The sequence below is a fragment of the Chryseobacterium sp. SC28 genome, assembly GCF_003932955.1.
In the GTDB taxonomy this organism is placed as follows: Bacteria; Bacteroidota; Bacteroidia; order Flavobacteriales; family Weeksellaceae; genus Epilithonimonas.
In genome coordinates, this window is the sequence record NZ_QOVY01000001.1 from 288,358 (window position 1) to 331,359 (window position 43,002).

The following is a 43,002-nucleotide window of genomic DNA, read 5'->3' on the forward strand; positions in this document are numbered from 1 at the left end:
ATTAAATCAACAATAGCTAATCTGCTGATTTTCAATGCATCCAGACGCCCATCGAGCGCTATGATTTTCTTATTGGCAGAATCTTTTGATTTAATTAGAATATCCGTTGCAGAAATGCTTCCACTCAGAATCTCGACGTCGAGAGATTTGTAAGTGATTTCGTAAGGCGTTTTGTTTTTGATATAATCCGGCAGCTGATATTTCAGCCAAAGACTGAATCCGACATTCAGGACTAAGATCAGCAGCAAAAGACTTCCAAGGGCGATTGCGGTAATTTTTAAAGTTTTTTTCATCTGATTTTTTCTAAACTTATAAGTTACTAAAAACCGTTCCAACTTCAAACCGTCAGCTCCACCACGTAACCCTCATGCGCTCTCACATTGATAAAATCGCCGCCCTCAAAAGAAAGATATTGACCTTTTATGCCATTCAACACACCCTTGAAGTCGGGCTTTTTGTCCAGAGTAAAAATATTGATATTTTCGGGCTTCTCATAAGGAAAATCCAGTTTGATAATCTGATCGTCCCTTACCGCAAATTTCTTAAAATCGTTGGGAAAATAGTCGGCAATTTTGTTTCGGAAATCGATCAGATCCAAAGTGTCTTCGTAATCGTCTGCGAGCATTTTCTTCGGATTGGTTTTGTCGGCCACGTGTTTTTTCAGTTCCAGTTCTATCATTCCCGCTTCGTATCGGTTATCGGTCACGGCGATGGGCAGGGCAAAAGTCGCGCCCTGATCTATCCATCTCGTCGGGATCTGGGTGGCTCTGGTAACGCCCACTTTCACGTCACCCGTATAGGCCAGGTAAACAATATGCGGAACCAATTGGATTTCTTTTTCAACCTCCAGATCTCTTTCTGCAACGCCAAGATGGGCGGTTGATAACTCCGGGCGGATGATCGTATCGCTGGCATAAGGGCTTTCGAAAAAGCACTTTTTGCAGAACCCCATCCGGTATATTTTTTCGTCGCTGCCGCAGTTCACGCATTCGTAACCAATATGTTTGAGGTGTATTTCTTTCCCAAAAAGCTGGTTCATATTGATGAGATCGTCATTCAGGTTCAGATAATATTGGATGGGTTTGCCATTTTGAGAAATCATTTTTAGGATTTTTCCGGAGAATTGCATTTTTTGTTTTAAATTTATATTCGGATTAAAAATAGGAATTATAAATCAATTCACAACCTGATGCTATTCTTAAAAAAATCATTTTTATTTTAATTCTTATCTTCGCAACACATTTCGATGGTTTATGAATTATCTTATCACCGGCGGAAGCGGATTTATAGGTTCTCACCTGGTAGAACACCTCTTGAAAAATAGACATTCTGTCATTAACATTGACAACTTCGACCAATTTTACGATTATAAAACTAAAATCAAAAATACCTTAGAATCGTTGGGTTCGAACGCTGAATTTAATTTTACAAAGAAAGACGAAGACATTCGAAAATTAGCAACTGAAACAAAATCAGACCATTACCAACTCTATTATCTGGACATCCGTGACAAAAACGGCCTGAAAGAGATTTTCCGGAATCATAAAATCGATGTTGTGATTCATCTGGCGGCGCTTGCCGGCGTGCGCCCGTCTATTGATCGGCCTTTGGACTACGAAGAAGTCAACATCCGCGGCACGCAAAACCTTTGGGAGCTGTGTAAAGAATTCGGAATCAAAAAATTCATTAGCGCTTCATCTTCAAGTGTTTACGGTAATAATGAAAAAATTCCGTTTTCCGAAACCGATAATGTAGATCGCCCGATTTCGCCTTATGCAGCCACCAAAAAATGCGTGGAAGTGTTGGGTCACGTCTATCATCATCTTTATGAAATCGATATGATCCAGCTGCGCTTTTTCACCGTTTACGGACCGCGACAAAGACCCGATCTGGCGATCCACAAATTCGCAAAACTCATTTCCGAAAACCAAGAAATCCCTTTCTACGGCGATGGTTCTACGGCTAGAGATTACATTTTTATCGATGATATTATTGACGGCGTGTCGAAATCCATAAAATATCTTGAAACCAATGAAAAGGTTTACGAAATCATCAATCTTGGCGAAAGTGAAGTGGTTACATTAAACGAAATGCTTTCTGTTTTAGAAAAAGCAATGGGCAAAAAGGCTCTTAAGAAAATGCTGCCGATGCAACCGGGAGACGTCGCGAAAACCAATGCAGACATTACAAAAGCGAAGGCGCTGATCGGGTATTCGCCTGCCACCAACTTCAAAAATGGCATAAAAAAATTTGTGGAATGGTTTTTGGGAAATGCTCATCCATAAGCTACCTTCAAAATTGTTTAAATGTTAAATGAAATAATATTTAAATATTATTGAAAATCAGTAGAAAAGTATATCAAATTATCGCCTATTTTTTTACTTTTGCAAAAAATTTGAATTATGTATTGGACATTAGAATTAGCATCATATCTTAGCGATGCCCCTTGGCCAATGACCAAGGCAGAATTGATCGATTACGCCATCCGAACAGGAGCTCCAATGGAAGTCGTAGAAAATCTGCAAGCCATCGAAGATGAAGGAGAAGTCTACGACGCCATCGATGAAATCTGGAGCGACTATCCTACAGACGAAGATTACCTCTGGAATGAGGACGAATACTAAGAAATTGCAGGAGGCAAACCGCCTGTTGCCAATTTTTCTTTTTTGAAATCAATAACGTGGTCGGCACAGAGCTGACCGCAAACCGCAAATAGCAAATTATGAGTTTTTTAAATACAGTTCTTAAAAGTTTTTTGGGAGACAAAAATCAGAAAGATCTTAAAGAAGTAAAAAAAGTTGTTACAAAAATAAAAGCTGCAGAACCCGCCATCCAAGAATTAACCGATGACGAGCTAAGGAACAAAACCACAGAGTTCAAAGAGAAAATCAAAGCTGCTACTGCCGATTTTACCTCCCAAATAGACCAAATCAACGAGCAGATAAAAAACTCAACCAACGTTGACGAGAAAGAAGCTCTTTTCAGCAGAATCGAGTCTCTTAAAAAAGAATCGTACGAAGTAGAAGAAAAAGTACTGGCAGAGATTCTGCCGGAAGCTTTCGCGCTAATAAAAGAAACCGCTCGGCGCTTGGCTCAGAACGGCGAAATCCGCGTAAAAGCAACCGCCAGAGATCGTGAATTGGCCGCCACAAAAGACTTTGTAGCCATAGAAGGCGACACCGCCATCTGGAAAAATCATTGGGATGCTGCAGGAACGGCAATCGTCTGGGACATGGTTCATTACGACACACAGTTCATCGGGGGCGTGGTGCTGCACGAAGGTAAAATTGCCGAGATGGCTACCGGCGAGGGTAAAACACTGGTCGGCACCCTCCCGATCTACCTCAATGCGCTTCCCGGCCGCGGTGTTCACGTGGTAACCGTAAACGATTACTTGGCAAAACGCGACTCGGCGTGGATGGGGCCATTGTACGAATTCCACGGTTTGACGATCGACTGTATCGATCTTCACCAGCCCAACTCCGATGCCCGGAGAAAAGCCTACCGCGCCGACATTACTTATGGTACCAATAATGAGTTCGGTTTCGATTACCTGCGAGACAATATGGTGACTTCCCCGGCCGAATTGGTCCAGAGAGAGTTGAACTTTGCCATCGTGGATGAGGTAGATTCTGTTTTGATTGACGACGCCAGAACACCATTGATCATTTCGGGACCGGTCCCTCAGGGCGACAGGCAGGAGTTTGACGTTCTAAAACCGTCTGTAGACCGAATCGTGGAAGTGCAGAAAAAAACCGTTTCTGCGATTTTCAACGAAGCCAAAAAACTAATCGCAGCCGGCAAAACCAAAGAAGGCGGCTTCAAATTGCTGCAAGCCTACAGAGGTCTGCCGAAAAGTAGACAACTGATCAAATTCTTGTCCGAAAGCGGCAACCGCGCCCTGCTTCAAAAAACCGAAGGCCAATATATGGCAGACAACAACCGCGATATGCCGATTGTGGATAAGGATCTCTATTTCGTCATCGATGAGAAAAATAACCAGATCGACCTGACGGATAAGGGTGTCGAATATATGTCTGCGGGTAACGAGGATCCTCAATTCTTCGTTTTGACAGACATCGCTACAGAAATAGCAGAGCTGGAAAAGAAAAACCTTCCGAAGGAAGAAGAATTCGCCGCCAAAGAAGAACTGTACCGCGATTTCGCAATAAAATCTGAACGCATCCACACCTTAAACCAGTTGCTCAAAGCCTATACATTGTTCGAAAAAGATGATGAATATGTGGTCATCGACGGCGAAGTGAAAATAGTAGATGAGCAGACCGGTCGTATTATGGAGGGGCGCCGCTATTCCGATGGACTGCACCAAGCCATCGAAGCTAAAGAAAATGTAAAAATAGAAGCCGCGACGCAGACTTTTGCAACCATTACCTTGCAGAACTACTTCCGGATGTACAACAAACTGGCAGGAATGACCGGTACTGCGGAAACAGAAGCGGGCGAATTCTGGCAAATCTACAAGCTGGATGTAGTAGTAATCCCCACCAACAGACCCGTTCAAAGAGATGACAAACAAGATTTGGTTTTCAAAACCAATCGCGAAAAATACAATGCCGTAATCGAGGAAATCCAAAACTTAGTCGAAGCAGGAAGGCCTGTTTTGGTTGGTACTACCTCAGTGGAGATTTCCCAGCTATTATCGAGAGCGCTACAACTAAGGAAAATTCCGCATAATGTTCTCAATGCGAAGCTTCACAAGAAGGAGGCGGAGATCATAGCAGAAGCAGGCGGAGCCGGCGTGGTAACCATCGCAACCAATATGGCCGGAAGAGGAACGGATATCAAACTGAGAGGCAACGTCAAAGAAAACGGCGGCCTGGCCATCATCGGCACAGAAAGACACGATTCCCGCCGCGTTGATAGGCAGCTCCGAGGTAGAGCGGGGCGGCAGGGCGATCCCGGAAGTTCTCAGTTCTATGTTTCCTTGGAGGATAATTTGATGCGCCTCTTCGGCTCGGAAAGAATTGCGAAAATGATGGACAGAATGGGTCATAAAGAAGGCGAAGTGATTCAGCATTCTATGATTTCAAGATCTATCGAAAGAGCCCAGAAAAAAGTCGAGGAAAATAACTTCGGGATCCGAAAAAGATTATTGGAATATGACGATGTGATGAACAAACAGCGCGACGTCATCTACAAACGCCGCAGGAATGCCCTGTTCGGAGATCATTTAAAATACGATATTGTCAATATGATCTACGATACGGCAGCAGCCATCGTTTCTCAGTCCAAAGCCACCGGGAATTATAAAGATTTCGAATTCGATCTCATCAAATTTTTCACGATGGAATCGCCGGTGTCCGAAGCGGAATTTTCAAACACTCCGATTCCGGCTCTTACTGATATTGTGTTCAAAGCAGCGAAAGAAGATTATGATCTTAAACAGAATCTACTGAAGGAAAAAGCCTATCCGATCATCGAGAATGTATATCGTAATCAAGGATCGATGTTCAAAATGATCCAAGTACCTTTCACCGACGGCAGTAAAACAATGACCATCGTGACCGATTTGAAAGAAGCTTACGAAACCAAATGTGAATCCTTAATCACCGATTTCGAAAAAAATATTTCCCTAGCCATCATCGATGAAAACTGGAAAACGCACTTGAGAGAGATGGACGATCTTCGCCGATCTTCGCAAGGCGCAGTGTACGAGCAAAAGGATCCTTTGGTAATTTACAAACAAGAGTCTTTCTATTTATTTAGCGAAATGGTGGAGAAAATAAACAAAGAAATCATATCGTTCTTGTATAAGGGCGAAATCCCGGCGTAGAATCTTTTAATCCATACTTTTATTGTATTAGAAAAACATTTCAAAATTAACGACATATTAACCCAATATTAAATTCCTTTTTTCTAAATTTAAAGTCTTAAAAATTTTGATCGATGTCATTAATTGATTTATCACGACAAATCGCCATTGGGATAGATATTGGCGGCACTAACACCAAATTCGGTTTGGTAAACCACCGCGGAGAGATTCTCGCAAAAGGACAAATAAAAACCGAAGAATATAAACAAGTAGAAGATTTTATCAAGGCTTTGTATGTCAATATCAAGCCGCTCATCGATAAAGTTGGCAAAAACAAAACCTTAGACGGCATCGGCGTGGGCGCTCCCAACGCCAATTATTACAAAGGAACCATAGAATTGGCGCCCAATCTGCCTTGGAAGGGCGTCATCCCATTTGCTGAATTGATGGTCAAAAAATTCGGCGTCCCCTGCAAAATGACCAACGACGCCAATGCAGCCGCAATGGGAGAAATGCTCTTTGGCGCAGCCAGAGGCATGAAAGATTTCATTATGATGACCCTCGGCACCGGCGTGGGAAGTGGTATCGTAGCCAATGGTAGTCTGATCTATGGTCACGACGGATTCGCAGGCGAACTTGGACATACCGTAGTAAAACCCGGAGGAAGGAAACACTGGAGCACAGGCTCAGAAGGCAGTTTGGAAGCTTATGCCTCGGCCACAGGAATCGCTATTACGGCGAAAAAATTCAGAGCCGAGTTTCCGGATTCTATGCTGAATCAATATCCCGAGGAAAACATCAATTCAAAAACCGTCCACGAATGCGCACTGAAAGGCGATCCCACGGCTATAGAGGTCTTCCGATATACCGGCCAGAAACTGGGTGAGGCATTGGCTAATTTCGTGATGTTCTCATCTCCGGAAGCCATTTTGTTATTCGGAGGGGTAATAAAAGCCGGGGACTTTCTCCTAAAACCTACCAAATTGCACATGGAAAGAAACCTGTTGCCGATTTTCCGGTCAAAAGTAAAATTGGTTTTCAGTGAACTGGACGAAGCCGATGCTGCCATTCTTGGGGCAAGTGCTCTTGTTTGGGAAAACAAATAAGCGGCATAGAAATTTTCTTAGATCGCATTTTTCTAATAGGACTGATAATTGCTATTAATAATTCATAAAACTCAAAACTGTTTTTTTTGCGATCAAAAAATGAAACATTCTTTGCTTATCATCTTAAGCTTTTTCCTTATCAACTGCAATGGACAGGAAAATAAATCAAAACCTATTACAAATCAAAAAATGGATAAAAACAATTTGGAATATGCCACCTTGGCAGGCGGATGTTTTTGGTGTGTGGAGAGTTGTTTCCACATGCTGAAAGGCGTGGAATCTGTAATTTCGGGATATTCGGGCGGTCATACGCAAAATCCTACTTATCAAGAAGTTTGCACCGGAGATACCGGTCATGCTGAAGTGATCCAAATTGCCTTCGACCCCAAAATTATTTCCTACAAGCAATTGCTGGAAGTTTTCTGGTTTCTGCACAACCCGACCACGCTCAACAGACAAGGAAACGACATCGGAACGCAGTACAGATCAGCGATTTTCTACCATTCCGAGCAGCAAAAACAGGAAGCAGAGGAATCTATGAAAGCTTCTGAAGCCAGACAAGAATGGAAGGGGAAATATGTTACCGAGATCGTCCCCTTCAAAGAATTTTGGCCGGCAGAGGCTTACCATCAAGGATATTACGATGCCAATCCCAACCAGCCCTATTGCAGTGCGGTGGTGGGTCCTAAGATTCAGAAATTCAAAAAACATTTCGGGGCAATGGGCTGGCTAAAAGAAAAAATGGTACAATAATAATAACACAACTTGTATATTATTTGAACTAAAAAATTAGCTTTCTTTTAATTTACAAAAGGTTTGATAATGCCCGTTGTAGAATCTCTATCTATTTTATAACCAAAATTGTACGTGATTCCAAATCCCAAAGTCTGTTTGCGCTGAAGTTTTTGAATCTGGTCATGATCGTAGGTCATATCGATTGTCACCACACCGGAGATATATTTGTTGAATTTGAGATTTAAGGTTCCGCTGTAATTGATATCGACTCTTTCTGTATGGTAAAGATAGTTGCTGAAGAAATTGATTTGATTCACATAATTAATGTCCTTATAAATCTTAATTTTATAGAGGATATTGACCATCGCTCCCAACTCGGCACGCATACTTTCTCCATCTCTTTCCAGACCGTAGTTGCCTTTTGTCTGCAATTTTTTATCGAGGACGAAAGTAAACTTTCCATTGACGGGGCGCACAATCACCTGAAAATTTTCGTTGGGATTGTACGAAAATCCTAAACCGACATTCAGATAGCCGGGCGCCATGAATTTGGAAATCCGGTCGTCGTAAACCGGATCCGGGGTATTGGCATAATTATAACCGGGCGTAAACTGCGAAAGAAACTGAAATCCCGTAGAGAGATAGTAATGCTGCGCCAGTTCGTAGCCATAATTGGTCATTATATTGATGTAATCATCGGTCTTTCGGGTCGATTGACCGGTGGAAGTCACAAATCCGTAGCCCAGCTGTATATTATTGTCGAGATAATGACGGTTCTTTTTGTAAACAATATTATAGTTAACTTTTCCGATAATACCAATGTTATTGTTGCCGCCCGCATACCAGTTTGCAAATGAAGATTGGTTGAAAACCAAAGTATTTTGTCCAAAGAAAAACCACCGTCTTAGCGTGGGAAGATTGAGAATCGAAGACGGCGTGAGAGGACCGCTGTCAGCCGAATTAGAAACAAATACATTGCTTTCCACCAACTTTACGGAATCATTTTTCAAGGAGGGGATGTTTACAATTTTGGGGTTGGCCAGGCTATCGAGATCAATAGCAACAGAGTCCCATCTTCTTTGAGCGATAGAGTCAATTATTTTTTGATAATCCGTAACTTGCGCCTTAGAAAAAAAAACCATTGCGATGGCAAAAACAACCCATACCTTTTTCATCAATAAAAAAAATTTTTCACAAAAATAGGAAATCTAAAAGTTTAACAAAACTGACTTTATAACCAAATTCTCAATTATTGTCCGGCTTTTTACAGACAAAATTACCCTTTCGTTGCAAATGGCGGTATAATTGTGATTCTCCAATCGATGTTTATGAGAACCTTTCATTTGAAAGCCTTTTTGGTTCCGATGGCAATGCTGGCACTGATGTGGACTTTCTTCCTGCTTCAGAATCTCGGTTTTTTCGGAGGTTGCTACGGCGCCATCATTCCTTTGGTTCCCGAGGGTCTTCGCGGCGTCTTCTTTGCGCCTTTACTGCACGGCAATCTCAATCATATTCTCGGAAATTCTATGCCGATTGCTATCCTGCTTTTTTTGCTTTTTGAATTTTATCCCAAAATTGCCTTCAAAGTTTTCGCAATCGGATGGTTTGCCTCCGGATTGCTGGTCTGGATGCTGCCACCCATCGATATTCTCACGGGAAACTGGAATTACAACTGCATCATCGGCGCCAGTGGCCTGGTGTATATGTTGGCATTTTTTATTTTTTTCAGTGGTGTTTTCCGCTGGAATATGAGACTTCTCACGGTCTCGTTGCTCGTGGCGTTATACTACGGAAGTTTGATCTGGGGAATCTTTCCAGAGGAGTTCTTTTCCGATCTGCCGGAGCCCAGTCGCATCAGTTGGCAATCCCATTTAGCCGGCAGCATTACAGGCATTGTTCTGGCACTGGCATTCAGAAAACAGGGTGAAAAAAAAATTAAATATCTCTGGGAATATCCTGAGTATTACAATGAACGAGACGACAAGCTCTGGCAGGAGTACATCCACAATCACCCGGAAGACTTCGAAGAATTGCCCCAGCTGAAACCACACAATATTGGGGAATATCTGGATGAGATTCGGAAAAATGAAAAATAATTTATAAATTGCTGTTCCACAAATGACTTATGGTTTCTGAAAAATATCTTTACATCCTTGCATTGAAACAATGTAAAAACATTGGCAACGTCAATCTTAGAAAACTAATTTCACAAGTTGGATCTGCAAAAGAAGTTTGGGAATCTTCCCCAAAATCACTAATTTCTGTTTCCGGCATCGGCAAAAGCAGCGTCCAAGACATCGGGAATAAAGAATTTCTCGACAGGGCAGAAAAGGAAATCAATTTCTGCGAGAAAAACGGAATCAATATCGTTTCTCAAGAAGACGCACTCTACCCGCGTCATCTTCTGAATTGCGATGATGCACCCATTCTGTTGTTTTATAAAGGCAATTTGAATCCCGAGCTACATCCCGTGAGCATCGTCGGTACAAGGAAACTGACGCCGTATGGCAGACATTTCATTCAGGATCTAACGGCAGAATTATCTTCTTCCAAAGTCTGCACCATCAGCGGCTTGGCTTTGGGAGCAGACTCCTGCGTTCATGAGGAATCGCTAAAAAATCAAATCCCGACGATGGCCATTTTAGCTCAAAGTCTGGATAAAATCTATCCCTCCACCAATAAAAATCTCGCCAAAAAAATTGTTGAAAACAAAGGCGCCCTAATTTCGGAGTATGCTTCCTTCGAAAAAATGGTAAAAGAAAGCTTCTTGCAACGCAATAGGATCATCGCCGGCTTCTCGCCGCAACTCATTGTGGTAGAAACTGCCTACGGAGGAGGATCCGTAACGACGGTGACTGCGGCCAACCTGTACAACAGAGATGTTTTTGCCTTGCCAGGAAAGATTACCGACGTGTACAGCCAGGGCTGCAACAGCCTGATAGCCAATAATAAGGCCGAATGTATTGTCGATGTCAAAACATTGATCAAAAACCTCAACTTCATGCCGCAACCAGAATTGTTCGCAGAACCAGAAGTCAAAATTAAAATAGACCCCTCAAGAAAAGATCATCTGAAGGTTTTGGAGATCATTACGGGCAGCAAAAGCATTTCTCTCGATGAACTGGCAGAAAAATCCGGCATCCTGCACCATAAGTTGCTACCGATTTTACTCGATCTGGAGATTTATGGTTATGTCAAATGTCTTTCCGGACGACAATATCAATTGAATTAGGAACGGCCTATTTCGGAAATATTGAACTAATCTATTATTAACTTCAAAATTCGGTATCAGAAAAGATATAATTATACATTATGCAAATAATATCCGCAATATCATTAAATTTTTAATAAAAATCAAATTATTACTTGCGAAATTCGAAAAAGAAATTAAATTTGTTGTCATAATCATATAATAATGGAACACTATAACGTTGAGCAAAAGATTCAGGAATTTATGGCAAAAATCGAAGCCAAAAATCCAAATGAACCGGAATTTATCCAAGCTGTAAAAGAAGTTGCAGTCACCGTGATTCCCTTCATTGCTACAAGAAAAGAGTACACCGGAATGAAACTGCTGGAAAGAATGGCAGAGCCGGAACGGGTGATTATTTTCCGGGTGCCTTGGATCGATGACAATGGCGAGATCCAAGTGAACAGAGGCTTCAGAATCCAAATGAATTCTGCAATTGGACCCTACAAGGGAGGCATCCGTTTTCACCCCACAGTGAATCTCAGCGTGCTGAAATTTCTTGCCTTTGAGCAAGTATTCAAAAACAGCTTAACGACATTGCCAATGGGCGGCGGAAAAGGCGGTTCCGATTTCGACCCGCAAGGCAAATCCGATATGGAGGTTATGAGATTCTGCCAAGCATTTATGATGGAACTTTGCAAACACATCGGTCCGGAAACTGATGTACCGGCGGGCGACATCGGCGTGGGCGCAAGAGAAATCGGATATCTGTTCGGAATGTATAAAAAAATTCGGAATGAATTTACCGGCGTGTTAACCGGTAAAGGATTGGCTTACGGCGGCTCGTTGATCCGCCCGGAAGCCACAGGATATGGTGTGGTTTACTTTGCCGAGCAAATGCTGAAAACTATCGACGACAGCATCGAGGGCAAAACAGTAGCGGTTTCCGGTTTTGGAAATGTTGCTTGGGGCGTGATCAAAAAAACCAATGATCTTGGCGGAAAAGTCGTAACCATTTCCGGACCTGATGGCTATGTGTACGACAAGGACGGAATCTCCGGAGAAAAAATCGAATATCTTCTGGAAATGAGAGCCTCGGGTAACAACAGGGCAGAAGATTATCTTGCAAAATACCCCGAAGCTCAATTCTTTGCGGGACGAAGACCGTGGGAGGTAAAGTGCGATATTGCGTTCCCTTCTGCCACGCAAAACGAATTGGATCTGGAAGATGCAAAAACATTGGTAGCCAATGGTTGCATCTGCGTCACCGAGGCTGCGAATATGCCTTCGACCTTGGATGCCATCAATTATTTCTTGGATAATAAAGTCCTGTTTTCTCCGGGAAAAGCGTCTAACGCGGGCGGTGTGGCCACTTCCGGATTGGAAATGACACAAAATTCCATACGGCTCAACTGGTCTTCGGAAGAAGTGGATGCCCGATTAAAAGAAATTATGATCGGCATTCACAAAGCGTGCAGAGATTACGGAAAAGAAGAAGACGGCTACGTCAACTACGTGAAAGGTGCTAATATCGCCGGCTTCGTGAAAGTTGCGGAAGCCATGCTGGCGCAAGGTTTGGTTTAACGATCGTTTTGATTTGACATTCGAAATTTAATTGATGATAAAATGCAGCTCCACAATCGGGCTGCATTTTTGATTCTAATGCCAGCAGATGCAGAGAAATTCGAGGTGGAGGGTATTTATTTTTTAGGCAAACCTCTTTTCAAAGCATAGTTGGCTCTCTGAATGGCTTTTTTCTCCTTCCAATTCATATACTTGCCTTTGAATCTGGTCTTCATAAAATTATCAAAATTCCTTTGGACCGTCAGATTCCACAGAGAATTGGCTTTGACGACCCAACTTTTGTCCCAAGCCCGCAGGGACAGAGAAAAACTGCCATCGAGATATTTCATCCAGTGCCACCAGCCGGTGGGCATAAAAAGCGTATCGCCGTGCTCCAAGAAACATTCGATGCCTTCTACGCCATTTAATGCGGGAAACTTTTCGAAATCGGGATTTTCTATGTCATAATCTTCCAATGCGTATGTGGCGTACGGAATCCTATACAATCTTTCTTTCCATTTGTAATCAAAAAGCAAAATGTGCTTTCTGCCATTGAAATGGGTATGAAAGATATGGGCCAAGTCGATGTCATAATGCAGAAACGTCACCGAGTTTTTACCCCCGAAAAACATGCTTGGATATTTGTCCAGAAAACCGCCCATCAACTCTTTTGGAGCCACATAATCGTCCAAAATCTGCGGCGCGTGCTTTATCGGGTCAAAAAAGAAAATACGCAAATCTGTTGGTTCCCGTTGAATAAGATCGATATACTCCGAAAATTTCATCTCCGTTGTAGGCGTGTTGATCGGCGCTGCGGGATCGGCTTTGGCACTGTCGTACAAAGGAACAGTCACATCGCCTACCACGCTTTTTATATAATCGAGCGTCCATTTTTGATAGGCCGGCCAACTCTTGGCCATGTTTTTGATGACCAACGGTTTGCGCGGTTTAAGATATTTTTCCAAAAAATCTTCTTTAGTAATATCGTCTACGATGTCAATCGGTCTTAAGATTATCCCCATGTGAATAGAATATTAAGCGACAAATTTATAAATTTTAGGCGTTCCCGTCCATAATAATTTCCAATTAAAAAATGTGGGTTTATAAATGATGCACAAGCACCGAAAATCGTTCGCTCTTCAAGACAAAGTAAGATTCGGAATATTAGATTTTTTATCATGCCGTGCGGCAACTATGTAACATTCTGCCAAGTTCTTTTACTAATACTTTAGTGAAATCAAGAAGCTCTTAACGGATTTGGAAGTAAATCAAAGAGTTGTAGAGACTTCTAAATATCACAGATCAAATCCTAAATATGAAAAAACTGCTATCTTTCTTTTTTGTGCTGACGCTTGCTATAACGGTTTTTGCGCAGAAAACCATCTCCGGCATCATATCCGATGCCGATGGGAAACCACTTGCCAGCGCCAGCATCACTATAGAAGAACCGGGTAAAAATGCCATTCTTGCTTATGGAATTTCTAATGCCAAAGGCGAATACAAAGTGACTTTTAATTCGGCGGAAAGCAGTCTGGATCTGAAAATCAAAGCCTTCAATCAAAAACCGATTACGAAATCTATCAAAAATGAAGATCAGAAACTGAATTTCTCATTAGAACCCCAAGCCACAGAAATCCAAGAAGTGCGGCTGAAAACGAAACTGATTACCAAAAAAGGCGACACCATTTCTTACGATCTCAAATCTTTCGAAAATAAAAATGACCGTACGCTGGGAGATGTTTTGAAAAAAATCCCGGGAATTGAGGTTAACAAAGACGGAACCGTTCTCTACCAAGGCGAAGCGATCAACAAATTCTACGTCAACGGCAAAGATCTGATGGAAGGCGGCTACGGCACGATTAATAATTCCTTACCGAAAGATGCGGTTTCCAAAGTGGAGGTTCTGGAAAATCACCAGCCGGTGAGTATTTTGCGAGACAAAGTGCCATCGGAGCAGGCGGCGCTCAACATTAAACTGAAAAAATCTGTGACGATGACGGGCCGTGGAGAGATCGGTGCCGGCTTCAGCCCTTTTCTTTGGAATGTGAAACTCACGCCGATGTTCTTCGGACAGAAAAATCAGTGGGTGATCAATTACAAATCGAATAATAATGGAGAAAGCGTCGAGAACGAAGGTAATCTCTTAGGTTTTGGAAACCGATGGGAAGGCCGAAGATCGCAGACCACACAGAAATCTTGGCTGAATGTAGAATCTGCAGACACGCCGAATCTGCCCGAGAAAAGATACTTGATGAACAGCGTGCACTTTGTCTCAGCCAATCTTTTGACAAGCCCTTTCAAAAACAAAGAATGGGAACTGAAGGCGAACGCAAGCTATACCAATAACGACGTGGAAAGAGCATCTACTTCTATCAACGTTTACGAAGCGGGCTCGCCAAGCTTCACGCCGGGTGGCACCATCACATCGTCGGCCTCAAACCATTTCTATACGAATGCGGCTAAAGGAGAATTGATCTTTACCAAAAATGCCAAGAAAGGATTTTTCAAAAATACAACCACTTGGAACGGCTACTGGAATACGGATCGGGCAGACGTCGTTCAAAATACACCGAACCGTACGACAGGCCTTATCGATAACCGATTTAGCGGGCAATCTCTCGATTCGCCTACGGGAGCTTTTCAAAATTCCCTCAGTACCATCATCCCTTGGAAAGATAAGCTGTTCAACGTGATGAGCTATTTCAAATATCAAAAAGACAGACAGACTCTGGAGGTAAACCCCGCGAGCTACACCAATTTTCAGAATATCAATCCGGAATTTGAAAACTACGACAAGTTGAAGCAATATACCTCCTCGAGCACTGTGGAAGCCAATCATTCCGTTTCCGTTGGCTTTACGTTTAAAAAATGGACCATCATCCCGGAGATGGGACTGAATATGAACTTCAATAGGCTTAATTCCACTTTGTTTGGCGGTCAAAATAATGCGTTTACAGCGCTGGATAATTCATACGTCAATGACGTCGATTGGGACGAGATGCAGCCGTACACGCAAGTGAATGTGAATTATAAGTCCGACCGATTGAACCTGAATGTCACACTTCCGTATAATTTCTATACTATTTCCTACAAAGATCATCTTAATAATAAGAGCAATGACTTGAACAGGTCTGTTTTCGAACCTACTTTTTTCGCCAGTTATGATTTTGCTTCGTTTTTCAAATACTGGATTTTCGCGAATCAGAATTACGACTTCGGGAATTTCGGCTATTTATATGGCGGAAAAATGCTGACCAATCCTTTGAGCATCTCCGTAAGAAACCCCGATTCGGACATTATGCCGCAGTTCAGAAGTCGGAATGTCGGCACCAGATTAGAATATAGAAATCCGCTTAACAATCTGTTCTTCAATGTGAGGTACAATTACGGCACCAATCGCAAGAACATTTTGGAAAGCTATACGAGAAGTGGTCTTTCGTCTGCGCTTACACTCATCGATCGGACTACTAACAGCAAAAATCAATCGGAAAGTGCAGAAATTGGGAAATATTTTCCTAAGTTCAAATCGAATCTATCTTTTAGTTTCGCCAATACAGATGCCAACAACTTTTTCCAAAACATCCCCGTCGGCGTGACAGATCCCGGCGCTGTTCCCTTGACAGAAACTACCAACAACATTCAAACCTTGTCTGCGAAATTTAATAATGCCTATTTCAGCTGGTTTAGTATTGATTACAACATTAGTATGAATTGGAATGAGAGCCACAACAAGACCAGCGACTTCAAGCAAAAATCGCGTGGCTGGAATCACAATCTTGCAGCGTATATCTATCCTTCCGAGAACCACACTTTTGGTTTCAACTGGGATGACATCTCCACTTCCACCACCGGATTGTCATTTCGGAACTCTTTTTATGATCTTTCTTACCAATATACTTGGGTCAAGAAAAAAATCGATTTCGAATTCAAATGGCTGAATATTGCAAACAGAAAGCTCTACGAAACCGTCAGTGTGGATACGGCCAACAAACTGGTAATGTCCAACCAAATCTACATCCGCCCAAGCCAGTTTATGTTCACCGTTAAATTTAATTTCAAATAAAAAAAGAACAGCAACAAAATAGAACCCACCCTTTATCCGAAGAATTGAGCAAGCACGGCAGGAGCTACATCTGCTCATAGTTTTCTAATTTAATATTACCTTTGACAAATGAAAGATCGGGTGCGATCAAAATCAATATTTCTAAAAACAAAATGAGCTATCTATCCAAACTGAAAAATATCAAAGCCTTCGTATTCGATGTGGATGGCGTTTTCACAGACGGAAGCGTCTACCTGTTGCCAGACAAAAATATGTCGCGCGTGATGAGCGTTCTGGATGGCTACGCCGTGGTGCAAGCCGTGAAAAAAGGTTATAAAATCGGCATCATCACAGGCGGCAACGACCCGATGGTCCAAAACAGAATGGAATATCTGGGCGTCCAAGACTATTATCCCAAATCTACTCACAAGATTTCGGATTACGAAGATTTCAAGTCAAAATATCATCTGCAGGATGCGGAAATCCTGATGATGGGCGACGATATTCCCGATATAAGCATTATGAAAATGGCCGAAATCTCGGCTTGTCCTGCCAACGCCGTTCCGGAAGTGAAGGCCATTTCAGATTATATTTCTCCCGTTTTCGGTGGGAAAGGCGCGGTGCGCGATGTCATCGAGAAAGTGATGAAAATACAAGGAAAATGGAATCTGGACGAGGAAACAAAATCCATTTAGTTTATTGATAATGAAAGTGTTATTGGCTTCACAATCGCCCAGACGCAAAGCATTATTGACTCAGCTGGGTTATAGGTTTGAAACCGTGAATATCGATGTTGATGAATCTTATCCTGCAGACTTAGCGCCGGAAAACATCGCCGAATATATTTCAAAACAAAAAGCAAAAGCCTTTGATGTAGCCGCCGATGAAATTCTGATAACCGCCGACACCATCGTAGCATTAAAACAAAAAATCCTGCTCAAGCCCAAAAATGAATCGGAAGCATTTGAAATGCTGAAAAGCCTTTCGGCCAAAAGTCATCAGGTTTATACGGCGTTCACCATTAAAACTCAGTCATCAGAAATTAGCAAAACCAGCAAAACAGAGGTCGAATTTTCTGAAATGACGGATGACGAGATTGTGTTTTACATCAAGAATTATCAACCTTTCGACAAGGCCGGATCTTATGGCATACAAGACTGGTTGGGGATGGCAAAAATTAAAAATATATCCGGATCTTTCTATTCTGTGATGGGTTTCCCGGTAGATTTGGTCTATGAAGAACTCAAAAAACTGAATTGCTTGCCCAACAATTTTCAAAACACTATTTCTTAGATAATTTTCCTTGCAAAAATTCGTTATTTTTACAGATTGAATCCTCAATTTCCAGCTGAAATTTATTAAATGAGAAAATATTTATTAATCATACTTGCCGTCCTAAGCGTCGTGGCCTGCAATCCGCGGCACAAAAAAAAGAAAACCAAAAGCGGTCCGATCAACCGTTTTATGACTTATCACAACACCTTGTTCAACAGCACCGAATCCATGGCTGCCGAAATGACAAACAGAGATAAGGCTCACGTGGACAATTTTTATGATCCCTATATCTCTGTTTACACCACGGAAGATGTGGTTGCGCAACCCAATGTATTTTCCGGCGGAGCACCAGCCGGTGCGGTAGATTCCGGCGCGCCGGTGGGTGTGCGGGGCAATGCCAGAAACGTTGGAAACGAAGCCAATTTCAGCTCAGGCGATGATCCAAGAGTTTCGGCTTCCAATACTAACCCATCCACGGGCAAAAAGGGCGCTACTATTCTGCAAATTACGGAGGCAAAAGCCATTAAAGCGATTACAAAATATTCCGTCTTGGTAAATGGAGTCGAGAAAAACAAAAAAATATTCGACGCCTACATTTTACTTGCCAAAGCCCGAATGTATCAAGGCAAATATCTGGAATCTTTGGATGCGCTTACCTACCTTTTCAACACAATGGAGAAGGATAAAAGGCTGCCGCTGGCTTATATTTACAAAGCTGCCAACTACACAAAGTTGGGGGAATATTACCGGGCAGATGAGATCTTCCGAGATTTGGAAGACAATCCGAAAATCAAGTTGACCAAAGAATACAAAAAAATAATGAAGGTTTATCAAGCAGAGAACTTTCTCAAGTGGGGTAAAAAAGAAATGGCTGCAGAAGTTTTGGAAGAAGCCTTCGCGTACAACACCGATCGGAAGATCAAAAGCCGAATCGCCTTTTTGCGAGGACAAATTCTTGCAAGCCTCAACAGAAAAGAAGAAGCGCGAGAATCGTTTGCCGCCGCTTATAAATATGCCAACAACTACGAATTCGAGGTGAAATCTCAAATCGAAATTGCCAAAACATTCGACGGCAAATCCGACAGCTACGAAGAAGCAGTAGCGTACCTCTCCTCAATAGCCAAAAAAGGAACGTATGCATCCCGAAAAAACGAAATATATTACGCAATGGGATTGGTCGCAACGGCGGCCGGCAAAGATGAAGAGGCGGATCTGTACTTCAGAAAAGCGTTGAAAGAAAAACAATCGGATCCGCAGATCCGCGGGCTTACGTATGCCGAAATTGCCAAGAAATATTTTGCAAAAGAAGATTATCTCACCGCCGGTATCTATTACGACAGTGCGCTGGCTGTGATGACCTATCAGCCTGAAAAAGAACGACTAACGAACCTCACTTCCAACATCAAAAAGCTTTCTAAGAATTATTATTTGATCAAGAAAAACGACAGCATTCTCAATCTCGCCAAAATGTCGCCCGATCAGCAGCGCAACTACTTCAGCGCTTATATCGACAAATTAAAAGCCAAAGAAGAAGCCGCAGAACTTGAAAAAAGAAAAGCAGAACGAAGCAAAGGATTCGACAATTCGGATTACAACGCCAATTCCATCTTCGCGGCAAATTCTACGGATGCCAACAGCTTCCAGAACTTCGGAATCACCGGCGGATCCACCTTCTATTTTGCCAATTCCAATAATATTCCGCGAGGAGAAAACGCCTTTAGACAGGTCTGGGGCAATAGAACTTTGCAGGACAACTGGCGCTACTCCGCAAAAACGACAACGATTGAAGAACTGAAAAACGAAGCTTTAGGCCTGGCAAACGCGCCAGATCCCAGACGACTGGATCCCGAATATTATATAGAAAAAATCCCAACTTCGGCAGAAGAACTCGCCAGACTGAAAAAGGACCGAGATACAGCAAGCCTTGGAATGGGCAGAATGTACGAATCCTTCTTCGGCAACACAAAACTGGCAACCAAAACCCTATTTGATTTGCTGGATAACAGGCCGGACGAAGAAACAGAACTCCAAGCCTTGTATAATATTTTTGTTTTCAATTACGAAAAAAATCCTGCCGACGCCGAAAAAGCAAAGCAGATAATCTTACAAAAATACCCTTACACGTCCTATGCAGAATACGTCAAAAATCCTAAGAATAAGGACTTCAATAAGTCCACTGCAGATGTGGAAAAATTATACACCGATGCCTACACGCTTTACGAAAGCGGGAAATATCAAGAATCTGCAGCGCTAATAGAAAAAGCCATCGCAGACCATCCTAAGGACGCCTTGATACCCAAATTCTATTTGCTAAATGCCTATAATGCAGGGAAAAATGCCGGTAAGGAAATCATGATTTTGCAATTGGAGCAGATTGTCCTCAATTATGCCAATACACCGGAAGGCATCAAGGCAAAAGAGCTTTTGAAATATCTGAAAAGTGATGCGAAGCTGGAACTGACAGACGAAACCGGAAATGCCATTTCTCAAAAACCCCAGCAGAATCCCGGCGCAGGGGAACCACCGGCATCTGTAAACAAAAGCCCGGAGAATAACGGCAACGTCAGCCCTGCTCCGGCAAACACGGGTCCGGGAATTCCCGGAAGAGATGTGAAAATCAAAACCAGCGCTGTTCCAAGTATGCCGAAAGAATCTGCTGCAGCTCCGGAAAAGAAATAAAAAAGAGAGCAGGGAGCTCTCTTCGTCGTCAATCATACTCTATCCAACTGCACCGTGAAGTGCCGCAAAATGGCGGGTTCTTTTGTAATCTTGTAGCCTTTGTCTATTTCATTTCTTCTTTTGAAAACATTGATCAGTGCGGCGGCAACGTAATCCATGTGACTGTTGGTATAGGTTCGTCTCGGGATTGCCAGCCTCAGCAATTCCAGCTTTGGATAGCGGTTTTCTCTCGTTTGCGGATCGCGGTCTGCGAGTAAAGCCCCAATTTCCACGCCACGGATTCCGGCTTCTTTGTAAAGCTCAATGGCCAAGGTTTGAGCCGGAAATTCTTCCCGTTTGATCTTAGGCAAAAATCGGATGGCATCTATGAAAACAGCGTGTCCGCCAATGGGTTTTTGAATGGGGATTCCGGCTTGCATTAGTTTGTTTCCCAAATATTCTACCTGAGAAATCCGGCTCTCCAGATAGGGGAATTCTGTCGCCTCGTCCAAGCCTGCCGCCAGGGCAGACATATCGCGTCCCGCCATTCCGCCGTAGGTGATGAAGCCCTCGTAGATAATCGTAAAATTAGAAGCTTTTTCAAAAATATCTCTGTTTTTCAAAGCGATAAATCCGCCGATATTCACCAAACCATCTTTCTTGGCGCTCATCAGCATCCCGTCGCCATAGGAAAAGACTTCTATGCAGATTTCCTTGATCGTCTTGTTTTCCTGTCCTTTCTCTCTTTTTTTGATGAAATAAGCATTCTCGGCAAAGCGCGCGGCATCAAAAAGAACCGGAATTCCATATTGGTCTGACAATTCTTTTACCGCTTTGATATTTTCCAAAGAAACGGGCTGCCCGCCGGAGGAATTGCATGTGATGGTGAGGAGGCAAAACGGAATTTGCTCTTTTGGATGCGAATTGTAAACGGCTCTCAACTTTTCCAGATCGATATTTCCTTTGAATGGATGGAGATCTTCGATATCAAAAGCTTCATCGATGGTACAATCTATCGCGTATGCTTTTCTAAATTCAATGTGGCCTTTTGTAGTATCGAACTGCGAATTTCCGGGGCAAATATCGCCTTCTTTCACCATCACCGAGAACAGCACATTTTCTGCCGCTCGACCTTGATGGGTTGGTAATAAATAAGGAAATCCCGTGATGCGCTGCACCGTATTTTGCAAGGCTTCGAAAGATCGGGAGCCGGCATAGCTCTCGTCGCCAATCATCAGGGCGCCCCACTGTTTGTCGCTCATCGCACCCGTTCCACTGTCGGTCAGCAGATCGATGAAAACGTGTGAACTTCTGAGGTTGAACAGATTATAATCGGCTTTTTTCAGCCATTCTTCGCGTTGTTCCTGTGTTGATGGATATATTTCTTCTACCATTTTGATTCTAAATGGTTCGGCGTAAGGTAATTTCATAATAAATATAAATGATGATTGATAATAGATGAATGATCTTTTATATTGATAATTGATGGAAATAAATCACAATGGAAATTCCAATGTAAATGATCGATATTTAGGAATGATAAATTAATGACTCGCAAGGAATCAATTATCATCTATCAATTATCATTTATGACTATTACTCCGGTGCTTTGAAGACATTTTCGTCGGAATGGAAGCCGGCAACGCCTCCGCTGACCGCAAATTTCATGGCTTCGGCAGCGCTCATCCCCGTGACTTCTTTTACATTATTGAATTTGGTAATGATCACCCAGCCGGAAACGGCGTAGGAATGGGGAAGATAGACGGCAATCATCTGTTCCAGATCGACCACGGACATATCCGCCTGCGTCAAAAATCCGATTCGCCAGATCTCGGGCGTTTCATTGGTTTTGACCCAAACCGGCACATTGAATTTCTTCTTATCGCCCACGAAGGATCCGAGGACGTCTTTCAGAGAGGTGTACAGAAATTTGATTCCCGGGATATGTTCCAAAACGTAATCTAAACCATCTACGATGACCCGCCCGATGATGAATTTGTTCCCAAAAAAACCAATAAAAGCCGTTCCGAAGATGACAATGAAGAACATCAGACCGGGAAATTTCTCCGAAACAGACGGTATCAAATTATCGATGCTGAAAACGACACTCCAAATCACCCAAACCGTGATGGCGAACGGACCAATGATGATCAGCCCTTGGATGAAGGATCGTAGGAATAAGCGAAGATAATCGTTGAGGTTTCTGTTCATTTTGGAGTTAGCCGTGGATGGTCTCTTTGGTTCCGTAAGATTTCATAATATTGGCTTCATACTCCAGCCATTCTTCCCAGCGTTGGTTTACTTTTTCCGCATCGCCCAATTGCCTTGCAAAGCCGATGAATGTGGTATAATGATTGGCTTCGGAAACCATCAGATCGTGATAGAATTTCTTGAGTTCTTCATCTTTAATATTTTCCGTCAGGACTTTGAAGCGCTCGCAGCTTCTGGCTTCGATCATCGCTGCGAACAGCATTTTGTCGATGATTTGTTCGTCGCGATGGCCTCCTTTTTTGAGAAATTTGAGAAGGTCATTCACGTAATCGTCTTTGCGCGTTCGGCCCAGCACGCCGCCTCTTTTTTTGATAATCTCGTGAACCTGATTGAAATGATCCAATTCTTCCTGAGCGATTGCGAGAAGTTCGGTTACCATTTCTGTATATTCCGGTACCATTGTGATGAGTCCGATGGCGTTGGTCGCGGCTTTCTGCTCGCACCAAGCGTGATCGGTGAGGATTTCTTCCAAATTATCTTCCGCGATATTGGCCCACCGCGGATCTGTGAGAAGTTTGAGACGGAACATTTTATAATTTTTGTAAAAATAAGGAATAAATTAATTTTTTGATGCGGTTTTGTCTCTCAAAAATTGCAAAATTTTCCAGCCGAGATTGTCCACTTTTTGCAAACCGGTGGCAATCAAAAATGCCAATAGAATATTGATGGGATAAATGATTAAAACCAAAAGCCACCAACTCATCGCATCCTTCAGAGGAACGACTATGAAATAGATTAAGGACGAGCTCATGCCTTGCGCAAAATAGTAAAAAATTGCACTCTGCCCAACATTCGTAAGGAAATTGGGTCTCGATATTTTCAACCGGTTATAGAAAACGAATAGCGTGACCAATGAAAAAAGAGACCAAATAATGTAAGGAATTTTTGGCGGGAATTTCTGCTTGTTGAGTTTGTAGAAAATATCGCTTCCGTAATACCAAAACATCCAGACTAAGGCAATCGCGACCAAGGCGTACAAAACAGGAATCATCTGGTTGGGGATTTTTTTGCCTCTCATGCGATTTCCCACCAAGAAAACAGCCAGATAAAATGCGACATAACCCACCTGTCCACCAGGATAATATTGCGGAAATATATTGAAAATCAAAGTTAAAGCAACACAAACGCCGATAAACCAGTTGACATGTTTCGGGAAAAATCTCAGAATCAAAACGCCAAAAACCGTCAAAATATAATACACTTTCAAGTACCAGAAACTTCCCATCACGACGGGAAATGTATCACAATTGGAATATTCGTGCAAATACCAATTTCCCAAAATCTGCCATTGCGGCTGGCTCGAAATGCTGCTTGGAACATATTTGCTCCCAAAAGTAGAATAGAAATCCCTCAGCCATTCGAAAGAGAAAAATGTGAGCCCAAAAACCTTGAAAAAATAATCCAGAAAAAACAGAAATGTCACAAAAATCATATACGTGATCTGCAATTTCAGCAATCGGTAAAGCGTTTTCTCAACATTGTTCCCGGAAGTGATGCCACTCAATGCATAAAACAAAGCGACATCGAAAACCAAGGAGAAAACCCGGACTTCCGCCGGAATGTAAAATTGCCCGCTCCAAAACGCCGTGTGGATAAATATAATAGAAATCGTTGCCAGCCCTTTGGCAAAATCTATGTACAGATCTCTTTTCATTGGTTGTGATTTAATTGTCTGAAAGTCAAAAATATCATAATTTCCTCAACTTCTTTATAATTATTTAACTTTTATCCCTCGATTCTTATCCTTATTTTTGACAGTTTAATTGTAGAAATGTCAGACATCATCCAGCTTTTACCGGATCACGTTGCCAATCAGATTGCGGCTGGCGAAGTGGTGCAGCGCCCGGCCTCCATTGTGAAAGAGCTTTTGGAGAATTCTGTAGATGCCGGTGCCACCAAAATCCAGCTCATCATTCGGGATGCCGGGAAAAATCTCATCCAAGTGGTGGACGACGGAACCGGAATGTCGGAAACCGATGCACGCCTGGCTTTTGAACGCCACGCCACTTCAAAAATCCGCTCGACTGAGGATATTTTTAAGATCGCGACCAAAGGCTTCCGAGGCGAGGCTTTGGCATCCATCGCAGCTGTGGCACAAGTGGAACTGAAAACCAAACAAAAAGATTCGCCCGTCGGGACGAATATCTATATTGAAGGGGGACTTTTCCAATTTCAAGAGCCCATTCAAACCGTTGAAGGCTCCAACTTCTCGGTCAAGAATTTATTTTACAATGTTCCGGCGAGACGGAAATTCCTCAAAAATGATAATATAGAGTTTCGCCACATTATTGATGAATTTCAGCGTGTTGCCCTGGCTCACGAAAATATCGAATTCGAAATGTTTCACAACGACGAGCCTGTTTTCCGACTGCGAAAAGGCGGACAAATGCAAAGAATCGTGGACGTTTTCGGAAGAAAGTTGCAGCCGCTTTTGATCCCGATAAAGGAAGACCTTGGCTGGGTTCATCTGCACGGTTACGTGGCAAAGCCGGAGGGTGCGAAAAAAGCCAGAGGCGAACAGTTTTTCTTTGTGAACAGGCGGTTTTTCCGCAGTGCCTATCTCAGCAAAGCCGTACAAGACGCATTCGACGGGCTTTTGCAGCCGGGTTACATTCCTTCATTTTTTCTTTATCTGGAAATGGATCCCGAGAAAATCGATGTTAATATCCATCCGCAGAAAACCGAAGTCAAATTTGAAGATGAAGCGCTGATTTTTGCTTTGGTAAGATCTACTATCAAGCGTTCTTTGGGAATCTACAACATCGCACCCAGTCTGGATTTCGAAAGAGATCCGAAAATGGAAGCTTTCTTCGCGCCGAGTACAAGTAATTATGTGGCTGCATCGCCGTCTGCCATCAATGTTGATCGGGATTTCAACCCCTTTTCTGCAGAAAAATCAACGGATGAAGAGCGCATTAACTTGGCAAAACTTTATCAGGCCTCGGAGGCTGCACCTTCCAAAATCAATCTTTTCGAAGATGATGATCTGGAGGAAGATCTGTTCCGATTGCCAAACGGCTATTGGCTTCTGAACAAAGACGGATTGACTTATATGCTGGATCTGGGGCGGATGCACCGCGTGATAATGTCTTCGCATCAGGAAAATCTGCCCACGAAAAAAGCGGGTCAAAGTCTTCTGTTTTCTCTTGAATACCATCTTAATGAAATCGAGAAAAATAAATACAAATCCATCAAAAAATACCTGCCGGATTTCGGTTTCGAAATGACCTTGGCTCAGGAAAATGTTCTCCGAATCGATGCTGTTCCCGAGGCTTTGAAAGAATCTCAGGTCATCAAATTCCTGGAAAAGATTTTTGAAGTTTTGGAATACCGCACCGAAGAAGAATTTTCAAAATATTTTGAATATCAATGGGTGAAGTTAAAAACCAAATCTAAGTTTGATTTCATTTACAAAACCGAAGTCGAGCAATTGGTAAAAGATTTCATCGATCTTGGTTTCCCGCAATACACCGTAAATGGTAAAAAATGTTGGATGGAAGTGCCATTTGACGATTTTAAAAATAAATTTTAAACTATGTTTCCTCAACTGACACGTGTTACCAGAAATATCATCATCCTCAATGTCATCTTTTTCGTTGCAACATTTTTATTCGTAAATCTAAATATTGACTTAGGACCTTTGCTGGCGGGCTATTTCCCGCTGTCGCCTAATTTCAGATCGTGGCAAATTATCACCCATATGTTTATGCACGGCAACTTTCTCCACATTGCTTTTAATATGATGACGCTTTGGAGTTTTGGGCCGGTTTTGGAGCAGGTTTTGGGTCAGAAGAAATTTATTATTCTTTATTTCGCAGCAGGTTTGGGCGGTTTTGCTTTGTATAATGTCTGGAATTATTTTGAAGTGAGCCAGATTACCAATTTCCTGAATAGTCAAGGGTACAACGTCCACGAAATATACAGATATGCGGACAATAATTACTCGGGAGAAATGCCGATTTCGTCCAATTCCGAAGCCGTCCGCGAGGCTGCGCAAAGACTTTTCATTATTTTGAAAACGCCGATGGTGGGCGCATCGGGCGCTATTTTTGGCATTATCGCGGCTTTTTCCACCTTGTTTCCGGATGCGGAATTGATATTTTTGTTTATACCATTTCCTATCAAGGCCAAATTTCTAACCCCTATTATTATTGTCATTTCACTGTTTTTAGGATTTAGACAAGTCAGTGGCGACAATATCGCCCATTTTGCGCATCTTGGCGGCGCACTGATTGGTTTCTTGTACATTTGGAATTGGAAGAAAAACCGAGACCGCATCGAGTAAATGGGAATTCTTCGCTTTTTATTAACGATGTTGCACGTGACGATTATTGTTTTGCTATTCGGAACAATAATGAACGCCTACATTTCGCCCCACGAAATTGGAATGCTCAATCTTTTGTCGCTGGGATTTCCTCTACTGATTATTGCTGATATTTTATTATTAATCTTCTGGATCGTAACTTGGAAAAAGCGGGCGATAGTTTTCCTAGTTCTGTCGTTATTTTTCATCATTCCAACGCGAAGATGGATCAATTATACACCCAATAAAAATGAAACGCCCAATGTCAAACTCATTTCGCTCAATGGTAAATTTGGCAATAAAGGCGATGAGACGATTTATAATTATCTCAATAAGCAAAATGCAGATGTCGTCTTTTTTCAGGAATACGACAATGTAAAACCGCTGGATGGATTCCGATATTTCGAAAACAGCCGGCCGATTGTAAAGATCCAGTCCAAATTCCCGATCCTTGAAAGTGGCGAAGTGAAGACCGACGTGAGCACCGGAATGTGTCTGTATGCGGATATCAAGATCAATGGAAAAATCATTCGCTTCGTGAATGTTTATATGGAACCTTTTTTTCTCGACAAGACAATGGTAAAACCAACGGCTGATATGGATCGAAACGAAGAAAAGGCGAAGAAAGTTTTGCATAAGCTGGTACCGACTTTCAAAAAACACCAGACGCAGATAGATGAGATCAAGGATTTCATTGATAAATCAAGCTATCCGGTCATCGTAGGTGGCGATTTCAACGCGGTTCCCAATTCTTACGAATATTACAAAGTTTCCCAAGATCTGGACGATGATTTTCTAAAAGCAGGACAAGGGAGCGGAACGAGTTTCCACGACTTCAAATTCCCATTGAAAATCGATCATATTTTTTCATCAAAATCCATTATGCCAATCCGTTACACAGTTGACCGAAGTGTAGAAATTTCGGATCATTTTCCTATTTTAGCTGAATTTTATATCAAATAATTTCCCGAATTTTGTCTGTATGAGAAATCTTGGTTTTTTTACATTCATTGCGGTTGGCTTTTTGTCCTGCACCCAAAACACGCCGGTTTCAAACCATCCCGAAAATTTGGAGACGGCTCCTCCAATCACTTATGACACCACGGCGATAGATTCCTTCGGTCCAGGCGCCACATCGGCAAGCGTGCTGGCAAAAATAAATGCCGTTGCCATCCAAAGAGAAAAAGACAGCCTTGCCGCGATCGCCAAAATAGCACAGGAAAAACTCGAGAAAGAAAAACTCGAGAAAGAAAAAGCAGCACAAAAAGAAAAAGAAAAATCCGAACAGAACAAGCCCGAAGAGCAGCCCACAGCAGAAACACCAGCTACCAATCTACAAGAAAACCACCGGAATCTCTGATGGTTTCTAAGCAATATTCTATAAAAATAATTTCTATTTGTTGTAAAACTCTTCCACTTTATCCCAATTGATCACGTCAAAAAACGCAGCCACATAATCGGGTCTTCTGTTTTGGTATTTGAGGTAATAGGCGTGCTCCCAGACATCCAGGCCGAGAACTGGCGTTCCTTGTACATCTGCAACCGGCATCAATGGATTGTCCTGATTTGGTGTAGAAGTTACCGTCAACGATCCGTCGGTATTTTTCACGAGCCAAGCCCAGCCGGAGCCGAATCTTCCTTTAGCTGCGTTAGAAAAATCTTCTTTAAATTTTTCAAAACCACCAATTTTCTCGATTTCAGCTTTCACATTTCCAACTGGTTCTTTGCTGCCGCCCGGTGTCAGAAGTTCCCAAAAAAGTGAGTGGTTATAATGCCCGCCACCGTTATTTCTTACCGCCGGTTTATCCGTTCCTGTTTTTAGGATTTCTTCGATAGATTTACCTTCCAGTTCGGTACCTGCGATGGCATTGTTCAGATTGTCCACGTACGCCTGATGGTGCTTGGTGTAGTGGATTTCCATTGTTTTCGCATCGATGGTTGGCTCCAACGCATCGTATGCATAATTAAGTTTAGGTAATTCGAATGACATAATATTGTATTTATTTTGTTAATAAATTAATAATTCAAAAATACTCAATTATTATTCCAAGACAGCAGATCTGGACTTAATTTATAAATATTTAACATCGAAAAAGATAATAAAATTTGCCGTAACTTTGACACATTCTAAATAACAACGCCATTTTGCAGCTTAATTATTTGGGCAGCTATTCCGCCCTCCGTTCCCGCTTTTTTCTTTTTTCTCAAAAAAGAAAAAGAGCTCCACTCAGGTCGGGCTGCAAAAATATCGACGTTCAAATCCTATTTTAAGAGTTTTCCAAATCAGTCAAATTCTCAAATCTAAATTCTAATTTAAAATGTTCGACATCAATCATATAAGAGCTCAATTTCCAATCCTAAATGAGGAAGTCAACGGCAAACCGCTCGTCTATCTCGACAATGCGGCAACTTCTCAAAAACCAATCTCCGTTTTGAATGCTTGGGAAGAATATTACAAAACCATCAACGCCAATGTTCACCGCGGCATTCATACCTTGAGCCAGCTCGCAACCGAAGCAATGGAACTGTCCAGACAGAAAATACAACGTTTCATCAATGCACAGCACGACTACGAAGTTATTTTCACCAAAGGAACAACCGAAGGAATCAATCTCGTGGCGTATGCTTTGACCAACCAAATCAAGCCGAACGACGAGATTATCATTTCCTATTTGGAGCACCATTCCAACATCGTTCCTTGGCAAATGCTTTGCGAAAGAACCGGCGCAAAACTCCGCGTCATCCCGATGGACAAAAGCGGAATCCTCCAAATCGATGTTTTGGAAGAATGGCTCGGCGAAAAAACAAAAATAGTTGCTGTCAATCAGGTTTCTAACGCGTTGGGAATCGTAAATCCTATCGAGGAAATCATTGAGAAAACAAGACGACTTTCCAACGCTTATGTTTTGATTGACGGCGCTCAATCGGCTCCGCATTTCAAAATCGATGTTCAGAAGTTGGATTGCGATTTTTTCGTCTTCTCGGGACACAAGATGTACGGACCGATGGGAACGGGAATTCTTTACGGGAAAGAATCTGCTCTGGAAAACCTTCAAGCTTTTCACGGCGGTGGCGAGATGATTGCGGTGTGCAGTTTCGAGAAAACCACCTATGCCGGATTGCCTTTCAAATTTGAGGCTGGAACGCCGAATGTCGGCGGAAATATTGCGCTTGGAGCCGCTGTAGATTTCATCGAAAATATCGGCCACGAAAATCTTCAAAATCACGAAAATGACCTTCTGAATTACGCTCAGAAAAAACTTCTGGAAATTGATGGTCTTAAAATTTACGGCGAAAAAGCCGACAGAACCGGCGTCGTTTCTTTCAACTTGGAAGGCGCAGGAATTGCCTCTGACACAGGAATGATTCTCGACAAACTTGGAATTGCCGTGAGAACCGGACATCATTGTACACAACCGATTATGGATTTCTTCAACATTGCCGGAACGGTGCGTGCAAGTTTTGCGGTTTATAACACTTTCGAAGAAATTGATATTTTGACAGAAGGCGTGAAAAAAGCGCAGCGAATGTTGGTTTAATTGCTTTATAAACACACAAAATAACCCTTTTTGAGCTCAGGACTTGAAAGGGTTTCTTTTTTAAACTGCCAAATTGTAATGCTTTTTCCAATGGCATAGCTCTTGCGAATTTATAGACTCTCTTAAAACAGTCTTGTTAAACTGTTTAAAAAAGGGAGTAATTTTTATATCCATTAAGATTAATGACAATTTGTCATTCCACAATACTATGACAGAATTTGATAATATCAATTTAGAACAGATGATGGACGAGGGCTTCGGCATTGTCGCAGAGGAAATCAACATTTCCGACTACGTCGATCAGGAAAACGACGTTGCCCAAACCGTTTTCCCAATTTTGCCCGTACGGAATATGGTGATGTTTCCGAAAGTGATAACGCCAATTACAGCCGGACGAGAAAAATCCAAGAAACTTCTGGAAGAAGCGCTGAGGGAAAATAAATGGATCGGCATCATCAGCCAAAAAAATCCGAATGATGACAACCCCTCTGAAAAAAGTCTGTACACGGTGGGAACTTTGGCCAAGATACTTAAAATCATCACACTTCCCGAAGGCAATATTACGGCTATCACAAGAGGCGTTCAGAGATTTAAAGTAAAAAAATTTGTTTCCAACGAGCCCTATTTTCTTGCCGAAATTATCAAGCAAAAAGATACCCCGCCAAAAGATAAAGAAGAATTCTTTGCGCTGGTAGACAACATCAAAGACTTGGCAGAAAAGATTATTAACATAGATCCAAATATCCCCAACGCAGCACAATTTGCGCTGAAAAATATTGACGGAGCCGAGGATCTGCTCAACTTTGTCGCGGCGAATGGCAATTTTCAGCCTCAGCAAAAACAAAAATTGCTCGAGGAAAAAAGTCTCATAGAACGCGCAAAACATCTTTACGAAATGATGCACGAAGAGTTCCGCCATCTGGAACTCAAAAACCAAATCCATCAGAAAACCAGCAAAGATCTCGACAAGCAACAACGCGAATATTTCCTGAACCAGCAGATCCGCACCATACAAAACGAACTGGGTGGCGGTCCCGAATCGGACGCCGACGAATTAACAAAAAAAGCAGCGAAGATCAAATGGAACAGCGATGTTCAAAAGCACTTCGAAAAGGAAATCCAAAGGCTGCAAAGGCTGCACTCCAGCTCGCCGGATTATAATATTCAGCGCAATTATCTCGACTTTTTTACAGATTTGCCTTGGGAGCATTATTCCAAAGATGCCTTCGATCTCAATAAAGCCGAAAAGATCCTGGACAGAGAACATTTCGGCTTAGAAGACATCAAGAAAAGAATCTTGGAGCACATTGCGGTTCTGAAATTGAAGAACGATATGAAATCGCCAATTCTTTGCTTGGTAGGGCCTCCGGGTGTGGGAAAAACCTCCTTAGGAAAATCCGTAGCAGATGTTCTAGGCAGAAAATACGCAAGAGTTTCTTTAGGCGGTTTGCACGATGAAAGCGAAATCCGCGGTCACAGGAAAACCTACATTGGCGCGATGGCCGGACGGATCCTGCAGTCCATCAAAAAATCCGGAACATCCAATCCCGTCATCGTTTTGGATGAGATCGATAAAATAGGACAAGGTATTCACGGCGATCCGAGTTCTGCGTTGCTGGAAGTTCTTGATCCTGAGCAGAATAATAATTTCTATGACAACTTTTTGGAAATGGGCTACGATCTTTCCAAAGTGATGTTCATAGCGACGGCCAATTCGCTTTCTACCATTCAGAGACCGCTGCTAGACAGGATGGAAGTCATCAGCATTGCCGGATATACTTTGGAAGAAAAAATCGAAATTGCCAAACGTCATCTGATCAAAAAACAACTGCGCGAAAATGGTTTGGATGCAAAATATCTGAAACTTGGAAATCCGGAATTGCGACACATTATCGACGCGCATACCTCGGAAAGCGGCGTGCGAACGCTTGAGAAAAAAATTGCGGCCATTGCGCGCTGGGTGGCCTTGCAACTTGCCATGGAAAAAGATTTTGATCCGAAAATTACTGTAGAGAAAATCGATGAAATACTTGGCGTTCCCAGGCCGAAAACTTTGGCGGAGATCACCGATGTTCCCGGCGTGGTAACAGGTTTGGCCTGGACCAGTGTGGGTGGCGACATCCTCTTTATCGAAAGTATTCTTTCCAAAGGAAAAGGTGCGTTGACGATGACGGGTAACCTCGGAAATGTAATGAAAGAATCCGCAACGATTGCGCTGGAATATATCAAGGCCCACTATGATGAATTGGGGATTTCTGAAGAAGATATCGAGAAAAAAAATATCCACGTCCACGTTCCGGAAGGTGCCACACCGAAAGATGGACCCTCTGCCGGCATTGCTATGCTAACCTCGATGGTGTCGAGCTACAAAAACATCAAAGTGAAACCGCATTTGGCGATGACCGGCGAGATCACACTCCGCGGCAAAGTGTTGCCTGTTGGCGGAATTAAGGAAAAATTATTAGCAGCAACCAGAGCCGGAATCAAGGAGGTGATTCTTTGCGAAGCCAACAGAAAAGATGTGGAGGATATTAAAAAAGATTATTTGAAACATTTGAAAATCAACTATGTGACCAATATGAGTGAAGTGGTAAAAATTGCCCTCCAATAGCTTTTGGAGAAATCTCGAAATAGCAAAAACATAGCGCACTCACATAGGATGTCCTGAAAAATGAATATTTTTTTTTGTAAAAAAAATACTTTGAATTAGTTTTTGTTTTAAATTTGATAAAAATTATTTATTATGAAAGTCATCAAATTTATCTTCTGTTTGCTTTTCGGACTTATGTTTATTAACGCCGGATTGGACAAATTTTTCCACTATATGCCAATGGAAAAACCCGATGAAGCCGCGCAAAAAGTATATGCCGCATTTATGGAATTAGGTTGGCTTATGCCATTGACGGGCATTGTAGAATTGGTCGGAGGCGTATTATTCATCTTTCCGAAGACGAGAGCTTTGGGAGCGATTGTGATTTTGCCCGTGATGGTGGGAATTGTGATTCACAATTTTGTAAAATCTCCAATGACACCTGCCATGTTTATCAGTATCGTTTTGTTTTTGATTAATCTTTGGATTTTGATTGACAATCGAAAAAAATACGAAGTTCTGGTACAATGAAAAATGAGATATAATCTTGAATAGATATAAAAACCCGAGATCTAAGAATTTCGGGTTTTTTTGTGAAGAAATGCGGATTTTTTGCAATATTTTTCCCGTGATTCAAATTATCGAATATCGCCAGCACAACGCATATTACTCTGGCAAGCTTTTGATCGACCGAAGCGCACCGATATTAATCTTTGAGTCTTGCGATCACGTCGATGCCTCCTTTTGTTTTGTCTCCTATTTTGCATAGAATTTCGCTATTTAGCGGAAGAAAAACGTCCATTCGCGATCCGAACTTGATGAAACCGAATTCGTGACCCGCTTTAGCTTCATCCTGGACGTTGCAATAAAAAACAATTCTTCTCGCGACATAGCCTGCAATCTGGCGGAAAACCACGGTATGATCGGTCAGACTTTTGATGGCAATAGTGGTTCTCTCGTTTTTGGTGGATGATTTTTCGTGCCACGCCACGAGGTATTTTCCCGGATGATATTTCTTATAAATCACCTCTCCGCTGACGGGATATCGGCAAATATGAACATTGAGTGGCGACATAAAAATAGAAATCTGAATGCACTGCTCTTTGAGAAATTCGTCTTCGAAAACTTCTTTTATCATCACGACTTTGCCATCTACCGGCGCGACTACGTTTTCTCTATGATCCAAAATAGCTCTCTCGGGAACCCTAAAAAACCAAAAAATCAATCCCAGCATCACCAGCAGTGGAACAAGAACGGCCAAAGACCAAAGTTGCAGATAATAGACCGAAATCGCACCTATAAATGCTATGAAAAGAACGGCGATAATCAGCGTTCCTTTCGATTCTTTATGAAGTTTCATAGGATTTAATTTTAAATTAATTTTTCTATAATAAAATATAAATAAACCGCCGGAACGCAGAGGATGAAACTATCGAGCCGATCCAAAACGCCGCCGTGACCCGGAATGATATTCCCGCTGTCTTTGACTGCAAAACTACGCTTTAGCTGACTCTCTACCAAATCGCCCAACGGTGCAAAAACCGCGACGAGAACTCCCACAAGCATCCAATTTCCACGGAGATCTGGAAAATATCTTTCTACGAAGAAGCCCAAAACCAATGTCAGAAGGACGCCGCCGGCAAATCCTTCCCAGGTTTTCTTGGGCGAAATGCGTGGCGCCATCTTGTGTTTTCCGAGCAATTTACCCGTAAGATAGGCAAAAGTATCGCTGCTCCAGATCAGCACAAAAAGCATGAAAATATCCAAAGAGAATGGTTGACTTGAATCTGAGGAGCTGAATTGGGGCAACCCCAATGAAAAAGCAAAAGGCAAAGTCACATACACGACGGTGAATATCAATTTCCCATTTTCGAAATATAGTTCTCTGGAGTATTTGAAAAGTGTGACCACGGCAATCGCGACCAATCCTAAGGCGAGAATATCGCTGATATAATTGGTGATACTGTAGCCATTGAGGAAATCGTGATGGAAAAACCGGTTCGTAAAACGGTAATAAATAATTGCTGCAACGGGAAAAACCAGCCACTTGTAAATGCCGTTATCAAATTTCATAATCCTGATGCATTCATAGAGACCAATTGCCGTGAAAAAGGTCATCAATCCATAAAATAGATATTGCTGTCTGACTTGGGGCAAGACATCTTTTAATAGAAATTCGCCAAGCGGAGTGGTGCAAAAAGCAATAATCAGGACGTAAAATACGGCTGAAACGGTACGCAGAATGAAATTTTTATCCAAAATCCGAAATTTAATCTTCGAGCAAAAGTAAGAAAAGTTTGGTATTGTCCTTGGTGGGACTGTCCAATTTGGACTGGCTTCCGCTGATTGATGTAAGATTTTTGGGCATTCCGGCGCGTTTTACTTTCATCATCGCCTCGGTCAAATTATTTGCAATCTGAGAAACGGTGGCCATAATGATGATTTTGCTCGGCAATCTGGAAGAATGATAATGGCGGATATTATTATGAGAAAGCATAATTCTGCCATCGTAAGCGATTAGATATTCGCAAGTTATAAAAGCGGCATCATTATTTTCGGTTAATTCCAGAGAGTATGGCGTGTGGATCACGTCGAGAAAGTTTCGCAAATCCTGATCCCAGCAGAAAACATTGTTGATTTGCTCTATCTTGATAATCTGGTTGAGCGTCTGAAGGGCTTCAGATTCATCGGCGCAATAATTGAAAAATCCGCCTGAATGGGTGAACAGCTGTGCAAATTTATAATCCAAATCCGCATCGCGAAGCTGGTCTGCCAGTTTGGTAACATCCGGCCGCTCGTCTTCGGACTGGCTCATTATTCTTTTAACGAATTTTTGGAACAGACTCAACTTTTCTATTTTTAGTGCAAATGTAAAAAAATAATTGTAATCGGCTAAGAACCAAAACTTTATTTTAAAAGAAAATCCCAATTAAATCAGGATTTTCTTTTAGTTTAAATTAATAAATGCTTTACTGCTCTGTATTTAAGACGTTTCCTGCTTCTGCGGGATTATCCACGCTGGAAACCGGTTTTTCTGTCAACTCAGGATCCCAAGCACGTTTTCCGAAAATCTCTTCCAGATCTTCGCGGAAAATGACTTCTTTTTCCAAAAGTTTTTGCGCAAGTGCATCCAGTTTATCCCGATTTTCTGCCAAGATACTGACTGCTCTTGCATATTGGGTTTCTATCAATTTAGAAATTTCTTCATCAATCAGTTTGGCTGTTTCTTCAGAATATGGTTTGCCGAAGCTGTATTCCGATTGTCCCGAACTGTCGTAATAGGACACATTTCCCACTTTGTCATTGAGACCGTAAATCGTAACCATGGCCTGGGCTTGTTTTGTGACCCTTTCCAGATCGGACAATGCACCAGTAGAGATATTTCCGAAGACAACTTGTTCTGCCGCTCTGCCACCGAGCGTGGCGCAGATCTCGTCCAGCATTTGCTGCGTGGTTGTCAACTGTCTTTCTTCCGGCAAGTACCACGCGGCGCCCAGAGAACGTCCTCTCGGCACAATGGTTACTTTCAGAAGTGGTGCAGCGTGCTCCACCAGCCAGGAAATAGTGGCGTGACCGGCTTCGTGAAAAGCTACTCTTCTTTTTTCGGAAGGTTTGATGGCCTTATTTTTCTTCTCGAGGCCACCAATAATTCTGTCAACGGCGTCTAAGAAGTCTTGTTTGGTGACAGATTCGTGGGAGTTTCTGGCAGCGATCAAAGCAGCTTCGTTGCAGACATTGGCAATATCTGCGCCACTGAAACCCGGCGTTTGCTTGGCCAAAAATTCGCGGTCGATGGAATCATCCAATTTAATTTTAGCCAAATGGACGTCGAAAATCTGTTTTCTCTCGTGGAGTTCCGGAAGATCTACATAGATGGATCGATCGAAGCGGCCGGCTCTCATCAAAGCTTTGTCGAGAATATCGGCCCGGTTGGTAGCCGCCATCACGATCACGTTGACATCGGTACCGAAGCCGTCCATTTCCGTAAGCAATTGGTTGAGGGTATTTTCCCGTTCATCATTTCCGCCTTGGAAACCTCCTTTTCCTCTGGCTCTCCCGATGGCGTCAATCTCGTCTATGAAAATTATGGCGGGCGATTTGGCTTTTGCCTGCGCAAAAAGATCTCTTACTCTGGAAGCGCCTACGCCCACGAACATCTCCACAAAGTCGGAACCAGAAAGCGAGAAAAACGGCACTTTGGCTTCGCCAGCAACGGCTTTTGCCAGCAGAGTTTTGCCGGTTCCCGGAGGCCCTACCAAGAGAACGCCTTTTGGAATTTTGCCTCCGAGCTTTGTATATTTTTCAGAATTTTTCAGGAAATCTACCACCTCCTGAACTTCCTCTTTTGCGCCTTCCAATCCTGCGACATCTTTGAAGGTGACTTGGATTTTTTCTTTTTCATCGAATAGCTTTGCTCTGGATTTTCCGATGCTGAAGATCTGCCCGCCGGGTCCGCCTGCGCCGCCACCCATCCTTCGGAAAATAAAGAAATACAAAAGCGCAAAAAGACCGCCCCACAGGGCTAAAGTGAAAAGCAACTCGGAGAAACCGCTTTGGCTTTTTCCAAATTCCATCCGGGCCTGCGTTGGCAGTTTGGAATTAATATTGTCGAATCTTTCTTGGAAATATCTAAGATCGCCGTAGGTAAGCACAAAATCGGGACTTGGCTTGATATTGATTACGGAAAGCGGATCATTTTCTTTTTCGGTTTTCTTCAAATCTGCCTTCGCTGTCTTGGTAAGATAAACGTCGGCCTTGAAGGTGTCTCTATAAACCATCACTTCGCTCACTTTGCCCTGTTCCACCAACTTATAGAACTCTTTTTCATCAATGGTTTTCACCATAGAATCTCCAAGAAGTCCCGGAAGAAACACCAGTAAAATGAGTCCCAACAAAACCGGTATAAACCAGTTGAATCCTTTATTATTCATTCTTAATTTTTAAATATTGATGATGCTAACGGAAGCATCTATTAACTTACTACTTTTGTGATTTTTGCATCGCCCCAAAGTTCCTCGATGTCGTAGTATTCACGGATTTCTTTTTGGAAAATATGCACCACGACCGAAACGTAATCTACCAGAATCCACATCGAGTTTTCCGTTCCTTCGACGTGCCAAGGCCTGTCGTTGAGGTCATTTCTAACATTTTTTTGGATGTTCCCTGCGATGGCAGATACCTGTGTATTGGAGTTTCCGCTACAGATGATGAATGTTTCGGCGGCAGCGTTTTCTATGCCTGATAAATCGAAGACCAAGATGTCTTCTCCTTTTATATCTTGAATCGAATCTACGATTTTGTCTATTAATAATTGTTTTTGTGTACTTTTACCCATTAAAAAAATTGTCTAATTTGCAAATTTATTGTTTTTTATCTATTTATTTTTCGTTTCACCTGTTTATATATCTTAAAGTTTTCATAAATGAGCCGGCTAATCTATCTCGAAAACTGCTTTTCCACGAATGACGAAATAATAGCGCTTGTAAATAAAGACGAACCCACTGCGGTTTTTACTTTTAATCAGACCCAAGGCCGCGGACAATATGGAAATATTTGGAAGTGCAGTCCTAATCAAAATCTGGCGTATACGCTCGCTGTCGAAACTTCAAAAATCAACATTTCCGATACAAGCCTCAATTACTATACCGCTATTATCGTGCGGAATTTTCTTGCCAATCTGACCCATGCTAAGGTACTGATTAAATGGCCGAATGATCTGATTTTGAATAGCAAGAAAGTCGGCGGCATTCTCATCGAGAAAAAAAAAATTGAGCAAAACACCTATTTGCTCATCGGGATCGGGATAAATGTTCTTCAAACCGACTTTTCCGATCTTCCTAAAGCTGGTTCTATCCTCTCTGCCACGGGTTTTTCTTTTGAATTAGAAAAATTTGCCGAAATTTTCCACCAATTTGTGGATGCTGAACTAAGAAATATCCCCGCCGAAGATCAAATCTTAGAAATTTATAATCAATATCTTTTTGGAAGAGATAAAGTCTCGGTTTTCGAAACTGCGAAAATGCGACAAAATGGCATTATTAAAAGTGCAGACCGCGATGGTTTTCTTTGGATTGATTTGGAAAATGAAGGTTTGAAAAAATTTTTCCACAAAGAAATCGAAATGCTTTACTGATTGGCTCTCTTGAAGTAGAGATATGCTGCAACCGGTGCAAAAACGATGTTGGGAAGCCACATGGCCAATAAGGGCGGTAGCGTTTTGTTTTCGGAAACGACGTGTAAAACCTGGAAAGAAAATACAAATAAAAATGCCAGAGCAATTCCCAAGGCCAGATTGAGTCCCAATCCGCCTCTCTTTTTTTCGGAAGACAGCGCGAGACCCAAAAAGGTGAGGATGATGATAGAAACCGGCATAGAGGTTCTTTGGTAAAGCTCATTGTAAAAGGAGGTGACATTGCTGTTTCCTTTTCGTTTTTCACGGTCGATCATTTCCACCAACTCGGGCGTTGTCTTGTTTTGAGCAACCAATTTGTCCGGAAACAATTCTGAAGGCGGGAGGTTGAAATCCTGAATTTTCGATAAGCCCTCGCCCAGAATTTCGGTCTCATTTTTTCCTGCTTTTCTTTCGTTATAGTTGCTGATTAAGAAGTACTTCTTCTTCGCATCCCACAGGATATCCATCGCGGTAATCTGATAAAGCAATTTTTTGTTTTGATCAAATTTCTGATACATATAGCCGTAGCCCCGATTTTCCTTTTTGTTGTAACTGTTTACGAAAATATATTCGTTCGGATTGATATTGGAAGCGATGGTGATATTCCCCAGCAGCTTTTCTTTATTTACCGCATTATAGGTGTAGGGCTCCAAAACATTTTTTTGAATGTTGGCCCAAGGCAAAACAAAATGGTTGATCGCCAAAGTGACAAAGAAAATCAATAAAGAGGTAATCAAATAAGGTCTTGCAAACCGATGAAAACTAGCGCCACTGCTGATGACAGCTACTATTTCTGTATTATTGGCCATCCTGGAAGTGAAAAATATGACCGTGATAAAAACCAATATCGACATAAAGGTGAGAATCAAATTGAGAATCCAAAACGGGTAAAAATTTACCAGAAAATACCACACCGTGAAGCCATTGCTCTCTATTCGCGGTGTTTTGGATTGTACATCTACAACGATAATAATAATAGACAGGAGTGCCAACATAAAAATGAGGGTTCCCAAATATTTTTTGATGACGTAGAGGTCTATGATTTTCATAAGATGGGTGCTTGCGCTTAATTTCTTTTTTAATCGTTTTAATTTTAATAGGATTTCATCCTATTCTTTTTGTAAATCGTTTTTTAATAGGATTTCATCCTATTCTGTATTAAGCCGTCCGTTCGGACTTTTGTGTTTTTTTGCAATTTGGCTTTAAATGTTGTATAATTGTAATAGGATTTCATCCTATTCTGTAGTAAGCCGTCCCTTCGGGACTTTTGCGTTTTTATTCTATTTTTATAATCTTTGTTTCAATTGCGGAATGATCGAATCTTTCCATTGGTAGAAATCGCCGACAACGATGTGTTCTCTCGCAACCTTCACTAAATCAAGATAAAACGCTAAATTATGAATCGATGCAATTTGTTTGGCCAAATATTCCTTCGAAACAAAAAGATGTCGGACATAAGCCTTGCTATAAGCGGTATCCACAAAACTCGTCCCAAACTCGTCGAGAGGCGAAAAATCGGCTTTCCACCGTTCGTTTTTCATATTCATAATGCCGTGCCAAGTGAAAAGCATCGCGTTTCTGGCGTTTCGGGTCGGCATTACGCAGTCCATCATATCGATGCCCAAGCCAATGCTTTCGAGAATATTCCAAGGCGTGCCGACGCCCATCAGGTACCGGGGTTTATCTTTCGGCAGAATGTCCGTCACTTCATCCGTGATGCGGTACATTTCCGGCTCCGGCTCGCCCACCGACAATCCTCCGATGGCGTTACCGTCTGCGCCTGCTTCGGAAATCGCCTCGGCAGAAATCTGCCTCAAATCCGAATAAGTGGAGCCCTGCACGATGGGGAACAGCCTCTGTTTGTGGCCGTATAATTCTTTATTTTGTTCCGTCCATTCAATACATCTTTTCAGCCAACGGTGCGTGAGTTCCATCGATGTTTTGGCCAAGTTATATTCGCAAGGGAAAGGTGTACATTCATCAAAAGCCATAAAGATATCGGCACCGATTTGTCTTTGGATTTCCATCGAAATCTCAGGCGACATAAAATGCAAACTGCCATCGATATGCGATTTGAATTTCACACCTTCTTCGGTTATTTTTCTGCTTTTCGCTAAGGAAAAGACCTGATAACCGCCCGAATCTGTCAGGATAGGAAGATCCCAGTTCATAAACCGGTGAAGTCCGCCGGCTTGTTCCATAATATCCATCGTGGGGCGCAGCATCAGATGATAAGTATTTCCAAGAATGATCTGCGCTTTGATGTCTTCTTTCAATTCCCGCTGGTGGACGGTTTTTACGGATGCCACCGTCCCTACCGGCATAAAAATTGGGGTGAGGATCTGGCCGTGATCGGTATGGATGACTCCGGCTCTGGCTTTGGACTCGGACGCGGTTTCGATTTCGAAAAATTTCTGCATACTTTTATCTCGCTTGTGGCGGAATACCCGGATTTTCTTTTAATTTTTTATTGATGAAGGCTTTTGCGTTTGGATCTTTGGCTAAGATTATTTCTTGGGCGTCGTCGTAGATGTCTATGATAACGTCGGGTTTGGTCATATAATATTCATAGCTTTGGGTAAAGCGTTCGCCTTTTATGTTATATTTTTTCAGGATAAATCGGGTCGCATTTTCAGAATTGATGTTTTGCCCGATGACATATTGCTGTTCATTAATCGCAAAATCTGCGATGATCTGCGCCATCTGATCTTTGGACAGGAGATCTTTCGGTTTTTCGATGGCCTCCTTGCAGGATAAAACGCAGAAAATCAATGATATGTAAAAGAAATATTTCATTCCGTAAATTAAATTTTAAACCAAAAAAAATTACAATTTTCCGATAAAATTTTTCCATTTCAGGTTCAGAACGCCGAAAACCGCTTCTTGGATGATCCCGCCGTTCATTTTGCTCACGCCCTCGGTTCTGTCTGTAAAAATGATTGGTACTTCCACGATTTTCATTTTCTTTTTGAAAACGCGGTATTTCATTTCGACTTGGAAGCCGTAGCCTTTCAATTTAATTTTATCAAGTCCGATCGCCAGTAATGTTTCTTTTTTGAAACAGACAAAGCCCGCCGTGGTATCGTGAACAGGCATCCCCAAAACGAATCGCACGTATCTCGAAGCGAAGTATGAAAGCAAAACCCTTCCCATGGGCCAGTTGACCACGTTTACTCCTTGCGAATACCGGGAGCCCACGGCCATATCTGCAGTTTTACAGGCCTCGTACAGCTTTACTAAATCTTTGGGATTGTGGGAAAAATCGGCATCCATCTCGAAAATATAATCGTAATCATTTTGAATCGCCCATTGGAATCCCTGAATGTAGGCTTTGCCCAGGCCGTCTTTTATTTTCCGAACGGCGAGATGAAGCTGCAGTGGAAACTTTTCCTGAAGATTCTTGACGATCTCTGCCGTCCCGTCGGGCGAAGAATCGTCTACCACCAAAACGTCGAAATCTTGTTCCAAGGCAAAAACTGCCGAAATGATCTTTTCGATGTTCTCTTTTTCGTTGTAGGTGGGGATAATAACCAATTTCTTCATCCGGCAAATAATCCGCAAAGATAATCTTTAATCGCTAATGTTTATTTGGCGCGGTGGAAATTAACTTTTTTTAATAGGAAAAACTGTTATTTAAATAGTCCTGAGATTCAATGTTTTTTTAGTAAAAAGTTCACTGTTGTCCGATAAAAACCAGATAAAAAAAGAAGCCAAATTAATGGCTTCTAAAAACTTATCGTAATTTTGAGTTGCAAAAATCAAATAACGATGAGCAAAAGTACATA

General features: G+C 42.2%; 38 protein-coding genes (1 of these 38 only partly in view). 20 read left to right on the forward strand and 18 right to left on the reverse strand.

The window, feature by feature from the left end; genetic code table 11:
• Window positions 1-293, reverse strand: partial view of a hypothetical protein gene (locus DTW91_RS01345; protein ID WP_125201617.1) — the 5' end (the start) only. The gene continues 1,720 nt to the left of window position 1, outside the view; 293 of the gene's 2,013 nt are visible here — the first part of the coding sequence; the start codon lies at window positions 291-293; the stop codon falls past the left edge of the window.
• 44 nt (window positions 294-337) lie between these two features.
• Entirely contained in the window at window positions 338-1,129 is a 792-nt protein-coding gene (locus tag DTW91_RS01350; RefSeq protein WP_125201618.1) for a DUF2797 domain-containing protein, read from the reverse strand.
• Between the two features lie 124 nt (window positions 1,130-1,253).
• Here DTW91_RS01350 and DTW91_RS01355 point away from each other — a divergent pair, with 124 nt between their 5' ends.
• From DTW91_RS01355 to msrA, 5 genes are all read left to right on the forward strand, one after another.
• Complete coding sequence (locus DTW91_RS01355) at window positions 1,254-2,285, forward strand: GDP-mannose 4,6-dehydratase (RefSeq protein ID WP_125201619.1); 1,032 nt, start codon at window positions 1,254-1,256, stop codon at window positions 2,283-2,285.
• Between the two features lie 117 nt (window positions 2,286-2,402).
• Window positions 2,403-2,624, forward strand: coding sequence for a DUF2795 domain-containing protein (locus DTW91_RS01360; RefSeq protein WP_034709134.1), 222 nt, complete (start codon window positions 2,403-2,405; stop codon window positions 2,622-2,624).
• Window positions 2,625-2,722: 98 nt separating this feature from the next.
• Entirely contained in the window at window positions 2,723-5,794 is a 3,072-nt protein-coding gene (gene secA / locus DTW91_RS01365) for a preprotein translocase subunit SecA (RefSeq protein ID WP_125201620.1), read from the forward strand.
• A gap of 113 nt (window positions 5,795-5,907) precedes the next feature.
• Window positions 5,908-6,879 (forward strand): ROK family protein, encoded by a 972-nt coding sequence (locus tag DTW91_RS01370; protein WP_125201621.1) that lies wholly within the window; start codon window positions 5,908-5,910, stop codon window positions 6,877-6,879.
• A 99-nt stretch (window positions 6,880-6,978) separates the two neighbouring features.
• Window positions 6,979-7,632, forward strand: a complete 654-nt coding sequence (gene msrA / locus DTW91_RS01375; protein WP_125201622.1) for a peptide-methionine (S)-S-oxide reductase MsrA — start codon at window positions 6,979-6,981, stop codon at window positions 7,630-7,632.
• Window positions 7,633-7,679: 47 nt separating this feature from the next.
• On the opposite strand, the gene DTW91_RS01380 is transcribed toward msrA, so the two are convergent.
• A complete protein-coding gene (locus DTW91_RS01380; protein WP_125201623.1) occupies window positions 7,680-8,789 on the reverse strand; it encodes a DUF3078 domain-containing protein in 1,110 nt (369 codons plus the stop codon).
• A gap of 147 nt (window positions 8,790-8,936) precedes the next feature.
• Here DTW91_RS01380 and DTW91_RS01385 point away from each other — a divergent pair, with 147 nt between their 5' ends.
• The 3 genes from DTW91_RS01385 (at window position 8,937) to gdhA (ending at window position 12,388) form a co-directional block, all read left to right on the forward strand.
• Window positions 8,937-9,710: a rhomboid family intramembrane serine protease gene (locus DTW91_RS01385; RefSeq protein WP_410493715.1), complete on the forward strand. Its 774-nt coding sequence runs from the start codon at window positions 8,937-8,939 to the stop codon at window positions 9,708-9,710.
• Between the two features lie 29 nt (window positions 9,711-9,739).
• Window positions 9,740-10,846 (forward strand): DNA-processing protein DprA, encoded by a 1,107-nt coding sequence (dprA, locus tag DTW91_RS01390; protein ID WP_228412609.1) that lies wholly within the window; start codon window positions 9,740-9,742, stop codon window positions 10,844-10,846.
• A gap of 183 nt (window positions 10,847-11,029) precedes the next feature.
• The gene (gdhA, locus tag DTW91_RS01395) at window positions 11,030-12,388 is read left to right on the forward strand and encodes an NADP-specific glutamate dehydrogenase (RefSeq protein WP_125201625.1); all 1,359 of its coding nucleotides are present in this window, start codon (window positions 11,030-11,032) and stop codon (window positions 12,386-12,388) included.
• Window positions 12,389-12,504: 116 nt separating this feature from the next.
• On the opposite strand, the gene DTW91_RS01400 is transcribed toward gdhA, so the two are convergent.
• Window positions 12,505-13,389, reverse strand: a complete 885-nt coding sequence (locus DTW91_RS01400) for a cupin-like domain-containing protein (protein ID WP_125201626.1) — start codon at window positions 13,387-13,389, stop codon at window positions 12,505-12,507.
• A 293-nt stretch (window positions 13,390-13,682) separates the two neighbouring features.
• Between DTW91_RS01400 and DTW91_RS01405 the strand changes: the two genes are divergently transcribed.
• The 4 genes from DTW91_RS01405 to DTW91_RS01420 all read left to right on the forward strand — a co-directional run bounded on the left by DTW91_RS01405 (window position 13,683) and on the right by DTW91_RS01420 (window position 20,363).
• Entirely contained in the window at window positions 13,683-16,430 is a 2,748-nt protein-coding gene (locus DTW91_RS01405) for a TonB-dependent receptor (protein ID WP_125201627.1), read from the forward strand.
• Between the two features lie 152 nt (window positions 16,431-16,582).
• Window positions 16,583-17,104 carry a KdsC family phosphatase gene (locus DTW91_RS01410; protein ID WP_125201628.1) on the forward strand — a complete coding sequence of 174 codons (522 nt, stop codon included), beginning with the start codon at window positions 16,583-16,585 and terminating at the stop codon, window positions 17,102-17,104.
• Between the two features lie 10 nt (window positions 17,105-17,114).
• Window positions 17,115-17,702 carry a Maf family protein gene (locus DTW91_RS01415; protein ID WP_125201629.1) on the forward strand — a complete coding sequence of 196 codons (588 nt, stop codon included), beginning with the start codon at window positions 17,115-17,117 and terminating at the stop codon, window positions 17,700-17,702.
• 69 nt (window positions 17,703-17,771) lie between these two features.
• On the forward strand, window positions 17,772-20,363 hold the full coding sequence (locus DTW91_RS01420; RefSeq protein ID WP_125201630.1) for a tetratricopeptide repeat protein: 2,592 nt from the start codon (window positions 17,772-17,774) through the stop codon (window positions 20,361-20,363).
• 32 nt (window positions 20,364-20,395) lie between these two features.
• Here DTW91_RS01420 and DTW91_RS01425 read toward each other — a convergent pair whose 3' ends face one another.
• The 4 genes from DTW91_RS01425 to DTW91_RS01440 all read right to left on the reverse strand — a co-directional run bounded on the left by DTW91_RS01425 (window position 20,396) and on the right by DTW91_RS01440 (window position 24,267).
• Window positions 20,396-21,772, reverse strand: coding sequence for a tryptophanase (locus DTW91_RS01425; protein WP_125201631.1), 1,377 nt, complete (start codon window positions 21,770-21,772; stop codon window positions 20,396-20,398).
• A 166-nt stretch (window positions 21,773-21,938) separates the two neighbouring features.
• Window positions 21,939-22,553 (reverse strand): DUF502 domain-containing protein, encoded by a 615-nt coding sequence (locus DTW91_RS01430; protein ID WP_125201632.1) that lies wholly within the window; start codon window positions 22,551-22,553, stop codon window positions 21,939-21,941.
• Between the two features lie 7 nt (window positions 22,554-22,560).
• Window positions 22,561-23,142, reverse strand: coding sequence for a tRNA-(ms[2]io[6]A)-hydroxylase (locus DTW91_RS01435; protein WP_125201633.1), 582 nt, complete (start codon window positions 23,140-23,142; stop codon window positions 22,561-22,563).
• Between the two features lie 30 nt (window positions 23,143-23,172).
• Window positions 23,173-24,267, reverse strand: coding sequence for an acyltransferase family protein (locus DTW91_RS01440; RefSeq protein ID WP_125201634.1), 1,095 nt, complete (start codon window positions 24,265-24,267; stop codon window positions 23,173-23,175).
• Window positions 24,268-24,384: 117 nt separating this feature from the next.
• On the opposite strand from DTW91_RS01440, the gene mutL reads away from it, so the two are divergent.
• From mutL to DTW91_RS01460, 4 genes are read left to right on the forward strand one after another with little or no spacing between them, the layout of a single operon-like run.
• Window positions 24,385-26,145: a DNA mismatch repair endonuclease MutL gene (mutL, locus tag DTW91_RS01445; protein WP_125201635.1), complete on the forward strand. Its 1,761-nt coding sequence runs from the start codon at window positions 24,385-24,387 to the stop codon at window positions 26,143-26,145.
• Between the two features lie 3 nt (window positions 26,146-26,148).
• Entirely contained in the window at window positions 26,149-26,898 is a 750-nt protein-coding gene (locus DTW91_RS01450) for a rhomboid family intramembrane serine protease (RefSeq protein WP_125201636.1), read from the forward strand.
• Window positions 26,899-27,879 carry an endonuclease/exonuclease/phosphatase family protein gene (locus tag DTW91_RS01455; protein WP_125201637.1) on the forward strand — a complete coding sequence of 327 codons (981 nt, stop codon included), beginning with the start codon at window positions 26,899-26,901 and terminating at the stop codon, window positions 27,877-27,879.
• A 19-nt stretch (window positions 27,880-27,898) separates the two neighbouring features.
• Window positions 27,899-28,276 (forward strand): hypothetical protein, encoded by a 378-nt coding sequence (locus DTW91_RS01460; protein ID WP_125201638.1) that lies wholly within the window; start codon window positions 27,899-27,901, stop codon window positions 28,274-28,276.
• 33 nt (window positions 28,277-28,309) lie between these two features.
• Here DTW91_RS01460 and DTW91_RS01465 read toward each other — a convergent pair whose 3' ends face one another.
• Entirely contained in the window at window positions 28,310-28,906 is a 597-nt protein-coding gene (locus DTW91_RS01465) for a superoxide dismutase (RefSeq protein ID WP_125201639.1), read from the reverse strand.
• A 328-nt stretch (window positions 28,907-29,234) separates the two neighbouring features.
• On the opposite strand from DTW91_RS01465, the gene DTW91_RS01470 reads away from it, so the two are divergent.
• From DTW91_RS01470 to DTW91_RS01480, 3 genes are all read left to right on the forward strand, one after another.
• Window positions 29,235-30,455, forward strand: a complete 1,221-nt coding sequence (locus DTW91_RS01470; protein WP_125201640.1) for an aminotransferase class V-fold PLP-dependent enzyme — start codon at window positions 29,235-29,237, stop codon at window positions 30,453-30,455.
• A 208-nt stretch (window positions 30,456-30,663) separates the two neighbouring features.
• A complete protein-coding gene (gene lon / locus DTW91_RS01475; RefSeq protein ID WP_125201641.1) occupies window positions 30,664-33,066 on the forward strand; it encodes an endopeptidase La in 2,403 nt (800 codons plus the stop codon).
• 132 nt (window positions 33,067-33,198) lie between these two features.
• Window positions 33,199-33,576 carry a DoxX family protein gene (locus DTW91_RS01480; RefSeq protein ID WP_125201642.1) on the forward strand — a complete coding sequence of 126 codons (378 nt, stop codon included), beginning with the start codon at window positions 33,199-33,201 and terminating at the stop codon, window positions 33,574-33,576.
• A 175-nt stretch (window positions 33,577-33,751) separates the two neighbouring features.
• Here DTW91_RS01480 and DTW91_RS01485 read toward each other — a convergent pair whose 3' ends face one another.
• The 5 genes from DTW91_RS01485 to rsfS form a co-directional block, all read right to left on the reverse strand.
• Window positions 33,752-34,405, reverse strand: coding sequence for a phosphatidylserine decarboxylase family protein (locus DTW91_RS01485; RefSeq protein WP_125201643.1), 654 nt, complete (start codon window positions 34,403-34,405; stop codon window positions 33,752-33,754).
• Between the two features lie 11 nt (window positions 34,406-34,416).
• Window positions 34,417-35,304, reverse strand: coding sequence for a phosphatidate cytidylyltransferase (locus DTW91_RS01490; RefSeq protein ID WP_125201644.1), 888 nt, complete (start codon window positions 35,302-35,304; stop codon window positions 34,417-34,419).
• Between the two features lie 10 nt (window positions 35,305-35,314).
• Complete coding sequence (locus DTW91_RS01495; RefSeq protein WP_125201645.1) at window positions 35,315-35,893, reverse strand: LUD domain-containing protein; 579 nt, start codon at window positions 35,891-35,893, stop codon at window positions 35,315-35,317.
• Window positions 35,894-36,014: 121 nt separating this feature from the next.
• Window positions 36,015-37,976: an ATP-dependent zinc metalloprotease FtsH gene (ftsH, locus tag DTW91_RS01500; RefSeq protein ID WP_125201646.1), complete on the reverse strand. Its 1,962-nt coding sequence runs from the start codon at window positions 37,974-37,976 to the stop codon at window positions 36,015-36,017.
• Between the two features lie 41 nt (window positions 37,977-38,017).
• Window positions 38,018-38,380 carry a ribosome silencing factor gene (gene rsfS / locus DTW91_RS01505; RefSeq protein WP_125201647.1) on the reverse strand — a complete coding sequence of 121 codons (363 nt, stop codon included), beginning with the start codon at window positions 38,378-38,380 and terminating at the stop codon, window positions 38,018-38,020.
• 87 nt (window positions 38,381-38,467) lie between these two features.
• Between rsfS and DTW91_RS01510 the strand changes: the two genes are divergently transcribed.
• Window positions 38,468-39,178 (forward strand): biotin--[acetyl-CoA-carboxylase] ligase, encoded by a 711-nt coding sequence (locus DTW91_RS01510; RefSeq protein ID WP_125201648.1) that lies wholly within the window; start codon window positions 38,468-38,470, stop codon window positions 39,176-39,178.
• On the opposite strand, the gene DTW91_RS01515 is transcribed toward DTW91_RS01510, so the two are convergent.
• From DTW91_RS01515 to DTW91_RS01530, 4 genes are all read right to left on the reverse strand, one after another.
• On the reverse strand, window positions 39,172-40,266 hold the full coding sequence (locus DTW91_RS01515; protein WP_125201649.1) for an LptF/LptG family permease: 1,095 nt from the start codon (window positions 40,264-40,266) through the stop codon (window positions 39,172-39,174). The genes DTW91_RS01510 and DTW91_RS01515 overlap by 7 nt on opposite strands.
• A 237-nt stretch (window positions 40,267-40,503) precedes the next feature.
• Window positions 40,504-41,637 (reverse strand): tRNA guanosine(34) transglycosylase Tgt, encoded by a 1,134-nt coding sequence (gene tgt / locus DTW91_RS01520; RefSeq protein ID WP_125201650.1) that lies wholly within the window; start codon window positions 41,635-41,637, stop codon window positions 40,504-40,506.
• Between the two features lie 4 nt (window positions 41,638-41,641).
• Window positions 41,642-42,013, reverse strand: a complete 372-nt coding sequence (locus tag DTW91_RS01525; RefSeq protein WP_125201651.1) for a DUF4296 domain-containing protein — start codon at window positions 42,011-42,013, stop codon at window positions 41,642-41,644.
• A 30-nt stretch (window positions 42,014-42,043) separates the two neighbouring features.
• Window positions 42,044-42,760: a polyprenol monophosphomannose synthase gene (locus DTW91_RS01530; protein ID WP_125201652.1), complete on the reverse strand. Its 717-nt coding sequence runs from the start codon at window positions 42,758-42,760 to the stop codon at window positions 42,044-42,046.
• Window positions 42,761-43,002: the final 242 nt, after the last annotated feature.

Bases quoted from the DNA above. Each gene is read 5' to 3' on its own strand.
- DTW91_RS01480 (WP_125201642.1), top strand. From the start codon at position 33,199: ATGAAAGTCATCAAATTTATCTTCTGTTTGCTTTTCGGACTTATGTTT.
- ftsH (WP_125201646.1), bottom strand. From the start codon at position 37,976: ATGAATAATAAAGGATTCAACTGGTTTATACCGGTTTTGTTGGGACTC.
- DTW91_RS01430 (WP_125201632.1), bottom strand. From the start codon at position 22,553: ATGAACAGAAACCTCAACGATTATCTTCGCTTATTCCTACGATCCTTC.
- DTW91_RS01405 (WP_125201627.1), top strand. From the start codon at position 13,683: ATGAAAAAACTGCTATCTTTCTTTTTTGTGCTGACGCTTGCTATAACG.
- DTW91_RS01370 (WP_125201621.1), top strand. From the start codon at position 5,908: ATGTCATTAATTGATTTATCACGACAAATCGCCATTGGGATAGATATT.
- DTW91_RS01530 (WP_125201652.1), bottom strand. From the start codon at position 42,760: ATGAAGAAATTGGTTATTATCCCCACCTACAACGAAAAAGAGAACATC.
- secA (WP_125201620.1), top strand. From the start codon at position 2,723: ATGAGTTTTTTAAATACAGTTCTTAAAAGTTTTTTGGGAGACAAAAAT.
- DTW91_RS01460 (WP_125201638.1), top strand. From the start codon at position 27,899: ATGAGAAATCTTGGTTTTTTTACATTCATTGCGGTTGGCTTTTTGTCC.
- DTW91_RS01420 (WP_125201630.1), top strand. From the start codon at position 17,772: ATGAGAAAATATTTATTAATCATACTTGCCGTCCTAAGCGTCGTGGCC.
- DTW91_RS01435 (WP_125201633.1), bottom strand. From the start codon at position 23,142: ATGTTCCGTCTCAAACTTCTCACAGATCCGCGGTGGGCCAATATCGCG.
- DTW91_RS01450 (WP_125201636.1), top strand. From the start codon at position 26,149: ATGTTTCCTCAACTGACACGTGTTACCAGAAATATCATCATCCTCAAT.
- DTW91_RS01415 (WP_125201629.1), top strand. From the start codon at position 17,115: ATGAAAGTGTTATTGGCTTCACAATCGCCCAGACGCAAAGCATTATTG.
- DTW91_RS01355 (WP_125201619.1), top strand. From the start codon at position 1,254: ATGAATTATCTTATCACCGGCGGAAGCGGATTTATAGGTTCTCACCTG.
- dprA (WP_228412609.1), top strand. From the start codon at position 9,740: ATGGTTTCTGAAAAATATCTTTACATCCTTGCATTGAAACAATGTAAA.
- DTW91_RS01380 (WP_125201623.1), bottom strand. From the start codon at position 8,789: ATGAAAAAGGTATGGGTTGTTTTTGCCATCGCAATGGTTTTTTTTTCT.
- DTW91_RS01525 (WP_125201651.1), bottom strand. From the start codon at position 42,013: ATGAAATATTTCTTTTACATATCATTGATTTTCTGCGTTTTATCCTGC.
- DTW91_RS01440 (WP_125201634.1), bottom strand. From the start codon at position 24,267: ATGAAAAGAGATCTGTACATAGATTTTGCCAAAGGGCTGGCAACGATT.
- DTW91_RS01425 (WP_125201631.1), bottom strand. From the start codon at position 21,772: ATGAAATTACCTTACGCCGAACCATTTAGAATCAAAATGGTAGAAGAA.
- mutL (WP_125201635.1), top strand. From the start codon at position 24,385: ATGTCAGACATCATCCAGCTTTTACCGGATCACGTTGCCAATCAGATT.
- DTW91_RS01465 (WP_125201639.1), bottom strand. From the start codon at position 28,906: ATGTCATTCGAATTACCTAAACTTAATTATGCATACGATGCGTTGGAG.
- lon (WP_125201641.1), top strand. From the start codon at position 30,664: ATGACAGAATTTGATAATATCAATTTAGAACAGATGATGGACGAGGGC.
- DTW91_RS01385 (WP_410493715.1), top strand. From the start codon at position 8,937: ATGTTTATGAGAACCTTTCATTTGAAAGCCTTTTTGGTTCCGATGGCA.
- DTW91_RS01360 (WP_034709134.1), top strand. From the start codon at position 2,403: ATGTATTGGACATTAGAATTAGCATCATATCTTAGCGATGCCCCTTGG.
- tgt (WP_125201650.1), bottom strand. From the start codon at position 41,637: ATGCAGAAATTTTTCGAAATCGAAACCGCGTCCGAGTCCAAAGCCAGA.
- rsfS (WP_125201647.1), bottom strand. From the start codon at position 38,380: ATGGGTAAAAGTACACAAAAACAATTATTAATAGACAAAATCGTAGAT.
- DTW91_RS01350 (WP_125201618.1), bottom strand. From the start codon at position 1,129: ATGCAATTCTCCGGAAAAATCCTAAAAATGATTTCTCAAAATGGCAAA.
- DTW91_RS01410 (WP_125201628.1), top strand. From the start codon at position 16,583: ATGAGCTATCTATCCAAACTGAAAAATATCAAAGCCTTCGTATTCGAT.
- DTW91_RS01470 (WP_125201640.1), top strand. From the start codon at position 29,235: ATGTTCGACATCAATCATATAAGAGCTCAATTTCCAATCCTAAATGAG.
- DTW91_RS01510 (WP_125201648.1), top strand. From the start codon at position 38,468: ATGAGCCGGCTAATCTATCTCGAAAACTGCTTTTCCACGAATGACGAA.
- DTW91_RS01485 (WP_125201643.1), bottom strand. From the start codon at position 34,405: ATGAAACTTCATAAAGAATCGAAAGGAACGCTGATTATCGCCGTTCTT.
- DTW91_RS01400 (WP_125201626.1), bottom strand. From the start codon at position 13,389: ATGGGGATAATCTTAAGACCGATTGACATCGTAGACGATATTACTAAA.
- gdhA (WP_125201625.1), top strand. From the start codon at position 11,030: ATGGAACACTATAACGTTGAGCAAAAGATTCAGGAATTTATGGCAAAA.
- msrA (WP_125201622.1), top strand. From the start codon at position 6,979: ATGAAACATTCTTTGCTTATCATCTTAAGCTTTTTCCTTATCAACTGC.
- DTW91_RS01455 (WP_125201637.1), top strand. From the start codon at position 26,899: ATGGGAATTCTTCGCTTTTTATTAACGATGTTGCACGTGACGATTATT.
- DTW91_RS01515 (WP_125201649.1), bottom strand. From the start codon at position 40,266: ATGAAAATCATAGACCTCTACGTCATCAAAAAATATTTGGGAACCCTC.